Below are 45611 nucleotides of genomic sequence, written 5' to 3'. Positions count from 1 at the left end.
CTTAATTCATTAACGTAGTTCCAGACGAAATTAACATGCCTAGCCATGCTGTTAAGCAAAGCTTTATGTTTATCGCGTACTCGGACTTTTAATGTCTTGGTGTGTTTTATCATGCTGTATAAACTACCAGTGTTAATCTATGCTGCAAAGACTTTAGCTGCCATTTGTTCTGCTAAATGGGCAGCTAAAGTTTTTTTATGTTGGCTTCTATTTCAGGCTGGTTGGGCTTAGGCGCTTGGTTAGAAATTACCAATTGGGCGTTTTAATCCTTCTTTTTTTTTGAATTAAGGTTGGCGTAAGCTTTGCATTGCAAACTAGGCATTCAATCCTACCTATCATTAAAAGGTATCGGCCTATGCCTACTAAGCGCACCAACTTAAACCTAGCTTTACTGCTAATTATTCAACTTGTTTTTTGGCAAGTAGGAACAAGTTACGATCATTTTCTAACCCTAAGTGGCTACCTAGCCATAAATTTTATGTCGCTCACTTTGTTACTAGCTACTCGTCCAGCTTGGCTAGAAACACCTTTGGGTGGTTTAGATAGCATTTACCAGCTGCATAAATGGACTGGAATATTGGCGGTTTTTTTTGCCCTAAGTCATTGGTTGATAGAAATGTGGGATGATGGGCTGAAGGCTATCTTAGGCAGAGATCGCAGTCAAAGAAAAGGCCACTTTACTGGCTGGCTGGATACTTTTCAGGATACTGTTGAAGATTTAGGTGAACCTGTTCTGTATATTCTGGTGTTGCTGGTTATCGTTACACTAATTCGTTTAATCCCCTATTACTACTGGCGTTATCTGCATAAGGTAATGCCTTTAGTTTATCTGCTCCTTGCTGCTCATGCGCTTTTATTAACACCCCCTAGCTGGTGGCAACAATCAACTGGCTGGCTAATGGCTCTATTAATGCTGGGTGGCTTACTCGGATCTATCCAATCATTAATTGGTGGTATAGGTAAAAATCGTCGTTATCAAGGCGTAATAAAAAGCGTTGAATCACTTTCTAACCAAGTTACCCAAGTGGTGTGTGATCTTGGTAAACAGTGGCCGGGACATAAAGCTGGGCAATTTGCTCTGGTAACCTTTAATAAGCTTGAAGGCGCTCATCCTTTTACCCTATCCAGTGCTGATAAAACAAATGGTCAGCTTAGTTTTCAAATTAAAGCCTTAGGTGATTACACGCGCAAAATACCGCAGCACTTACATAGTGGTCAGCCAGTTTTAATTGAAGGGCCTTATGGTCGATTTAATCCTGCCAAGGGTAGAAAAAATGCTCAGCAAATTTGGATTGCCGGCGGTATAGGTGTTACACCTTTTTTAGCTGCATTAGAAAACCGTGCCAATTATCCTCAATTAAATAACACCTCAACTAGCCTGCATTATTGCACTTCAGCTGCTGCGACTGACCCTCTGGTTGCACGCTTAAAACAGCTGGTTGAAAGCACTCCAGACATTAGCTTGCATATTTATGATAGCCAACAAGGACAGCGTTTAACTGCTGACCAGCTAGCGATTACTTCTAAGCAAGTCGATATCTGGTTCTGTGGACCAAATGGCTTAGCTAAGGCTTTACTAAGTGGTTTAAAAAAGCAGCCAGTTTCCCTGCGCTTTCATCAAGAGCTATTTGAATTTAGATAAAGTGGAACGTTAAAAAATCAATCTAAAACCCAGTGTTTTAACCCCGTAGCCGTTAAAAAGCTACGGGCATTAGCAGCTTGCAGTAGGGCTAGACTAGCCACTAGCCCTGCTTGCACACAACTCGGTGCAGCAACACTAACGGATCTTAAAGCTTGTTCTACTGGCCAACCTGTTAAAGGGTTTAAAAGGTGACTGTAGCGTTTACCGTTTTTTAGTAAAAAACGACGGCTATCGCCAGAAGTAGCCAGCCCCCCACGCGAAACCTGTAATAATAAACTGGCAGTATTTTCTACCGCTAAAGACTCTACACCCACTCGCCAAGGTTTATCTTTTGTCAGCGGCCCACTACACGCTAAATCACCGCCTAAATTAACTAACAAGCCAGGCCATTTATTGCCTTCTGTAGCAAAGCTTTGTTTTACTTTTTCTAACAGATGTAAGCCCATACCTAGTGCCCGATCAGCAGCATATTCTTTTCCTATACCGCCAAAATCCAACTCCATTCCTTCGGGTAAAGTCAGCCAGCCACCTTTAATTTCTCCACGGGCATCGGGAGGAGCTGACTGCCAGCTAAGTTTTTGCCAACCAATAAAAGGCAAGAGTGCATCAATCGCTGATTGATCCGGCAACCGATCACTGCCATCAAAAACCCAAACTTTGCGTAACAGGCCGGAGGTTAAATCAAATAGGCCATCAGATAAATGCCAGGCTTGTTCAGCAAAATTGAGCAGCCGAGCGGTTTCAGCATTAACCTGCTGTTTTTTGCCAGAAGATGCATGAAGATCACTAAATAAATTATTGCCAGAATAACGACTGTAGGCATCTTCAATGCGCCAGACTTCAGCCGCCATTTGTTCTGCTAAATGGACAGCTAAAGTTTTTTGAGATTCAGGCAAGGCCAGCAAAATTTCACAGGGGCTTGACATGGCTTTAAAGCTCGTCACAAAAAAACTGCCCTGCCAGTTGCAGGTTACTTGCCTGATTGCTTGCATTAGAACTTATAGCCAAGAATCATCATCACTGCCGTAGTTTTAGGTAAATCACTGCCCGAAGCCGGTGTTACTGCTGAGCTAAAGTTGCTAGAGGTTTGTTGGTATAAAGACAAGCGCGTGTAAATTTCTTGTTTAGCCGTTAGTTGATAACCGTAACGCAGGCCCAAAGTCCAAGCATCAAAATTGCCCAAACGGTAATCAGCTGTTAGTTCTTTACTGCCTACACTTAGCTGTTGAGAGGTAGCATAGGGCTGATAAAAGTCCACTGCTGATTGAGTGTACCAACGCACCTGAGGTTCAAGGTAATGCTGTCCTAAACCCCAACGGTATTTCATTTCTAGGGTGTGGGAGTTCATGCCCCAATCATCAAACTGATAACGATAACTTAAATCAACTACATCACCGCCAGCCAGCTGATGGCGAGTCTGCCAAAAAAGCGCTTGTTTAGTACGGCTATCAGGTCGTGCTTCATAACGATAACCCTGTAAACCACCACCAGCCTGATCAAAAACACTCACTAGTTTGTAAGGGTCAGTCAGGTAACCATCACTTAAATTAAGGCTGTAGTTAAACTGCATAATGGTGCTGCGGTTAATAACCTTAGTTACACCCAAGAGCAAGTCAGTCACAGTTTTATCGTCATCGCCACCAACACGGCTAGCAGCAAAGTCATTATCAAAATTGCTGCTGCCCCACACAGCCATTGGACTTATACCAGCCGGAATACCACCTTCTGGGCTAATGGTATCTAAAGACAAACCACCCGCCAGCGTTAAAGTGGTGTTTTTTTGGTTAAGGTAACGCGACACGCTAGCATTACCACCCATAGAAAGGTAATCATGCTCGGTAGAAAAATGACCACCCACAGAATAAGCCCAATCACGACCTAGGGGTGCAGACCACTGGGCAGAGGTAGCAATACGGGTATCACGAAAACTATCATCCAGCGGCAATTCACCCGCAGCAGCACTGTACTGACCTTCACCGGAAGGGCGAGTAAAAGTTTGTGGTTGGTCGCTAGTAAAAGCACCATTGGGTGAAGCACCAGTGAGCGTGTCTAGCGCCAGCTTTAAATTAAGCTTTGTTTCGCTATCAAAGTTACGAGTTGCACTTATAACCGGCTCAACAGCTTGTACCCGACTGTCGCTTTCAGCATAAAGCAACACTGCCGCATCAAAATCCCATTTTTCCAGTTCCCCAGCCTGCACCTGATTTGGCATACCCTGAAGGAGTGCACAGCCTATTGCAGCCAGTGTTCCGCCCAACTTACCTGCGCTTAATGCTGAATCTTTTTTTCTTAATTCGCTCATGCTCTGCTCCTAGTTGCAACCACAACCGCCGCCGCCAAAACTACGACCACCACTGCTGCCTTCTTTACTGAAATAAATGTGATCATCTAATCCAGCTTCTACAGGTTCATTAATTAGTTGCATTTTTGGCTGGGCTAACAGGTCACGCTCCCAAGGCTTAACACCCCAGTTAGAGCAACCCGCTAAAAACAATAAAATAAGCAACCCTAAACTTACTTGTGCTAGCCTTTTTTTATTCATGGTGTGTCTCCTTATTCAGCCAGTAATTGTTGAATGCTAGCTTCGTATTCTTTTACTCTGCTGGCATGAAATCCGGTGTGGGTGGCGCGTAACCGCCCCTCACGGTCTAGTAAATAACTAGAGGGCATACCTATCAAGCCATAGGCTTCTGGCAAAAATGCTTTACTGTCTTGTAACAGTGTAAAATTTGCTGGCACCTGCTTAAGAAAGGTCTCTGCCTCTTTAGGCTGCTGATCTAAATTAATACCTACCACAACCAATCCTTGTGTCGCATATTTTTCTTGCACGCTATTCATCCAAGGAAAAGACTCACGGCAAGGCCCACACCAAGAAGCCCAGAAATCAACCAGCACCACCTTGCCTTTAAAATCAGCCAAAGCCATTTCACCACCTTTCATATCAGGCAGACGCTGATTGAGTAGCGGTGCTTTTTGTGACTGTGTAATGGGTACTAGTTCTGTTGCTTTAGCTGAAGGAATAAAACTCACAGCTGTTATTCCTAACATTAAAGCCGCTGCGGTAAACCAAGGTGTTAAACCTTTGGGTGTTATTAATGACTGTTCTTTTGTCATGCTCTTGGCTCCTGACTAGTTTTAGTCCTGTCATTCTTTCAGCCCTAACTTAAGATTTTCTTAAGTGCGCCTTAAGCTAGCCTTAATTTTTGTGCTTCAGGCTAGTGGTCTATTATTTAGTGATTAGGAATCAGAAAATGAAACGCTCTACTCTGCTGTTATTGCTAACCTCACTGCTTAGCAGTGGTTTTTTACAGGCTGCTGCAGATTTTTTGCCTGCTAACCAAGCTTTCAAGGCCAGTGTGGTGCTTGAAAACCAGCAGTTATTAGCTCATTGGGAAATTGCTGAAGGTTATTATTTGTATCAGTCTCGAATTAGCATTCAAGCTAATGAACAAGCTTTGCAGCCCAATTTTTTATCAAAAACAACAAAAAAAAATGATCCAAACTTTGGGCTAGTAGATGTTTTTTATAACACCTTAGAATTAACGGCTAGCCCCGATTTGCCAGCTGGCCTTCAAACAGTAGAACTAAGCTGGCAAGGCTGTGCAGAAGCTGGCTTGTGTTATCCACCTCGCACTGAAACCTTCCAACTGCAATGGCCTGGCAATACGGCTACTACCTTAGAGACTGAACAAATTATTAAGCCTAGCTCTTCACCTAAAGGCACAAACGAAGATGCCGGAGCTTTAGCGACCTTATTAGAATCTTCTGGACTGATGTGGATAATTGGTACTTTTTTTGTATTGGGGCTGGGGCTAACCTTTACCCCTTGTGTGCTGCCCATGTTGCCTATTTTGGCTGGGGCTATTGCTGGACAAGGGCAAAATATCAGTACCAGTAAGGGGTTAGGCTTGTCACTGGCGTATGTACTGGGTATGGCAACTACCTACACAGCAGCTGGAGTGCTGGTTGGTTATTTTGGTGCCAGCATGAACTTACAAACAGCCATGCAAAACCCGATTGCCCTTAGTGTATTTGCGCTTATTTTTGTATTGTTATCTTTGGCCATGTTTGGTTTTTATGAATTACAGCTACCTGCTTTTCTTAGCGATAAGCTTAATAATCTAGGTAATAAACCGAATTCAAAGGCATCTAGCTCTGGTTTTGGCCGTTATACAGGCTTAGCCTTGCTAGGTTTAATTTCAGCCTTGGTTGTTTCGCCCTGTGTATCTGCCCCTTTAGCGGGCGCATTAATTTATATCAGTACGACGGGGGATGCACTTTTAGGTGGGGCAGCATTATTTGCACTAAGTTTAGGTATGGGCGTGCCGCTGTTGCTAGTAGGTGCAGGCGGTGGAAAACTTCTGCCGCGTGCTGGGTTATGGATGGTTGCGGTTAAAAACTTTTTTGGCGTTATTCTGCTAGCGCTGGCGATTAGCTTACTAGCACGTTTTCTGCCCGCAAGTATTAGCTTAGCGTTATGGGGTTTATTAGCACTGGTGTACGCTGTTCATTTAGGCAGTGGTGAAATTAAAACGGATTGGCAAAAAACTCGCCGTGGCTTAGCCGCTGCTCTGGCACTTTATGCCGCAACCTTGTTAGTGAGTGCTTTGGCAGGGCAAGATGATCCTTTACAGCCCTTGGCCGGAATGCTTGGTAAGAATCAGAATACAGCCCTTCAAGAAGAGCCTTTGTTTACCCAGACTCGCAGCCTAGATAAGCTAAAGGAACAAATGCAGTTAGCTAAAGAACAATCCTTGCCTGTGGTGCTGGATTTTTACGCCGACTGGTGCGCCAGTTGTAAGCTAATGGAAAAACAAGTTTTTAGCAGAATTAATCTGCAAAATTACGCAGGAAGAGTAGTTTTTCTTCAACTGGATATGACTGAAAACACCACACAGCACTCTGCTTTACTAAAGCAATACCAGTTGTTTGGGCCACCAGCATTACTATATTTTGACCAAAATGGGACTGAGATTCCATCGCTACGCACACTGGGTGAAGTTGGCTTGAATACTTTTCAAAACCAACTAAAAAAGCTAGTAAATAGCCGTCCAAAAACCTTCTAACTAGGATTAAATTCATGCGGTTACTGCTGATTGAAGACGATACCTCACTAGCACAAGGTATTCGGACGGCGCTAAAACCTGAAGGCTATACCGTGGACTGGCTGGCTGATGGTCAGCAGGCATTTTACGGTATTAAAAATGAAGTATTTGATCTGCTATTATTGGATTTAGGGCTACCCGGATTAGATGGTTTGTCACTATTAAAAAAAATCCGTGATGAAGGTAAACAACTGCCTGTGTTAATTCTTACTGCACGCGATGCCGTTGCTGACCGTATTGCCGGATTAGATGCCGGCGCTGATGATTACTTAATTAAACCTTTTGATATCACCGAACTAAAAGCTAGGGTACGCGCCCTATTACGCCGCAGTGCCGGCCGTGCCCAAACAATTTTGCAACTGGGTGAGTTAGAACTTAACCCACAAAATCAACAAGTTATCTTTCAAAAACAGCCGGTTAACCTAACCCGCCGAGAGTTTGCCTTATTACACGAACTGCTTAACCAGCCCGGCCATGTCTTCACCCGTGACCACCTGCAACAGCTCCTTTATGGTTGGGAAGAGGATGTAGAAAGTAATGCTTTGGAAGTGCATATTCATCACCTAAGAAAAAAACTCTTTCCCAGCTTAATACGCACCCTAAGGGGCATAGGTTATGTATTAGACAAGGATGCTCAACCATGAAAAAAGGCGCATCCATACGCAAACAAACCCTTAAGTGGGCTTTACTACTTTTTATTTCTGTTAGTAGCCTTATTGCTTGGAGCAGCTTCCATGATGCTGCCCATGAGGTAGAAGAATTATACGATGCACACTTAGCACAACAAGCTCGGTTAATTAGCGGCCTGTTAACTGGGCTGGAAGCTGCACCCTTAAACCCAGTTGAAAAGTTACGTTTACTTAATTCAATGGAACAACCTTTTTTAAAAGCTAAAACACAAGAAGGCCACCGCTATGAGAGCAAGGTGGTTTTTCAAGTGTGGCAAGAAAATGAGCTGATTTTACGCTCTCGTAATGCGCCGGGCAGCCGATTAACACAACAAAAAACTGGCTATGCCTTAGAGCAGGTAGATGACCAAATTTGGCGAGTTTTTGTATTAAATCACCCTCAACAGCAACAAATTATTATGGCTGAAAGGGAAGATGTGCGTGGTGAGCTAGTTGATAAAATTGCCTTAAGAACATTACTGCCAGATTTATTAGGCGTGCCAGCTTTAGCATTACTTATCTGGCTAACTATTGGTAAGGGTTTAAAGCCTTTAGAACACTTAGCTGAAGTTTTAAGAAACCGTGACCCTCATTCACTACAAGCTTTACACCTTACTGACTTGCCACAAGAGCTAAAAACTATTCAAGAAGCTATTAATTTATTACTGCAACAGCTAAGAGCGCTAAGAGAACGTGAACAGCGTTTTATTGCCGATGCTGCTCATGAGCTACGTACTCCGTTAACCGTACTTAGCCTGCACAGCCAAAACGCCTTACAAGCAAAAGACCCACAAGATAGGAAGGAATCCTTAAAACAGTTGCAGCAAGGCATTCAACGCACCACTCGAATTGTTTCTCAGCTGCTAACCCTTGCACGCCTTGAACCTGAATCTAGCTTTCCTTTAGAAAAGATTAATCCTTTAAGAGTAAGCCGTCAGGTTTTAGCTGATCTAGCGCCTTTGGCAATGCAACAACAGATCGAACTGGAACTTTTTAACGAAGAACCTACTACCAACTGGTCTATATCAATGGAGCTAGGCAGTTTGGAAATTTTATTACAGAATTTAGTCACCAACGCCCTACGTCATTCAACTTCAGGTCAAAGTATTCAGGTTCGCTGGCAACGCTGGTTACAGGGACATCGGCTGGAAGTGATAGATCACGGCTGCGGGGTGTCGGATCAGCAAAAACCTCTGCTGGTGCAAAGGTTTTATCGCCAAGGTGATTTCTATGGTAGTGGACTAGGACTGGCGATTGTTGCACGAATAGTTGAACGCCATAAGGGTAGGCTGAAACTGCTAGACACACCTAAAGGCGGACTGACAGTCAGTATTAGTTTTGAAGATTAAATCGTGATTTTGAATCACCAAATGGAATTAAGCTAACTAACACAGGTCACACAATAGTTAATCACATTACCCAAAAGGAAACCTACCATGCCACAAGACACTACAGCGCTATTTCAGCCGATAAAACTGGGAAAACTAACACTCCCCAACCGTTTTATAATGGCACCACTAACCCGCGCTAGAGCAATAAATCACCTCCCTAATGATCTAATGGCCGAATACTACGCACAGCGTGCCAGCGCTGGTTTGATTATTACTGAATGTACAATGGTAACGCCGCAAACTTCATCTTTTGGTAATGATCCTGGTATTTACTCACCAGAACAAATTGAAGGCTGGAAAAAAACCACTCAAGCGGTACACCAAGCCGGCGGACAAATATTTTTACAAATCTGGCACGCTGGCCGCGCAGCACATCCGCTACTTAATAATGGCAAAGAAGCCATTGCACCCAGCGCCATTGCTATTGATGGCGAAACAACCACACCAGAAGGCAAAAAAGCTTATACCCTACCACACGCTGTAACCCAAGAAGCAATTTTGGCAATTATACAAGACTTTCGCCAAGCCGCTGCAAATGCTATTGAAGCAGGGTTTGATGGGGTCGAAGTTCACGGTGCAAATGGCTATTTAATTGATCAATTTTTGCGTGAAAGTGCTAATCAACGCGTTGATAATTACGGTGGTTCGCTGGAAAATCGTACGCGCTTTTTAACAGCAGTTCTTACAGCAGTAACAAATGAAATTGGTAGTGAACGGGTTGGTTTACGCTTATCGCCACTGAACAGTTTTAATAGCATGAAAGATAACGATCCAGAAGGTTGGGTAAGTTACCTTGCCAAGCAATTAAATACTTTTAATTTAGCTTACTTGCATTTAATGCGAGGTGACTTTTTTGGTATACAAAAAGCTGACGTTATTCCCATTGCTCGTGAGCATTATCAAGGTCATTTAATGGTTAATATGGGTTATGACGCAGCCGAAGCGGCTGAAATTTTGCGTAATAACGGAGCAGATTCTGTTGCTTTTGGTCAGGCATTTATTGCGAATCCAGACTTACCCGCCCGCATTCAAGCCGGTGCAGCACTCAATACACCCGACCAAAAAACCTTCTATACGCCAGGGTCTGAGGGTTATACCGATTATCCATTGATGAAAGCTTAGGTAACATTAAGGCTAGGCATTGAACGAAGTGGTGCAAAAATTTTAAGCACCACTATCATCAGCTGGTTATAGTGATTGGCTTTCTTAGCTTTTAGTTAGTTCGAGTGGCTAGGACCTTAATACCTAACGCTATCATTGCACCACCTAATACGCGGTCGATCCAGTGACCATATTTTTTAAATCTGCTATTGATAGCTGGACGCGATAAAAGCCCTACAACTGTAGAAAACCAAGCTAATTGAATTACCATCATCCATGCACCATAGATAACGATTTGATACAACGGCATATCTGGCGAAAGGATGACCGTAAACAGAGATACAAAATATATCGGTGCTTTCGGATTTAATGCATTACATAAAAAGCCAACGCCTATAATTTTGACTATTGAATATTTAACAACCGTTTCGTCTACAATTTTTTTGTTACTTGATGGCTTAGAACGCAACCCTTTAATACCAAGATAAAGCAAATAGCCGCCACCTAATATTTTTATCGCCCAAAGCATATTCGCTGAGTTTGCAATAACCGTAGCTAGCCCGAACGCAGAGTAAATAATGTGGATGGAAAGCCCTAAAGATATCCCTATACTGCACATTAACCCTGCTTTTTTCCCGTTTGATAATGTTTGTTGAGAAACCAAAATAAAATCAGGGCCAGGTGACGCCGCTGCCAAAAGATGAATAGATGTAATTATTAACAAACCTTGTAACAAGTCCATTTACAGCGCCTATTGTATAAGTAGCTTATTAAAAATAACTAGTTTTACTTAACTAACACTAGCTCCGGCTCTCTTTCTAGCTGCACATTAAAGCGTGTTTTTACTGCGGTGGTTATTTCTTCTGCTAGGGCTAATAGGTTTTCTGCTGTGCCGCCGCCGCTGTGTACTAATACCAAAGCTTGCTGGTCATGTACTCCCACGCTGCCACGCTTTGCTCCTTTAAAACCACACTGATCTATTAACCAAGCGGCGGCTAATTTGCAGCCATTAGTGGCAGGGTAATGCGGCATTTTCGGATAAAGCGTTAAGAGTTCTTCTGCTTGTTGCTGAGAAATCACGGGGTTTTTGAAGAAACTACCAGCGTTACCAAGTTTGGCTGGGTCGGGGAGTTTTGATCGACGCAACTCACTCACCACTTCGGCAATCAGGCGTGGCAAGGGTTGGTTTAAGGCTTCTGGTTGCTGTTTTTTTGTGGTCAAATCTAGTTTAATCGCTAAGCGTGCTTTTAAATCGGCATAGTTCAAACGGGGTTCAGCTTGTTTAGAAAGCTGTAACTGCAAAGCGGTAATAACAAAACGGCCTTTCCAGTCGTGTTTAAAGCGGCTGTCTCGGTAGCCTAAGGCGCAGTCTTTAGCAGCAATAATAGCGAACTTAGCTGGCTGGCCTTTTTTTGGTAACCAATAGCCTTCAACTGCCTGCAAACTATCGGCTAGTTCTACGCCATAAGCGCCAATATTTTGAATGGGTGCAGCGCCAGCTTGTCCAGGTATTAGGGCTAAGTTTTCTAACCCAAAATAGCCTTTATTGGTGGTATCTAAAACCAGCTGTTGCCAAGAATAACCGGCGGGTACGCTTAATATTAATTCATCTGGCTCAATTTCAGGCCAGTCTAAAACTTGGGCTTGTTGTTGCAGCACCACCGCCTTTAAATCGCCCTGAAAAATAACATTGCTGCCACCGCCCAAAGGAAAAACAGGCAGTTGTTGACTAAGTGCAAAGTCAAAAATTTCAGGAAGCTCGTTAGGTTGTTCAGCTTTAACTAACCAGCTAGCTTGGGCAGTAAAACCCAAGGTATTACGCTGGTTTAGCGGGGCGTTGGCTGTTTTGCGAAACATTTATTTTACAAACCGTGTGCTTTACGGATTTGAATAAGCAGTCGTTTACAGGCAGATTCCACCAAATCAACCACCTGATGAAAACCTGTTTCGCCACCGTAATAAGGGTCAGGCACTTCAACCAAAGCAGAAGGGTTATAACTAAGCAGCAAACGAATTTTATCCAACTGTTCTAATTCTGTTACAAAATCTTCAACATCGGCTTGGTTTTGTTTATCCATCACTAAAATGTAATCAAAGGTGTCTAAATCTTTTGCACCAAACTGGCGAGCGCGTAATGCTGATAAATCATAACCCCTATCTAAGCTAGTCTTTTGCATACGTTCATCGGGTGCTTTACCTAGGTGTGCGTTGCTAGTGCCAGCAGAATCTATCTGAATCTTATCTTGCAAATTAACCGTTTCAACGAGGTGACGAAAAACACCTTCAGCCGTTGGGGAGCGACAAATATTACCCAAACAAACAAACAAAACCTTAATCATTCTTTGAACTCAATACTTAAATAGATTTAGCCAGCAAAGCTTTTAAGCGCTGGTAATCTTCAGGCGTGTCAACACCTTGCGGATGCTGCTGACAAGCTTCAGCAACATGAATTTTGTGGCCATTCCAAAGTGCGCGTAATTGCTCTAGCTGCTCGGCTTGCTCTAAGGGCGCAGGCTGCCAAGTAACGTATTCATCTAAAAAGTCGACACGGTAGGCATAAATGCCGATATGCCGCTGAAAATTAATGCCCGCAGGTAAGGTTTGGGGTTTAAAATTACCGGCTTCATTGGCAAGAAAGTAATCTCTAACCCAAGGTTGTGGACTGCGACTAAAATAAAGCGCTAAGCCATTTCTATCAGTTACTACCTTGACATTGTTAGGATTAAACACCGCTTCAATACAAGTAATCGGCTCACTTAAAGTGGCAATACTGGCTTGGGCGTTGTTGGCTAAGTTAGCAGCGACTTGGTTAATTAATGCTGGAGGTATCATTGGCTCATCGCCCTGCACATTCACAATATGCGCCGTTTTTGCAAGGCCTAGCTTACTAGCCACTTCTTGCAAACGGTCGGTGCCGCTGGGGTGATCGGTCAAAGTCATACAAACCTCGGCACCAAAAGCACTGGCGACTTCAGCAATGCATTGGTCGTCAGTAGCAATAACAACGCGATCAGCAGCACTTAAACAAGCTTGCTCCCACACCCGCTGCAACATGGGTTTACCGGCCAAGTCTAATAAAGGCTTACCGGGCAGGCGTGATGAAGCAAAACGTGCGGGAATAATGGCAATAAAGCTCATTTCTTTTCTAGCTTCTCTTCAATCGTCAGTTGACGCGCTTCCGTTTCAAGCATAACCGGAAGGCCATCACGAATCGGGTAAGCCAAACCGCTGGCACGACAAACCAGCTCTTGCGTGTCTTTGTTATAGACCAGTGCTGCATGAGATACCGGACAAACGAGCAAAGACAAAAGTTGCTTATCCATAAAGTGCTCCAAAATTAGCTAAATGAAATGCGCTGAATTGTAACTGAAATACTAGAAAAATCAGAGTTTTTATTAAAATAAACACGTTAGCCAACAACCAACAACGACCAAAGTTGAAGCTTTCTTGTAATCAGCTAACTTAACTTTGTCGACACTTTAAACTACAATGCCAACGCCATTAAAAAGGTAGCGAACTTTTATTCGCCAACCTAATTAAAAAAGTTTTTTTGTAGTTGATCGAATCGCCAACAGATGAGGGTATACAATCGTGCTAGAAGCCTACCGCAAACATATCGAAGAACGCGCCAACGAAGGCGTACCACCGACACCCCTTAATGCAGACCAAACCGCTGCTTTAGTTGATTTACTAAAAAATCCACCCGCAGGCGAAGAAGCATTTCTAGTTGACCTAATCACTAACCGCATTCCACCCGGTGTTGATGAAGCGGCTTATGTTAAAGCAGGTTTTCTAGCAGCTATCGCTAAAGGCGAAAGTTCTTCACCACTAATTAGCGCTGAACTGGCTGTTGAACTGCTTGGCACCATGCAGGGCGGTTACAACATCGTTACGCTAGTTGATCTACTAGACAACGATGATCTAGCTAAGCTAGCTGCTACTCAGCTTAAATCCACCTTGCTTATGTTTGATGCTTTCCACGACGTAGCCGATAAAGCCAAAGAAGGCAATGCCAACGCTAAAGAAGTTATTCAATCTTGGGCTGATGCTGAATGGTTCACCAACAAGCCTGCACTGGCTGAAAAAATCACTTTAACCGTATTTAAAGTGCCTGGCGAAACCAACACCGATGACTTGTCTCCAGCGCCTGATGCTTGGTCACGTCCTGATATTCCAGTTCACGCTAATGCCATGCTTAAAATGGCGCGCGATGGTATCGAGCCAGTAGAACCAGGTGTTACTGGTCCACTTAAGCAAATTGAAGAAGTTAAAGCCAAAGGCTACCCAGTAGTTTACGTGGGTGATGTTGTTGGTACGGGCTCTTCACGTAAGTCCGCTACTAACTCTGTACTTTGGTTCTTCGGTGACGATATTCCTAACGTACCTAACAAGCGTGCGGGCGGTTTCTGCTTTGGTAACAACATTGCACCTATTTTCTACAACACCATGGAAGATGCCGGCGCTCTGCCCATCGAAATGAATGTAGAAAACCTAAATATGGGTGACGTAATTGACGTTTATCCTTATGAAGGCAAAGTTTGCAAGCAAGGTACTGATGAAGTTCTTTCTACTTTTGAACTAAAAACTCAAGTTCTTCTTGATGAAGTACGTGCTGGCGGCCGTATTCCTTTAATTATCGGTCGTGGCCTAACTGAAAAAGCCCGTGCAGAACTCGGTCTTGGTCCTTGCGATACCTTCAAAAAGCCTGATCAGCCCGAAGATACGGGTAAAGGTTACACCCTAGCGCAGAAGATGGTTGGTAAAGCTTGCGGTGTTGATGGTGTTCGTCCGGGTACTTACTGCGAACCTAAGATGACTACCGTAGGCTCTCAAGACACCACTGGTCCTATGACCCGTGATGAGCTAAAAGACTTAGCTTGCCTAGGTTTTTCTGCAGACTTAGTAATGCAGTCTTTCTGTCACACTGCGGCTTACCCTAAGCCAGTTGATGTAAACACTCACCACACACTACCTGACTTCATTATGAACCGTGGTGGTGTTTCTTTGCGTCCTGGTGACGGTATCATCCACTCTTGGTTGAACCGTATGCTATTGCCAGACACCGTAGGTACGGGTGGTGATTCACACACACGTTTCCCACTAGGTATTTCTTTCCCAGCGGGTTCGGGTCTCGTTGCTTTCGCAGCGGCTACCGGCGTTATGCCTTTGGATATGCCTGAATCCGTGCTAGTGCGCTTTAAAGGTGAAATGCAGCCAGGTATCACACTGCGTGACCTAGTTCATGCGATTCCTTACCAAGCCATTCAAGACGGTCTTTTGACTGTTGAGAAAAAAGGTAAGAAAAATGCTTTCTCTGGTCGTGTACTAGAAATTGAAGGCCTTGAGCACCTAACAGCTGAGCAAGCATTCGAGTTATCTGATGCTTCTGCTGAACGTTCTGCTGCGGGTTGTAGCATTACCTTGTCTGAAGAGTCGGTTGCTGAATACCTAAAATCTAACATCACCATGCTACGCTGGATGATTTCTAATGGTTACGGTGATGCACGTACTTTAGAGCGCCGTGCTAAAGCAATGGAAGATTGGCTAGCTAACCCACAGTTAATGCGTGCTGACAAAGATGCAGACTACGCCCACATCATCGAAATTGATCTAAACACTATCAAAGAACCTATTCTTTGTGCGCCTAACGATCCTGATGATGCACGTAAATTATCTGACGTTGCTGGTACCAAAATTGATGAAGTATTCATCGGTTCTTGTATGACTAACATTGGTCACTTCCGTGCCGCTGGTAAACTGCTAGAGCAGTTCAAAGGTTCGTTACCTACCCGTCTATGGTTAGCACCACCCACCAAGATGGATCAGCACCAGTTAACCGAAGAAGGTTACTACGGTATTTATGGCCGTGCCGGTGCGCGTATGGAAATGCCCGGTTGTTCTTTGTGCATGGGTAATCAAGCACGTATTGCTGCTAAATCAACAGCAGTGTCAACATCAACGCGTAACTTCCCTAACCGTTTAGGTGATGGTGCTGACGTATTCCTAGCTTCTGCAGAACTAGCATCGGTTGCCTCTATTTTAGGCAAACTGCCAACCACTGCGGAATACATGGTTTACGCTGAAAAGATCAACACTATGGCTAGCGATGTTTACCGCTACCTAAATTTTGATCAAATGGCTGAATACCAAAAAGCGGCTTCTTCAGTGATTCCTGTTGCACAAGAATCCTAAGCTGCCAAGAAAGCTTAACGCCTTAAACTGCTAAAGTTTTCCAAGCCCGCCCTGCTTAGCAGCGGCGGGTTTTTTATTGTTAAGCAACTGGGTTAACTTGCAATAATGATTTAGATCAATCACATTATTGCACTGCAATAAATTCAAGGTATCAACCCATGTCCAATATTTTTCTCGCTTCTTTAGATCATCTAGCTGTTTTAGAGTTACAAGGCGGCCAGCCAGACAAGCTTTTACAGGGTCAAATTACTGCCGACCTACGCCTTGTTAATACTGAACACGCGCTGCCAGGACTCTTGTGTAATTTAAAAGGCCGTGTGGTCAGCAGCTTTGAAGTCATTGCTTTTGCTAGCGATCATTTAGCACTTATTTTACCAGCCAATAATTTAGCAGCGGTGCAAACGCATTTAGCCAAATATCAGCCTTTCTTTAAAACCCAGCTTAAAGAAACAACCAATGATTATCAGTTATTAGGCTTATCAGGAAAAGAAACACCGGCTTTAATCAATAGCCTTATGGGCGCTTGGCCAGATAATGACTATCAGCAAGCACTTACTAAAAAAGGGCTCATTCTAAACTTACCAGGTCCACAACCAAGGGCTTTAGTTTTACTAAAACGTGACCATAAAAAATTCACCACCACATTAACCAAGTTACAAAGTTTAACCAATTTAGTCACGACGGATTGCTGGCAATTATTGGATATAAAAATGGGTCGCGCCCAAGTGGATGCAAACTTAACCGATCAATTTTTGCCACAAATGCTTAACTACCAAGCAACTGGCGCGGTTAGCTTTAAAAAAGGCTGTTATATCGGTCAAGAAATTGTGGCGCGTACCCAGTTTCGTGGCCAAGTAAAAAAACGCCTGCACCGTGCTCACCTTACCACTGGTGAACTCAGTCTACCCGCTGCGGTCTACGATGCTGAAGGTAAACAACAAGGTGAAATCATTAAAGTAGCTGCTGATCGAAATGGCGAACTTGAAGCGCTAGCAGTAATCAACCAAAAAGCATTAGAAACGGACAGTACTTGGTTTGTTAATCCTGATTTAACCATTAGAATGATTTTACACAAATTACCCTACGACCCGGACGCTAGAAAAGCCCTGCACGGTTCTGAAGCCTAACTAGCAACGATTAATTTATTGGAGAAAATAATGCCGACTATAGAACTTAAATTAATGGGATTAACCTGCAACGGCTGCGTTAACAAAGTTACCGAAGCATTAATGTTGAATGAAGCCGTTGAAAGTGTTGAAATCAGCCAAGCCACAGCCAGTATTACCGGAAAAATCAGCATCGACCAAGCCATCGAAATTATCGAAGGCTTAGGTTTTGAAGCTGAAGAATAACCATAAAAAAATAATTAGAATAAGTAGCTAGAACAATAGGAATTAATTTTTATGTCCAAACCCTTTCGCCTTGCTTTAAGAGGCATGACTTGTGGTGCGTGTGTTGCTAGTGTTGATAAAGCCTTAAATAGCGTAAATGGTGTTGAGCAAGTAAGTGTTAACCTGCCCGACCGCAGCGCTGAAATTACAGGTAGCGCCAGCCCAGAAGCTTTAATTAAAGCGGTACAAAGTGCAGGGTTTGGTGCAACGCTTTTGAATGCAGACTATGGCGAGAATGAACGTCAAGCTGAAGAGAGTGCAGCACTAAAACAAGTTTGGATAAAAACTTGGGTAGCGCTGGCAGTGGGTATCCCCCAAATGCTATTAATGCTTACTGGCTACTTACCCATGCCAGAAGAAGCACAAGTGTTGTGGGGATTCATTGGCCTAATTACACTAGCGACGATGATTTATTCCGGCGGTCATTTTTATCAAGGTGCTTGGATTTCACTTAAAAATCACCGTGCCAATATGGACAGTTTAATTACCTTAGGTACCGGAGCTGCTTGGTTATATTCTACACTGATAGTCCTTTGGCCAGAGCTTGTGCCACCTGAAGGCCGTCATGTTTATTATGAAGCCGCAGTATTTATTATTGGCTTGGTGAATTTAGGGCAAGCCTTAGAGACCCGTGCGCGTGGGCATGCTTCGCAAGCCATTCGCCAATTAATGAAACTACAACCAGACGTAGCGCTACTAATTACTCCTGATGGCGAAGAAAAAGAAATGCGCCTTGCCTCCCTTCAAGCCAGTGATTTGCTTAGAGTTAAACCGGGGGATCGTATTCCTGTCGATGGCATTGTTGCCGAAGGTGAAACGCTGATTGATGAATCAATGCTAACCGGCGAGCCGCTCCCAGTGTATAAACAGAAAAAAGACTGGCTATCGGCAGGAACAATCAACCAAGGCGGTAGCATTACTATGCGTGTGCGAAAAGTAGGTGATGACACTGCTTTGGCGCAAATTATCAATCAAGTACGCAAAGCACAAGGTTCTAAACCGGCGATAGGGCGTTTAGTCGACCAAATTAGCGCTGTGTTTGTACCTGTCGTTATTTTAGTTGCTATTTTTACTGCTTTTATCTGGTGGTTAATAGGCCCAGAACCTCAGTCGGCTTATATGTTGATTTCAACGATGGCCGTTTTAGTTATTGCTTGCCCTTGTGCATTAGGTTTAGCAACACCCATGTCGATTACAGTGGGTGTGGGGCGTGCCGCAGGGAAAGGCGTGCTGATTCGTAAAGGCGATGCACTGCAAGAAGCCTCTAAGCTGGACACCCTTGTGATGGATAAAACCGGCACGATTACCCAAGGTAAACCCAAGCTGATTACTTTTAATTTACAAGAAACCATTGGTATTTCTAAAAATGAATTGCTCGCCAACTTAGCTTCATTAGAACAAGCTTCTGAACACCCTTTAGGTGCTGCGATTGTTGCAGCCGCTAAAGCCGAAGGCTTAATACTACCCAAAACCGCCATGCCAGAAGTTATCAGCGGTAGCGGCTTAAAAGGCATCATTCAAGAATACGTTTGGCTGGCGGGTAATCGTGACTTATTAGAAAGCGAAGGCGTTGAACTTAACGAAGCCGCCATTCAACAAGCTGAAGCCATGTCTGACTTGGGTCAAACCTGCATTTACTTGGCTGTTGATGGCAAACTTGCCGCTTTAATTGGCGTGGCTGACACCATTAAAGAAGACTCTGCGGCTGCCATTCAACGCTTACAAAATGCCGGTATAAACGTGATTATGCTAACGGGTGATAGCCTAAAAACTGCACTTGCTGTTGCCCTACAAGTGGGCATTACTGAAATTTATGCCGATGTAAAACCTGACCAAAAAGCCGCTACAATAAAAGCATTGCAAGCCAAAGGCTTAAAAGTGGGTATGGTGGGCGATGGTATTAATGACGCACCCGCCTTGATGCAAGCCAATGTCGGCTTTGCCATAGGTACGGGTACTGATATTGCCATAGAAAGCGCTGACTTAACGCTGATGCGCGGATCATTGCACGGTGTGGCCGACGCAATGCTTATTTCACGCGCAACGGTACGCAATATTAAGCAAAACCTCTTTGGTGCGTTTATCTATAACTCCTTAGGTATTCCGCTGGCCGCTGGGGTGCTTTACCCTTTAACAGGCTGGTTATTAAGCCCTACCTATGCTGCAGCTGCTATGGCATTATCCTCTGTCACAGTGGTGACTAACGCTAATCGCCTGCGCTATGTAAAGCTTGATAAATAAGCATTAAGCAAAACAAAAAACCTAGCTTTGGCTAGGTTTTTTTCATTACGGTAAACGATTGAGTCCTGTTTCAGAACTGTTTCAGCCCTACTTTAACCCTGTTGGCTGCGTGCCCTTGCTTGGCTTGCCATCACTGCTCGCTGCATGTCTGACTGCAAACCAGACACATCTGCCTCTTCTTTCTCTAAGGCTTCCATTCCTTCAGCTAGCAAGTTAGGCGTGGCGGCTAGCTCTTGTTTGGCTTGAACTTTAAGCTGCTCCATCATGGCACGCACATCATTATAAACACGACTAAAGTGCTGCTGGTCGGTACCACGGTATTTTTTTAACTCAGTAATAATACTTTGGTAATTAACAAGTGCGGCACGGTATTTGTTTTCTTTTATCTTAACTTCTGCAATCGCCTTATTCATTTCAATAATAACCTGCGTTGCAGCGTAACGAATCACCTGTAAAAAATCTTTACCCTTTGCTTCAGCAATGCGCCCTTCTCGGAACTCTTTCATAATCAAAAACTGCACGTTTTTAAGCTGATTCATGGTTTCTTGGCCTTTTTGCCTGCTGTCAATAGGCTGAGGACTAGGATTTGGGTTAGCTTTCACCGCATTTACCGTTTGCTCAGCATTTTTTAGCAGGTATAAAAAATCATCACTTTTATCGCCTAAACCTTGCTGCATACGCAATAACAACAACCAACGCTCAGCTAAAGCAACGCGCAAATCATAAGCCAATAAATGTGCAGGAATATTAATCAACAAAGGTTCAATACGTTTGGCTTGGGTTCTAATGTCTTGAATTTTTCGTTCCGTTTGAATACGGTTTTCTTCCTTGATTTTACGGTGATGTACAAAAAAAATAGTTGTAAAAGCTAAAAAAACTACGACTCCAAGCAGTATAAGAGCAGCCATGTTAAGTCCATTAAGATTTAGTAATTGCTAATAGTCGCTGAAATATACTGTTTTTAGTCTTTTTTTTCCACCTTAACCTAAAGGAGTTTTTATACTTTAGTTTTTTGCTTATACATAAATGATCTTAATGAACCTCTTGTTATAACCTTTACCGAGGATTAATCTAATCGCAATGTTTAGAAAAACCCTTTGAGAGGAATAACAAATGTCTTTAAAATTCAAAAACCTAGGTAAAACACTAATTGCTAGTGGACTTGCTTTAGCCCTAACCAGCCCAGCTGTTTTAGCTGAACAGCCTAGCCTGCTCAATTCCTCTTACGATGTTGCTCGTGAATTATTTGCCAGCTACAACGAACACTTTAATGACCATTGGCAAGAAAAAACGGGGCAAAGAGTCGAAATTAAACAATCTCATGCGGGTTCTTCACGTCAAGCGCAAGCAATTATTCAGGGCTTACGTGCCGATGTGGTAACTTACAACCAAGTCACCGATGTGGATATTCTGCACGAAAGAGGCAAGCTATTACCTAAAGATTGGCGTCAAAAGCTACCTAATGCCAGCTCGCCTTATTATTCCACCATGGCGTTTTTAGTTCGCAAAGATAACCCCAAAAACATTCAAGACTGGGATGACCTAACCCGTGAAGATGTGGGCTTGGTACTACCCAATCCTAAAACTTCGGGTAATGGCCGTTACAGCTATTTAGCTGCCCTAGGTTTTGCTCAGTTAAAGTTTAATAAAGATGAAGCCAAGGTCGATGCCTTTTTACGCAAGTTTTTAGGCCAAGTGGCAGTATTTGATACCGGTGGCCGTGGTGCAACCAACACCTTTGTTGAACGGGGTATTGGCGATGCGCTGCTAACTTTTGAATCTGAAATTCAAGGCGTGATTAAAGCCTTCCCAGATCAAGAGTTTCAAATCATTGTGCCTTCTAGCAGTTTTTTAGCTGAGTTCCCCGTTGCAGTGGTCGAAAAACCGGCCAAGCGTAATGGTAACTTTGAGCTGGCGACGGCCTATTTAGAACACCTTTACAGTGAAGACAGCCAGCGCTTGTTAGCCAGTTTTAACTACCGAGTACACAACCCAGTGGTTAAAGCAGAAACGGCGGCTAACTTCCCTGATTTAAAGCTACTAACCATTGAAGAAATTGCGGGTGATTGGAAAAATGCCATGCAAGTTCACTTTGCTAGTGGCGGCAAACTAGACCAGTTGCAGCGCCGGTAAATAACCATGACACCTGCTAGCCTGCTTCCTAAAAATCTCATTAGCAAAAGCTTCAAAGTTACCGGCAGACAAGTGCTGCCGGGCTTTGCTTTAAGCCTTGGTATCTCGCTACTGTTTATTAGCTTGGTATTACTTTTACCTTTAAGCGGCCTGCTGGTACAAACTGCGGGTATGAGCTGGGCAGATTATTGGGCCGTGGTGACAGATTCAAGAGTCATGGCTTCTTACCAAGTCACTCTGCTCATGGCTTTGGGCGCTTCACTGCTCAATGGTCTGGTCGGTTTGTTGCTGGCTTGGGTTTTAGTGCGTTACACCTTTCCCGGTAAACGCCTAATAGATGCACTCGTTGATTTGCCCTTCGCCCTGCCCACCGCAGTAGCTGGTATTACCCTAGCTACCTTATTTTCTGCCCAAGGTTGGTACGGGCAAGGTTTGGCTAAGTTGGGTATTCAAGTGGCTTATACACCGCTGGGTATTTTAATTGCCATGTTATTCACCAGTCTGCCCTTTGTAGTGCGTAATGTTCAGCCAGTGATGGAAGACTTAAATTCAGGCGATGAAGAAGCCGCATTAAGTCTAGGTGCTAAGGATTGGACAGTGTTAAGACGGGTGATTTTTCCAGCCCTTTGGCCAGCTTTAGTAATGGGCGTGGTGCTGTCTTTTATTCGCAGCCTAGGTGAATTTGGTGCGGTTATTTTTATTGCTGGCAATATGCCCTATTTAAGTGAAGTGACCAGCTTGATGATTTTTGTTCGCTTACAAGAGTTTGATTATGCCGCTGCCAGTGCCATCGCTTCGGTTATTTTAATGGCTTCTTTAGTTTTGTTATTTGCAGTGAATATTTGGCAAACCCGTTACCTTAAACGGCTAAAAGGCAGTCAATAATGAGTAACCATAAAACTAGTCTTTCTAAAGTTAGCCATCAACAACGCATTGGCGACCAACCTTGGTTAAGGCGATTATTGATTGGCTTGGCTTTTTTGCTGGTGGGTAGTTTATTAGTTGTGCCTTTAATCGCAATTTTTGCTCAGGCTTTAAGTGCTGGATTAAATATTTTTTGGGTCAACCTTAGCGATAAATACACGCTCCATGCTATTGGCTTAACGCTTTTAGTAGCGGCTTTGACTGTGCCCTTAAACTTAGTGTTTGGGGTGTTTTTGGCTTGGCTAGTGACACGTTTTGAATTTCCCGGCCGCCGCATTTTAATGACCTTAATTGATATTCCTTTTGCTGTTTCGCCAGTTGTTGCTGGGCTTATGTACCTTTTGCTTTATGGCAGCAATGGCTGGGTAGGAAGCTGGTTAATGGATCACGACTTACAGCTAATGTTTGCTTGGCCTGGAATAGTGATGGTCACCGTATTTATTACCTGCCCTTTTGTAGCGCGTGAACTGATTCCTTTAATGCAGCAACAAGGCAGCTCTGAAGAAGAAGCGGCACTAAGTTTGGGTGCTAGCGGTTGGCAAATGTTTCGCCGTGTGACGCTTCCCAATATTAAATGGGCGCTTTTGTATGGCGTGGTTTTAACCAACGCCCGAGCGGTAGGTGAGTTTGGTGCGGTATCCGTAGTTTCAGGCAATATTCGTGGTGAAACCAACACCCTACCGCTGCATGTCGAGCTGCTGTATCAGGACTATAACTTAGTGGGTGCTTTTACTAGCGCCACTCTATTAGCAGCTTTGGCCTTATTAACTTTGGTTGTAAAAACTTTTTTAGAATGGCGGCAACAACAAAGCGCCAGCTAGTTTTAGGTGAAACTCTATGAGCATTCAGATTAAACAAATCAGTAAGCAGTTTGGTGATTTCCAAGCCCTTAAACCACTAAATTTAACCATTAACGAAGGTGAGCTAGTGGGCTTATTAGGGCCTTCGGGTTCTGGTAAAACTACCCTGCTGCGTATTATTGCCGGCTTAGAAACTGCCGACCAAGGGCAAATTTTATTTAGTGGCAAAGACGTAACCAACTTACACGTTAGAGATCGTAAGGTAGGCTTTGTATTTCAGCACTATGCTTTATTTCGCCACATGACAGTCGCTGAAAATATTGCTTTTGGCTTAGATGTTTTGCCTAAAAAACAGCGCCCAACTAAAACAACCATTAAACAGCAGGTCGCAGAACTGCTAGATAAAGTTCAGCTTAGCCATTTAGCCAGCCGCTACCCTGCCCAGCTTTCGGGTGGTCAAAAACAGCGCATTGCTTTAGCGCGTGCACTAGCCATGCAACCGCGTGTGCTATTGCTCGATGAGCCCTTTGGTGCGCTGGATGCCAAAGTACGCAAAGAGCTACGCCGTTGGCTGCGTAACCTGCATGATGAGTTAGGTTTTACCAGTGTGTTTGTTACCCATGACCAAGAAGAAGCTTTAGAAGTTTCAGATAGGGTCGTAGTTATGAGCCAAGGACAGATAGAACAAGAAGCCACGCCGCAAGCTTTATACCAGCAGCCCGCCAGTCGTTTTGTGTATGATTTTTTAGGCGGTGTGAATGTATTTGAAGGCCAAGCATCTTCTTTAGCAAACAACCGCCTAGAGCAAGGCAAGGCTTGGGTAGCTTTTCCTGACGGGCATAAAGCAGAAGCTGGGCAGCTTTACTTGCGTTCCCATGAACTCAGCCTAAGCAACCAACCTTCAGCAACCGCCCACCTGCCGCTAACCATTAAAGCAGTGAGTTTAATCGGTGCTGAAGTGCGCGTTGAATTAGAACCACTAGGCTGGCACACCCAAGATTTATGGGAAGTGGTGATTAGCCATTCTCACTACAACACTTGGCAACCGCAAAGAGGCGACACCTGCTATGCACACCCTCATGCTGGACAGTTATTTGCTAACGATGCCAAAAATAAACCCCAACCAATGCATTGGTTAGCTAGCTAATGCATTAATCGTAAGCTAACCTGTTAGTATCATTACTCTTTTTATTCATAGCACAAACTGGCATATTGTGACTCTGGTCTTATCAATTCCAATAACAAGAGTAGCCTGACCATGAATTCATATCGAAAAATAGAACAAGCTTTTTGGTTTACCCTCACCCGTAAAATTGTGGGTAACGTCACCGCACTACTACTGCCTCAAGCCATTTTAATCATTCCTGCAATCATGCTATTAAATACGTTAGAAAAAGAAATCGCCGCTGTAGGACAAGAAGCGGCGCTTTATCCTACACTAATGAATTTGTGGTGGTTGCTGGGTATTTGTAGCCTTGTTGTATTACTTATTGGTATTTTTACTGTTTATTTTATGCGAAAAATATTTGTAACACCGATACGTGATATCACCAAAGTGTTGCAAGCCATACGCGAAAAAAACGGTGATATCTCTGCGACTTTGCCTGATTATACGTTTGATGAAATTTCAGACATGGCGCGCAGCTACAATGCATTTTCTGGTCAGTTAAAAGCAATGATTAACGAAGCGCGTGACCATTCAGTGAATGTTGCGCTGAACGCTGCACGGGTACAAAAAAGAGTCAATCAAGCCAATGCTTCATCACTGGCTCAGGAAGAACAAACGCAACAAATATTTGAATCCAGCAGCCAATCTACTCAAGCCGTCGAAGAAATTGCCTCTAACACCTTAAACATCAGCGATCAAACTTATCGTAATCTAAAAGAAATCCAACATTCAAGTCACGAACTTAAAGGTGTTTCTAGAAAAATCCAAGGCGTTGCACAACTGGCTCAAAGCTTTCAAACAACCGTTGCAACGTTAAGTAAAAATTCTGAAAACATTATTGTTATTTTAAAGCTGGTGGAAGACTTTTCTGAACAAACCAATCTTCTAGCCTTAAATGCTTCCATTGAAGCAGCACGCGCGGGTGAAGCAGGCAGGGGTTTTGCAGTGGTTGCCGATGAAGTACGCAACTTGGCGCAAAAAGTTGGTAATGCAACGCAGCAAATTAATAGTAACATTACCGAAATGACCAGCTTGGTAAAACAAACTGAAGTGGGCGCTAGTGCGATCTTAGACGACATACAAGAAGCAGAAAGCTTTATGACGCGTACCAGCGATCAATTCATTGACATGGTTGCCGGTTTTGAACAAATGAGTCAGCAGCTCGCCACTATTTCAGCCGCCATAGAAGAGCTTTCTTATACCAACCGTACTACCCACGAAAACGTCAGCAGCATTGCCGACTTGTCGCATTCAGTAAAAGAAGACATGGTGCTTTCCAGAGAGAGCGCCTATGAATTAGAAACAGCGACTCAACGCACCCAAGAGCTGCTATCCAGTTTTATTATTGGTTATGGTGGCTTTGAACGAATAACCCAGCTGGGTTTAAGTTACGCTGAAAAAATAACCGAGAAACTAGAAGATTTAGCCAAACAAGGCGTTAATTTATTTGATAATAACTACCAAGCCATTAACCCAAACGATAAACACATTCATTATATGACCAGCTACATCAAGGCTTCAGAAGGTGTGTTACAGCCTTTGTATGACAACTTCTTAAAAGAACACCCTGAGTTTGCTTATGCCGTGGGCATTACTAGTGAAGGTTATGTACCAATTCACCACGCCAAAGTATCTAAACCTAGAACTGGTGATCCAGCGGTTGATAACCTACAATCTCGACAATTAAGAATTTACTTTGATACCCGTGCTGAAAAACGCCGTTGTACGCATGACAGTCCCTTTTTACTGCAAACCTTTATTCGTGATACCGGCGAAATACTCAACGATCTTTCAATTCCTTTGTTTATTTCAGGCAAGCGCTGGGGGTCTTTAATTATGGGTTTTGAAACCAAGCATTTATTAGAAGACTAGCTTAACCACTCAGCTTAAAAGCCCCAATAAATGGGGCAAGATCAAGGTTACTTTTTTAAAATTAAGCTGGCATACAGAACCGGCACAGCGATTAACGTTAACAGCGTTGCAAACAGCAATCCGCCCATAATCGTTACCGCCATGCTAGAAAAGAATGCATCGGTTAATAATGGCAGCATACCCAAAATGGTGGTGCCTGCTGCCAAAAAAACGGGGCGTAAACGGCTAACACTGGCAGTTTTTAATGCTGCCAGTGCAGCGTCTTTTTCAAGTGCAGCGTCTTTTTCAACACCCTGTTTTTCAGCAACCTGTAAGTCAATTTCATCCACTAGCACTATGGCATTTTTCATCAACATACCCGACAAACTTAACAAGCCTAACAAGGCAGTAAAACTAAAGGGTAAGCCAGTAACCAACAAACCAATAATAACGCCCGTTGCAGCCATAGGCACAACCAGCCAAATTACTAAAGGCTGCTTTAAGCGCCCAAACAATAAGACCGTAATCACCAGCATCACTACAAAACTGAGTGGTAATTGTGAAGCTAGGGACGCTTGCGCCTTACTAGAGCTTTCAAATTCACCACCCCAATTAAGGTGATAGCCTTCAGGTAAAGGCAAAGCTTCTATTTTGGCACGAACGGCTTGAAAGGCAGCTACTGCCGTTGTGTGGCTACTGGGTTCAGCCTCAACTGTTAACGTTCGCAAACGATTACGACGGTTGATATAGGCTTCTTCAGGCAATAATTCAAAACGCTCCACTACCTGTGCTAAGGGCACATAAGCGCTGTCGATGCCACTCCAAATAGAACGGTCTTGCAAACGCCCCACATCCAAGCGCTCCGCTTCAGGCAAACGCGCAATAATGGGTAATTGTTCAACACCTTCACGGTAAGTACCCGCTCGAATACCTTCGGTTGCAAACTTTAAGGTAGTGGCTAAGTCTTGACGGGTAATACCGGCATAACGGGCGCGTTCTTCGTTAAAAATTGGCACCAGCGTAATTTCTTGTTCACGCCAGTTTTGACGTATATCCGTTATTTTAGCTTCTTGTTCCATAATACTCAGTGCCTGCTGGCCTAAGTTTCTTAGCACCTGTGCATCTGCGCCTGAAAATCTAGCCTGTAATTTAGCCCCAGAGCCAGGACCAAACACCAAGCGTTCGGTATAAATTTCAGCGCTAGGAAAAGCTTGGGTTAATTCAGCACGCAGTTCATCGGCTAAAGCATCAATCACATCACGGTCGGTGACACGAATAATCAACTGACCATAAGCAGAATCTAACCGCTGCGGCTTATAAGTCAGCATAAAGCGGCTAGCGCCTTGCCCCACAAAGCTAGCAACACTAACCACCTGTGCTTTATCTAATACTTGCTGTTCTATGACTTCAATGTCTCTGGCTGTGGCGCGAATGTCCGTGCCTTGCGGCAGGTGATAATTCAAATAAAACATCGGATTATTCGCCGTTGGGAAGAATGCTTGCTGCACCCAACCAAAACCGGCATAACTGCCTAGGGTAATTGCCACTAAAAGGGTTAAGGTTGTACGCCGTGCCGCCAGCACTTTATCTAATAGCAAAAAATACAACCCATACACCTTGCCCGCATAAGGGTCAATCGTTTGTTCAGTCGACTGAATACGAAATAAGTAATAACCTAATAACGGTGTCACTGTTACGGCCAATAGCCAGCTTAAAAGCAGCGAAATGCCGATAACAGCAAACAAAGAAAACAAAAATTCGCCGGTAGCATCGGGTGATAAACCTATGCCTGCAAACGCCATGATACCAATAACGGTTGCGCCCAATAAAGGTATCTGGGTGCGCTTTACCGCATCACTGGCAGCCTCTATCGCTTGCATACGCCGCTGCATATTTATCAACATACCTTCGGCAACCACAATAGCGTTATCCACCAACATTCCCATCGCAATGATTAGCGCACCTAAAGACACTCGCTCCATTTCAATATGAAAGACCTTCATAAAAAAGGTGGTACCTAATACCGTCAACAGCAGCGTCATACCCACCACCACACCCACGCGCCAGCCCATAAAAATACATAGCACGCCAATAACAATGGCTACCGACATCAGCAAGTTCAGCATAAAACTGTCAATGGAGGCCTCAACCACCTTGTGCTGTTCATAAATCGGTTGTAATTCCACACCTAAAGGAATGCGGCTTTGCAAACTGGCTAAATGGGCATCAACCGCTTCACCCACCTTTACAATATTAGTATCTGCAACACCCGCAACCGCCAAAGTAAATGCTGCTTTACCATTAAAACGAATAATCTGACTGGGTTTTTCTGTGGTTGTGCGTTTAACATGAGCAACGTCTAACAGGCTAATTTGCTCGGTATAACCGGGGCGACCAATACGCAAAGCTTCTAAGCTCGCCAGCGTATCTAAACCCGGTCGAGTAACAAGGCGCAGCTGCTGATCCGCCACTCTGACTTTGCCCGAATCTTCGACTGAGTTTTCCGTTTGCAACGTATTTAAAACCAGCTCAACCGGCAAACCTAAGCGCACTAATTTTTCGTGAGAAACATCAATATAAATACTTTCTTTAGGTTCACCTTCAGTGCTGACTTTAGCAACGCCGGGTACTGTTAATAATTCACGGCGTAAAAATCGAGCCAAGTCTCTTATTTCGCCATCGCTAAAGCCTTCCGCTGTAACGGCATAAAAAATTCCAAACACATCACCAAAGTCATCAATAACTTTGGAAGGGTAAGCCGTTTGCGGCAAAGAAACTTGCGCGTCATTTACCTTACGGCGTAGCTCATCCCAAATTTGCGGCATTTCTGGTGTTTTATAGGAGTCTTTAATTTCAACAGTAATTTCAGAAATACCCGCCATCGAACGGGATTCAATAAAATCTAATTGAGGTAATTGCTGAATGGCTGATTCGATAACTTCGGTCACTGCTTCTTCTACTTCCAGCGCTGTCGCACCTGAATAAGCAGTGACAACGATGGCTTGTTTAATGGTAAAAGCAGGGTCTTCTAAACGCCCTAGCGTTATTAAGGCCCAAATACCGCCCAATAAACACAGTAAAATTAATAGCCAAGTATTAATGGGCCGTTGAATGGAAAGGCGTGCGATATCCATTTACCTTGCCTCCTAAAAATGGTTAAAAGGTTTAACCTTCATACCTTCACGTAAATGTGAACCGCCGGAAGTAATCACTTGCTCCCCAGCAATAGCCCCTGACAATAACGTAACGCGATCACCATTAATATTGCCTATTTTGGCTTTGCGCTTAGTCACTTGACCTAGCTCAGGATCAAAAACCCATAAATAATAACTGCCATCGTTCGCCGTATTTAAGGCTGATAAAGCCACATCCAATTGCTCGACTGGATGCAAGCGCGGATCAGCTGTGACAACAACTGTTACCGTCATACCTGGCAATAAATTCAATGCTTGCGGGCGCTCAAAGCCAAAAGTAACTTGATAAGTTTGTACCACTGGATCGGGTTCGGTGGCGTGCTCGCGGTACTCAAGCGCAATAAAAGTGCTTTCATTATTAGGCAATAACAATTTGGCTTGAATTAAATCGGGGTTATTCACTAGGCGTATCAGATCTTCTGGTACACCAATGTGGGCACGAAGCTCACTAACGTCTTGCACTCTAACCACCGGCGTACCAGCAGCCAAATTCACATAACGACTGGCTAAACGGCGTGTAATTAAAGCATCAAAAGGCACGTCTAAACGGGTATAAGAAAGATTACGCTGTGCCGCTTCAACAGCGATTTTTGCTAGGTGTAATTGATCTTCTGCCTCATCTACCACAGCACGCGGCACAGAATTACTTTTTAGCAATAAATGCTTGCGATCAACATCACGCTGCGCTTGTTTTAAACGCACTTTAGCCTGTTCTAAAGCCAACTTATAATCCGTAGAATCTAACTCGGCTAACAGACTGCCTTTAGGCAATAAACGCCCTTGCTGTATAGGTAAGTTAATTAAGTGACCCGCGACTTGAAAAGAAAGATTAACGTTACTAACCGCATCCACTCGCCCTACAAAACGGCGGCTAATGGCAGGTGCTAACTCACCCAGCGTTTCAATTTTTACGCTAGACAAAGCGTTAATTTCACTGGCATTCACTGGCAATGCACTAAAAAGCATAAATAACACTAAAACCTGCGCTTTTTTTATCACAATTTTTCCTTGGCTTTAGCTTCTAAATTTTTGAGTAAACGTGTTTTTTGTGCATTATTAAAAGGAAGAAGACCTAGCACATCTAATAACATTAAACCTTCCGCGGCTGCCCATAACAAAGTGGCCTCGTCTGCGGCTTGTTCATTATTGTCTAAAGTTGCTTCTTGGCGCACTTGGGTATAACGCAGCAATTTTTCTTCGCGTAAAGGCTTTAGAAGTTCAGCATTGTGAGCAGCAGTGGCAAGAATCGCCATAGGAATGTTAGCGTTCATGGCATCCAATTCACCGATAACATGAAAAACGGACTGTAAAGTTGGGTTGACTTGACCATTAAGCGTGGCGGAATGCTCGGTAATTCTAGGCGTATAAATGTTCATTAAGCGAGCTAACATACCGCTAATTAGCGCTTCTTTACTGGGAAAGTTATACAACACACCGCCTTTGGTTAAACCGGCTTCTTTAGCCACAGAATCTAAACTGACTTTACCTGCGCCCTTTTCAACCGCCACTTTTTGTGCAGCATCTAAAATGGCTTCACGTGAATTGTTGCTGCGTCTTACTTTTTCCATCCTCAATACCCCTCAAAATACCTAATGGTATAGCAAAGCAGAAGGGTATATTTAAGCAATAAATTAAGCAAGACCGCAGAGTCTAATAGGGGGGATTTAATTCACCAAAAACTGATAACGAGTTTTGTTAGCAATACGCACCAAAGCCAGCATCACCGGCACTTCCACCAAAACACCCACCACCGTGGCTAAAGCAGCACCGGATTGTAAACCAAACAGCGCAATAGCAACGGCGACCGCCAATTCAAAGAAATTACTAGAACCAATTAAACCGGCCGGTGCAGCAATGTTATGCGGTACTTTCCAAGCTTTCGCCCAACCGTAGGCAATAAAGAAAATAAAAAATGTTTGAATGGTTAGCGGAATGGCGATTAATAAAATATCTAGCGGATTAGCAACAATCACATCGCCCTGAAAAGAAAACAGCAAGACCAAGGTAATAATTAAACCCAGTTGTGGAATCGGTTCTAAATGCTTTAAAAAAACATTCGTTAACCAATCAATACCACGACGCTTTATAATGAATTGGCGTGTTATATAACCGGCACTTAACGGAATAACAATATAAAGCACTACCGATAATAAAACTGTATTCCAAGGCACTTGAATATTAGAAACACCCAATAACAAAATCACTAATGGCGCAAAAGCAAATAACATAATTAAATTATTGAGCGCCACCTGAACTAAAGTATAAGCAGCATCACCCCTAGTTAAATAGCTCCAAACAAAAACCATTGCCGTACAAGGCGCTGCGCCCAATAAAATGGCACCGGCTAGGTATTCACTAGCCCGTTCAGCAGGAATAAAAGATGCAAAAACAACCGTAAAAAAGAACCAAGCAATAGCAAACATCGTAAATGGCTTGATTAACCAATTGACGCTTGTGGTAATAATCAACCCTTTAGGCTGACGACGCACAGCTAAAACAGAAGTAAAATCAACCTGCACCATCATAGGGAAAATCATCGCCCAAATTAATATCGCAACGGGAATAGACACTTGGGCATATTCAAAACGCGCCAAAGTCTCGGGAACAGCGGGTATAAACTGCCCAATCAATATGCCACCCACAATGGCTAAAGCGACCCAAAGCGTAAGAAAACGTCCAAAAATGCCCATACCCTCAGCCGTGCTAGGCGCTGATAAATTGACCGATTCAGTCATCATAAACATCAACAATGCGGTTATAAAAAGCCGAGGGCTTCATACGGTCATTATCATCAAACTCCATAAAAGCCCTAGCCACCGATGACTGATTAGGCAGCGTTAACATACGCATCCAACGCCCTAAAATACGCAATTGATTCACGCTGTTAAACGACTGCGAGCCACCACACACCTGCATTAACGCCAGCGTTTTGCCTTGCGTAGGCCGCACCGCACCTTGCGTCAAAGGAATCCAATCAATTTGTAATTTCATAATGCTGGTCATAGCACCGTGGCGTTCTGGTGTACACCACACCATGCCTTCCGACCAAGCGGCAAGCTCTTGCAATTCAACAACTTTAGGGTGTGTTTCTTCTTCCGAATCTGGCAACGGCAAGCCCGTTGGATCAAAAGTACGAACATCACAACCCAAGTAACGCAACAACCTTCCCGCCTCTTCAGAAGCCAAACGCGAAAAAGAGCGCTGACGCAACGATCCGTAGAGTATTAAAATGCGTGGCGCGTGCAATGAAGCACCTTGGGCAACAAAATCTTTAAAATCTATCGGCTGAAGTTTTTCTGGGTCGATATTCGGAAGGTCATCTAACATTGCTTGCGGGTTCATTATGCATCTCCTTCACGGCGAACAACTTCACCATCTTCTTTTGTAAAGCTTTCAATCGGCTGCCCAAGTAGCGCTAAAACACTTTCAGATGGGCGGCATAAACTCGCTTTATCACCCACCACCACAATCGGGCGATTAATCAAAATGGGGTGCGCCATCATCGCATCAATAAGTTGCTCATCGTTTAACGCAGCATTATCAAGGTCTAATTCATCATAAGGCGTGCCTTTACGACGCAATAGCGCACGCGGTGTTATTTGCATCATCGCAAGCAATGCTTCTAGGCGTTCACGGCTAGGCGGCGTTACAAGGTATTCAATCACTTCAGGCGTTTTACCAGAGGCTTCTAGCATGGCTAAAGTATTGCGCGACGTGCCGCAGTTGGGGTTATGATAAATTTGTACTTTCATAAGTTTTCAGGCTTCTTTTGTTGGGGTTGGCAAAAATTCAAGGTCGATTCCAAAGGTGTGCAAGTCACTGAATCTGCAACACAACAGTCATTCACTAAAAATTGAATAACGGCTTGAATAGCATCAAGGTTTGCGCGGTAAATAATGGAACGGCTTTGGCGTTGCGAAAGCACCAATTCTGCACGGGCAAGCACCGACAAATGCGCAGACAAAGTGTTGTGTGGTACATCTAACAGCGTTGCTATTTCACCCGCTGGCAACCCTTCTGGCTCATGGCGAACCAACAACTTAAAAGCCGCTAAACGTGTTGGTTGCGACAGTGATGCAAAACTCGCCATCGCTTGTTCAGTTTTCATCTAACACTCCTTATATATCCTTATTTCCAAGAATATGGACATATTAAATAAGAGTCAAGGTTTTTGTTACAAGAGGCAGCGAGGGTGATTGCAAGCGCTGACGACTGTTGATTAGTATTTCTGTAAGAAAGACCTAGACGTTGATTTATAAGTTTTAGAGGATTTTAAATTAACCCCAGTAGAGGCTAGCTTCTACTGAGGTTTTTAGCGACTAAGGCTTTAATTAGCCAATAGTAATTTTAGGCAGGGTGGGTGCTTGCAATACGGCTTTCTCAGTCGGTGCAATTACGGTTGCGGTACCTAATACAACTTTTTCGTCTTTTTGGTTGGTGACTAGGCAATCAAGAATCACAATTTTTTTAGCATCTTGTTTTTCTTTTACGGTTAGCTTTACCGTTAGCGTATCACCTAATTTTACAGGGCGGCGAAAGCTTAGTTCTTGCCCCATATAAATAGTGCCAGGCCCTGGTAGCGTGGTTGCTAAAGCGGCCGAAATAAGTGAACCAGACCACATACCATGAGCAATTTGCTCACCAAACATAGTGGTTTTAGCAAATTCTGCGTCTAAATGTAGCGGGTTAACGTCACCCGATACCGCAGCAAAAAGCACCAACTCTTTTTCGGTCAGTGTTTTTTCAAACGTTGCTGAGTCACCAACACTTAAAGTGTCGTAGGGGCGGTTTTCTAAAGTACTCATGGATAATTCCTTGTGATTTATAAGCTAAAGTTGTTGGCATAATAGAGTAACTCTTGGCATCATTGAAATCTAGTCGAGCGTTTGCTAGGTTTGTTGCAATTCTACAAGAGTCGTATATTTTTACACGGCAAACTAAGGCTAAATAGAATAAACAGTGTAGTTTTTTTACAAAAGCATGATGTTTTACCCTGACAACTAATAATAGAGGCCACCACATGCAGCATACTAACATCTATAACATGGGGCTAAATCGCAATGCAGCAAACTTTGCTGCTTTAACGCCGATTTCTTTTTTACAGCGTTCAGCAAGCGTATTCCCTAATCATGTTGCACAAATCCACCATGATGTGAAAATTACTTGGGCGCAAACTTATACACGTTGTATAAAACTTGCTTCTGCTTTAAATAAAGCAGGCATAGCTGAAGGTGATACAGTTGCTTTTATTGCACCGAATATAGTGCCAGTTTTTGAAGCACACTTTGGTGTACCCATGTGCGGTGCGGTGCTTAACGCTATTAATACCCGTTTAGATGCTGAAGCCATTTCTTTTATTTTACAGCACGCTGAAGCTAAAATTATTTTTGTTGACCGTGAGTTTTCTGAAGTCGCTTCTCGTGCGATTAAAATGTTAGGTGCTAATCGTCCGCGCATTATTCACATTGACGATCCTTTTTATGAAGGTGGCAAGCTGATTGGTGAAATGGACTATGAAGCCTTTCTTGCTACCGGCGATGAAGATTTTGCCTATAAAACACCCAGTGATGAGTGGGATGCGATAACACTTAACTACACTTCGGGTACCACAGGTAATCCTAAGGGTGTGGTTTACCACCACCGTGGCGCTTACCTGAATGCGGTTTCTAATGCCGTTTCTTGGGATATGGGCGATCACCCTGTGTATTTGTGGACGCTACCCATGTTCCACTGTAACGGTTGGTGTTTCCCTTGGACGATTGCAGCTACAGCGGGTACGAGTGTTAGTTTGCGTCATGTACGTGCGGATGATATTTATAACTCGATTCGTGATAATGAAGTTGGCTACTTCTGTGGTGCGCCCATTGTTTTAAATATGTTGAACAATGCCGATGAAGCGCTTAAAGCAGGCATTAACCATGAAGTTAAAGTAATGACTGCTGGCGCACCACCACCTGCCTCTGTAATTGAAGGTATGGAGTCTATGGGCTTTGTGGTGACTCACGTTTATGGTTTAACGGAAACCTATGGCCCTTGTGTAGTGTGTGCATGGCACAGTGAGTGGGATGGTAAAACAGCAACCGAAAAAGCGCGTTTAAAATCGCGTCAAGGTGTTAAATCGCCCATGCAAGAAGACCTGATGATTGCTGATCCAGATACCATGATTCCAGTGCCAAAAGATGGTAAAACCATTGGCGAAATTTTTATGCGCGGTAACTTGGTAATGAAAGGTTACTTAAAGAATCCACGCGCTACAGAAGAGTCTTTTGTGGGTGGCTGGTTCCGTTCAGGTGATTTAGCAGTTTGGCATTCAGATACTTATGTAGAAATTAAAGACCGTTCTAAAGACATTATTATTTCGGGTGGTGAAAATATTTCTTCAGTAGAAGTTGAAGACGTGCTTTACCGTCATCCCGCAGTTTCTGAAGCAGCAGTGGTTGCGCGTCCTGATGAAAAATGGGGTGAAACGCCTTGCGCTTTTATTACTTTGAAAGCCGATGCTAAAGTAACAGAAAAAGAAATTATGGATTTCTGCCGCGAAAATATGGCAGGCTTTAAAACACCTAAAACGGTTGTTTTTTGTGAACTACCTAAAACTTCAACGGGTAAAATTCAGAAGTTTGTTTTAAGAGATCAAGTTAAAGAACTGTAATGTAAAGGTTTTTTAATTGTTAAGCCGTAGAGGCCAGCCTAAGGGCTGGCTTTTTTTTGCTTGCACAGGTTATAGTAAACGAACGTTTGAATACGGACACCCACTTGCTAACCAATAATAATAAGCTGGCGAGGTTTTAGTATGACAGAGATCGATATGAGTCGTTATGACTCGGTATTACAGGTGTTTGATGAGTCGTGTGCGCGTTTTGTAGACCGCCCTGCATTTACTTGCATGGGCAAAATGTTGACTTATGGTGAGTTAGAAGAAAAAAGCCGCTATTTTGCTGCTTATTTGCAAAATCACACGGATTTAAAAGAAGGCGACCGCATTGCGATTCAGTTACCCAATACATTGATGTTTCCTGTTGCTGTGTTTGGCGCGTTAAGAGCAGGCTTGATCGTTGTTAATACCAATCCGCTTTATTCTGAAAAGGAAATGGAACACCAATTTAACGATTCAGGTGCGCGTGCCATTGTTGTTCTGGCGAATATGGCGCGTAGCGTACAAAAAGTATTGCGCCTTACCTGCCTAAAACATGTGTTTATTACCGAATTGGGCGATATGCACCCCTTTATTAAGCGTCACGCCATTAATAAAGTGGTGAAGTACGTTAAAAAAATGGTGCCTGCTTATAATCTGCCACACGCCATTCCTTTTCGAAAAGCGCTAAGTATGGGGCGTAAAGGTCATTGGGTACCGACTAAGCAAACACTGGATGATGTTGCTATTTTGCAATATACAGGCGGCACAACAGGTGTTGCTAAAGGCGCAATGCTGACGCACCGTAATTTAGTGGCGAATATGCTACAAGCCAGAGCGGTTATCGACCAAGTGCTAAATGAAGGCGGTGAAACCGTTGTTGCTCCGCTTCCCATGTATCATATTTACACTTTTACTGTGAACTGCATGGTGATGATGGAGCAGGGTAATCACTCTTTGCTAATTACTAATCCACGTGATCTTCCAGCTTTTGTTAAAGAATTAAAAAATAATCACTTCACCGGCTTTGTTGGTTTAAATACCTTGTTTGTTGCCTTGTGCAACCGTGATGATTTTAAAGCGCTCGATTTTAGTCACTTAAAGCTGACAATTTCTGGTGGTATGGCGCTCACAAAAACGGCAGCAGAGCAATGGAAGGCGGTAACAGGTAGCGATATTGCGGAAGGTTATGGCTTAACTGAAACTTCGCCCGTGGCTACTTTTAATCCGCTTAGAGCCATTCAGCTAGGCAGTATCGGCAAAGCCGTGCCCAGTACAGAAATTAAAGTGATTGATGAAAATGGTAAAACACTAGCCATTGGTGAGTCGGGTGAGTTATGCATTCGTGGCCCACAAGTAATGAAAGGTTATTGGCAGCAACCGGCAGAAACTGCAAAAGTTTTAACGGCTGATGGCTGGTTTATGACCGGTGATATTGCGGTTATTCAAGACGATGGTTATGCCCGCATTGTTGACCGTAAAAAAGACATGATTAATATGTCGGGTTTTAATGTTTACCCCAATGAAGTGGAAGACGTGATTGCTTCCCACCCCGATGTTTTAGAAGTGGCTGCCGTGGGTGTGCCTGATGTTAAAAGCGGCGAAGCCGTCAAGGTGTTTATTGTTTCTCGTTCGGGCAAGTTAACGGTTAAAGAAGTGCGTGACTGGTGCAAGAAGCGCTTAACCGCTTATAAAGTGCCACGCCTTGTTGAATTTAGAGATGAATTACCCAAAACGAACGTGGGTAAAGTGTTGCGTAGGCAACTACGTGATGAAACTAACTAGTTTCAGTTATACTAGGCGGCTTTAAGTCACTCATTTTAAGTCACTTATCTTAAAGCAACTAAAGAGCCGCCATGCTTAAGTCGGAACAAGCGTTATTGCAGCAGTGCCTGCTAAAAGATGTGCATCAATTTAGTAGGCAGCTGCACAAGCTACGAAAGTTTATTCACCATTCAACAGATACCAGCCAGCAAGATCAGCTAAGGGCTAGATTAGAAGCCTCGGTTGCTAAGGTAGAAGCGCGCCGTGCAGTTTGGCCTAAGCTGAACTACCCAGACCTACCTGTTAGCGAACACCGTGAAAAAATTCTTACTGCGCTAAAAGAAAACCAAGTCTTAGTGATTGCCGGTGAAACGGGTTCAGGTAAAACCACCCAGTTACCTAAAATTTGCCTAGAACTTGGCTTAGGTGCGCGGGGTTTAATTGGTCATACCCAACCAAGACGTTTAGCCGCTCGCTCGGTTGCCCAGCGTTTAGCCGAAGAGCTAGCAGTGCCTTTGGGTGAGCAGGTGGGCTACCAAGTTCGTTTTCACGATCAGCAAAGCGATAACACGCTGATTAAGCTAATGACCGACGGTATTCTACTGGCAGAAACGCAAAAAGACCCTTTTCTAAACCGCTATGAAGTTATTATTATTGACGAAGCGCACGAGCGCAGCTTAAACATTGATTTTCTACTGGGTTATTTAAAGCGCATTTTGCCGCGTCGCCCTGATTTAAAAGTTATTATCACTTCTGCGACCATCGATCTAGAGCGTTTTTCTAAGCACTTTAATAACTGTCCGATTATTGAAGTCTCTGGTCGTACTTATCCGGTGCAGTTGCAATACCAGCCGCTGTTAACCGACGACCCAGACACCGCCGATTTAACCTTACAGCAGGGCGTTTTGCAGGCGTTAGAAAGCATTGAAAATGCCGAAGCCAGTAAAGGCTGGCTGCATGGCCCAAGGGATGTCTTGATTTTCTTGCCCGGTGAACGTGAAATTCGTGAAATGGCGCATGAAATTCGCAAAGCACAAAACTTTGGGCAGTTTCGTCATACCCAAGTGTTACCGCTTTATGCTCGTCTTCCCACCGGCGAGCAGCAAAAAATCTTCCAGCCGTCTAACCAGCGTAAGGTGGTTTTAGCCACTAACGTCGCTGAAACTTCGTTAACCGTGCCAGGGATTCGTTATGTAATTGACCCTGGCATTGCCAGAATTAGCCGTTATAGCGTGCGAGCCGGTGTGCAGCGCCTTCCCATTGAAGCAGTTTCCCAAGCCAGTGCTAACCAAAGGGCAGGGCGTTGTGGTCGTGTGGCAGAAGGTTTATGTATTCGCTTATACAGCGAAGATGATTTTAATGGCCGCCCTTCATTTACCGAACCCGAAATACGCCGCACCAACCTAGCTGCCGTTATTCTGCAAATGTTGTCTTTAAAGCTTGGCAACATTGAAGACTTTTCTTTTTTAGAGCCACCCGATAGCCGGACCATTAAAGACGGTTTTCGCTTGTTGTTTGAATTAGGCGCTGTCACAGCTAGAAACGATTTAACCCAGCTAGGGCGTAAGCTGGCGCGTTTGCCGGTTGATCCTCGCCTTGCACGTATGCTTTTGGAAGCTTCACAGCGTGGTAGCTTGCAAGAAGTGTTGATTATTACCTCGGCACTTACCCTGCAAGACCCCAGAGAACGCCCAGTTGAACACCAGCAAGCCGCAGACCAAGCCCATGCGCAATGGGTTGACCCTACTTCCGACTTTGCTGCCTTGGTTAATTTATGGCGTGCTTATGAAATCCAGCGCCAAGATTTAACCGCCAGTCAGTTGCGTAGTTATTGCAAAAAGAACTTTTTATCTTGGCTGCGAATGCGTGAATGGCGAGACACTCACCACCAGTTAAAATTATTATGCCGTGAAATTGGCTTAAAAGAAAATAGCCAACCCGCCGATGAAATTGCTCTGCACCAAGCGTTGCTAGCGGGTTTGCTTTCTAACTTGGGTATGCAGCAAGAAAATAAAGAGTTTTTAGGTGCACGTAACCGTAAGTTTTTTGTTCACCCAGGTTCTAAGTTAGCTAAAAAGCCGCCCAAGTGGATTATGGCCTCTGAACTGGTGGAAACCACCCGTTTATTTGCCCGTTTAGTGGCAAAAATAGAACCAGAATGGGCCGAGCCTTTAGCCGAGCATTTAATTAAGCGTGACTATTCATCACCGCATTGGGAAAAGCGTGCCGCAAGGGTCGCCGCTTATGAAAAGGTCACCTTGTTTGGTTTGCCCTTAGTGGCAGGCCGTAAAATTGACTACGCTAGCCATGACCCAGAACTTTGCCATGATATTTTTATTCGCTCAGGTTTGGTGGAAGGCAATTATGTTACTAAAGCACCCTTTATGGCGCATAACCAAGCTTTATTAGATGAAGTGCTGGTGCTGGAAGATAAAGCCCGTAAACGGGATATTCTGGTTGATGATGAAGTGCTTTATGACTTTTATGCCAGCCGCATTCCTGAAGAAATTTGCCGTGGGGCAAGCTTTGAAAGTTGGCGCAAAAAACAAGAAGCGGCTAATCCGCAATTATTACTGCTGACTAAAGAAGACTTGTTGGCACGTACTACCGATGAAATCACCGATGATCTTTTTCCAGATTTATTAACTTGGAAGGGCATTAGCTGGCAGCTTAAGTATAATTTTGCCCCCAGCGAAATTGATGATGGCGTGAGTATGCAAGTGCCCGTTGCCATGCTTAGTCAGCTGCCAGAAACTCGTTTAGAATGGCTAGTGCCTGGGTTATTGCGTGAAAAATGCTTGGCGATGATGCGTGGCTTGCCCAAACAGGTGCGTAAAAACTTTGTGCCCTTGCCTGATTATATTGATGCAGCTTTAGAGGCGTTAGTAGCCGATGATTTGCCTTTAGGTAAAGCACTGGGCTTCTTCTTTTATAAAACCACTGGCGTAAAAATTGATGAGAAACTTTGGGCAGACATAGCGCTACCCGATCACTTATTAATGAACTTTTGTGTTTTATCAGAAAAAGGTGAGCAGTTAGGTCAGGGTCGAGATTTAGCCAAGCTTCGTGAAAAATTCTCGGGGCAAATGCAAGCCGCTACCCAAGCGCTAGATTCAGGCCAGCTAAAAGTCAGTGGTGCAAAAGATTGGAACTTTGGTGAACTGCCGCAGCTGCTTGAACAACAACAAGCGGGCGTAAAAATCCAAGCCTTTCCAGCCTTAATTGATGAAGGCGAAAGTGTCGGCGTTACGCTGTTTGATAGCCCAGCAAAAGCGCGTTTTGCAACAGAAAAAGGCCTAGTACGCTTAATACGTTTAAGCTTGCCGCAAAAAGATAAATATTTGCAAACTCAACTACCCGGCTTAGAAAAACTGGCCTTAATGTTTACTAAAATAGGTACTCGCCAAGCCATACTGGATGATTTAATTAATACCTGTGTGCGAGAGGTGTTTTTAGCGGATAATGCCAAACTTTGGCCTAGAGATGAAGCCGCTTTTCAAGCATTATTAGAAAAACACCAAGCTGATTGGATTCCTGCGGCGACAGAAAAAGTAAAACTAGCCAAAGCTGCCCTTGAAGCGCAAGTGCCTTTGGCTGCGAAATTAAAAGGCAAGTTAGATCTAGCCACGGCTTTAACGTTTCAAGATGCACGTAAACAGCTGAACCGCTTGTTTTTTGTGGGGTTTATTTGGCAGTCGGGCGATTGGTTAGCCCATTACCCAAGGTACTTAAAAGCCTTAGAAGTTCGCCTAGAAAAAGCCAGCAGAGATAGAATAAGAGACCAGCGCATAGCAGAAGAACTAGAAATACTCTGGCAGCGTTGGGAAAGCCGTTATACTGCAATGCAGCAACAAGGTGCTGTTAGCCAAGAACTAGCGGATTACCGTTGGCTAATAGAAGAATACCGTGTTTCGCTGTATGCCCAGCAGTTAGGAACGCAGCAAGTAGTTTCTGCACGGCGGTTAACAGAAGCTTGGGATAAGCTGGTGGTTAATCAGTGAGCAAGCTAATGATGAATCGTGGTAAAAAGGTGAGGCAGTTAGAAGGTGTGATGAGAATGACTAATGAGTTATAACAACAGCTTATTTGTTGCAATTGCTGAAGAACGTTTGGAAATTTTAGTTGCTAATCAGCAAGTTGCACATTTAGTGCGCTTATGTCCTGAAATTTCTAATGGACAAGCGGTATTTATGTTGCATGGTTTAATGGACAATGCAAGTTGTTTTCATAATGCAGCAACTCAAACAGGATTGGGGTATGTGCTGGCGCGGCAAGGTTACGATGTTTATATGGCTGAGTTGCGGGGGCGTCATTTAGATAATAAAGCACTGAGTCGTTTGGAATTTGGTGTTGAGCAAGCAATTACTGAAGATTTACCTACGTTAATTGCTGCTATGAATAAAATTGCACCACCTGAAAAACAAGTTTGGATAGGGCAAGGTTTTGGTAGTTTGTTATTAGCCAGTTATTTAGCCCGCAACACTAACCATTTAAAGTCTATTTTAGGCTTGGTGCATTTTAGCCCTTTTCGTGAATCTCAACCGATTGGCGCATTTAAAAACTTTTGGGTAAATTGGCTGCATGGGCGCGGTGTGAATCTGTTGGCACAAAAGCTAGGTTATGTGCCTGCGGTAAAGCTAAAATTGGGCCGTTCTAATGAAAGTTTGGACTTTTATCAACAAGCGCTGGATTGGTTAAGCGCCCCTTGGCAGGGTAAAGATGGTTTTGATTATGCTGAAGCAGTAAAAATGCTTGAATGGCCGCCGAGCTTATACTTTGCCAGTTTGCACAATGCTTGGCGTGGTAGTGAGATGGATGCTCGTGCTTTTATGTTTGGTTTTGGTGACCACAATGCACGTTTAATTAAGTTGGGGCGTGGCGTTGGTAATCAAAAAAACTACAAGCGTTCGCAGTTATGTTTGCATCAAACTGCTGAGCAAGATTATTACCCGTTACTATTGGATTGGTTAAATGCGTTGAAGGTAGGTTGAAGTGATGCCATTACAAAAAATAGCAAATGGGCTAACGCTATTGTTTTTTTTATTTTTAATGGGTTGTTCAACCGTACCCAAAGTAAATTCTAGCGTCGAGCTTGTTAATCACCAAGACCCTTATGAAAACTGGAACCGTAAGGTATTCAGTTTTAACGAGGTGGTCGATGCTTTTGCACTCAAACCCATCGCTAAAAGCTACCGTTTTATTACCCCTAAATTTGTACGTCAAGGAGTGACTAATTTTTTTTCTAACCTAGGTGAGGTTTCTAACTTTGCTAATAATCTTTTGCAATTCAAGCCATTAGCCGCCGGTAAAGATTTAACGCGTTTTGCAGTTAACTCAACGCTTGGGGTTGTTGGTTTATTTGAAGTGTCAACACCTTGGTTTAATTTGCAACCTAGCCATGAAGATTTTGGACAAACACTGAATACTTGGGGATTACCTGAAGGTTCTTATGTCGTTGTACCTTTTTTAGGTGGCCAAACGTTAAGCCATAGTATTTCTTTGCCCATAGACTATTATTACCTTAATCCGGTGAGCTATTTGATTGAGCGTAAAGAAATTAGCTGGGGTTTAACGGGGTTGCAAGTAGTGCAATTGCGTGAAGGATTATTAGATGCTGAGCAATTGATTCAAGGGGATCGTTATTCTTTTATTCGTGATGCTTACTTGCAACACCGTACTTTTTTAGTGAATGATGGTCGTCTTGAGTCAGACCCCTTTTTAGAGGATGATGATTTTGAGTTTGATGAAGCTGATTTTGCTGATTAATGGGCCATTAGTTAAAGTATACAATGAGGTGTGCATTTGGATTACCAGCAGCTAGTTAAAGAAAATGCTGAATTAAAAGAAATCATTGCCTTGTTAGAGCAAGATCAGTTGATCGCTTACCAGGTACAACATGGTCTATTGCCAACTAACTTAGCTGAGTTTTCGGGTTTTAGACTTAATTATTTATTGCAACCTGCTCTACACCTTTCGGGTGATTTTTTAGATTTTTGGTCGCCTCAGCCTAACAAACTTTTTTTCTATATTGCTGATGTGGCTGGCAGTGGTTCAGCTTCTGCTTTAGTTACTATTTTGCTTAAATACCTGCTTAAAAAATACACCAGCCAAGGTGAGTTAAGCCCTGCGACCTTGTGCTCTAAAGTAAATGAAGATTTATTGGTAATGGGGCTAAAAAAACACTTAACATTGGTTTTAGGTTGTATAGATACGCCAACAAAACAACTTACTTATACGCTTGCTGCTCATTTACCCGTACCATTAATGGTGAATGATGGTGAGGCAAAACCTTTGGAAGGTGAAGGCTTACCGGTCGGACTCTTCCCAGGAGCAACTTACAAGGATTACACTTGCATTTTTCCTAAGCAAGGATGTTTATGTATGGCCAGTGACGGTGTGCTAGAAGTGTTGCTAGGTAAAGGTTTGCAGGCTAGACAAATTGAATGGCAACAATTGGTGGCCGCCACAGGCGGAGACATAAAAACCCTATTACAACGCTTGGCTAATTGCACTGTTGGCTGGCCAGACGATGTAACCTTGATGACTTTAAGCGGTTGTTAATATGCATACAGGTAAACTGCTGTCGGCTAAGTCACAGCAGACCTTTGTACTAAAACTTATTGGTGATGTGCGCCTAACACTTTGTTCTACTTTAGATACATTGTTAGAGCGTATTTTTGTCGATAAAGACATTAATAATTTTGTGATTGATTTGTCGAAAACTGAAAATTTAGACAGTACAACTTTGGGTTTATTAGCAAAAATCGCACTGCAAGCCTCTAATCATGGTCTAGCACAACCCAGCATTATTTCACCCAACGAAGATATAACGGTCTTGTTAGAATCAATGGGGTTTCGTCAGTATTTTATTTTGTTAAAGCATCCTTTAACTACCAGTCAAGAACTGCAAGAAGTACCTCAGTTAGCCGGTTCAGAAGAACACATTAAGGCGCAAATATTAGATGCACATTTAACGTTAATGTCGATGAACGAACAAAATAAAGAGGCATTTAAAAATGTTGTGCAAGTATTAGAGGAATGTTCAGATTTAGATTGCCAAAATACGGATTATCATTGACATCCTCCCCGACCTAAAGGACGGGAATTCCTACTGCTAGACGGCCATGCCCGACCGCAAGAATGTTTTGCGCCGCATTAACATCGCGGTCGTGGGCGACACCGCACCCACTGCACGTCCATTCTCTTATTCCAAGTCCTGCGATACCTCTCGGCCTCGATTCGGGCAAGTTGCCACAATTCGAACAGGTTTGGGTGGTGTATGCCTCGTTCACTTCCTTAAAAACAATGCCTGCGTGAGCGCATTTATAGTCCAACATTGTTTTTAATTGACCCCAGCCAGCGTCCAGCACTGACTTAGCCATTCTGGTTTTAACGAGTTTTAAGCTGCTGAC

39 protein-coding genes and 1 pseudogene are annotated in these 45611 nt (G+C 43.6%); 21 read left to right on the top strand and 19 right to left on the bottom strand.

Features of this window, described 5'->3' with window-relative positions:
* Window positions 1-355: 355 nt before the first annotated feature.
* Window positions 356-1642 carry a ferredoxin reductase family protein gene (locus tag VJY63_RS04605; protein ID WP_324048577.1) on the top strand — a complete coding sequence of 429 codons (1287 nt, stop codon included), beginning with the start codon at window positions 356-358 and terminating at the stop codon, window positions 1640-1642.
* A 17-nt stretch (window positions 1643-1659) separates the two neighbouring features.
* On the opposite strand, the gene VJY63_RS04600 is transcribed toward VJY63_RS04605, so the two are convergent.
* The 4 genes from VJY63_RS04600 to VJY63_RS04585 form a co-directional block, all read right to left on the bottom strand.
* Window positions 1660-2568 carry an FAD:protein FMN transferase gene (locus VJY63_RS04600; protein WP_324048576.1) on the bottom strand — a complete coding sequence of 303 codons (909 nt, stop codon included), beginning with the start codon at window positions 2566-2568 and terminating at the stop codon, window positions 1660-1662.
* A 65-nt stretch (window positions 2569-2633) separates the two neighbouring features.
* On the bottom strand, window positions 2634-3944 hold the full coding sequence (locus VJY63_RS04595) for a DUF3570 domain-containing protein (RefSeq protein ID WP_324048575.1): 1311 nt from the start codon (window positions 3942-3944) through the stop codon (window positions 2634-2636).
* A 9-nt stretch (window positions 3945-3953) separates the two neighbouring features.
* Complete coding sequence (locus VJY63_RS04590; RefSeq protein ID WP_027849533.1) at window positions 3954-4184, bottom strand: DUF4266 domain-containing protein; 231 nt, start codon at window positions 4182-4184, stop codon at window positions 3954-3956.
* An 11-nt stretch (window positions 4185-4195) separates the two neighbouring features.
* Entirely contained in the window at window positions 4196-4756 is a 561-nt protein-coding gene (locus VJY63_RS04585; RefSeq protein ID WP_324048574.1) for a TlpA disulfide reductase family protein, read from the bottom strand.
* A gap of 137 nt (window positions 4757-4893) precedes the next feature.
* On the opposite strand from VJY63_RS04585, the gene dsbD reads away from it, so the two are divergent.
* The 4 genes from dsbD (at window position 4894) to VJY63_RS04565 (ending at window position 9928) form a co-directional block, all read left to right on the top strand.
* On the top strand, window positions 4894-6708 hold the full coding sequence (dsbD, locus tag VJY63_RS04580) for a protein-disulfide reductase DsbD (RefSeq protein ID WP_324048573.1): 1815 nt from the start codon (window positions 4894-4896) through the stop codon (window positions 6706-6708).
* Window positions 6709-6722: 14 nt separating this feature from the next.
* Window positions 6723-7391 carry a response regulator gene (locus VJY63_RS04575; RefSeq protein WP_324048572.1) on the top strand — a complete coding sequence of 223 codons (669 nt, stop codon included), beginning with the start codon at window positions 6723-6725 and terminating at the stop codon, window positions 7389-7391.
* Window positions 7388-8764, top strand: coding sequence for an ATP-binding protein (locus VJY63_RS04570; RefSeq protein WP_324048571.1), 1377 nt, complete (start codon window positions 7388-7390; stop codon window positions 8762-8764). Before VJY63_RS04575 ends, VJY63_RS04570 begins: the two co-directional genes overlap by 4 nt.
* An 87-nt stretch (window positions 8765-8851) precedes the next feature.
* Entirely contained in the window at window positions 8852-9928 is a 1077-nt protein-coding gene (locus tag VJY63_RS04565) for an alkene reductase (protein ID WP_324048570.1), read from the top strand.
* Between the two features lie 91 nt (window positions 9929-10019).
* Here VJY63_RS04565 and VJY63_RS04560 read toward each other — a convergent pair whose 3' ends face one another.
* From VJY63_RS04560 to VJY63_RS04540, 5 genes are read right to left on the bottom strand one after another with little or no spacing between them, the layout of a single operon-like run.
* Window positions 10020-10649 (bottom strand): LysE family translocator, encoded by a 630-nt coding sequence (locus VJY63_RS04560; protein WP_324048569.1) that lies wholly within the window; start codon window positions 10647-10649, stop codon window positions 10020-10022.
* Between the two features lie 44 nt (window positions 10650-10693).
* Window positions 10694-11764 (bottom strand): UDP-N-acetylmuramate dehydrogenase, encoded by a 1071-nt coding sequence (murB, locus tag VJY63_RS04555; RefSeq protein WP_324048568.1) that lies wholly within the window; start codon window positions 11762-11764, stop codon window positions 10694-10696.
* Between the two features lie 5 nt (window positions 11765-11769).
* A complete protein-coding gene (locus VJY63_RS04550) occupies window positions 11770-12246 on the bottom strand; it encodes a low molecular weight protein-tyrosine-phosphatase (RefSeq protein WP_324048567.1) in 477 nt (158 codons plus the stop codon).
* A gap of 16 nt (window positions 12247-12262) precedes the next feature.
* Complete coding sequence (kdsB, locus tag VJY63_RS04545; RefSeq protein ID WP_324048566.1) at window positions 12263-13045, bottom strand: 3-deoxy-manno-octulosonate cytidylyltransferase; 783 nt, start codon at window positions 13043-13045, stop codon at window positions 12263-12265.
* Complete coding sequence (locus VJY63_RS04540; protein WP_324048565.1) at window positions 13042-13230, bottom strand: Trm112 family protein; 189 nt, start codon at window positions 13228-13230, stop codon at window positions 13042-13044. The genes kdsB and VJY63_RS04540 overlap by 4 nt, the downstream gene beginning before the upstream one ends.
* A 268-nt stretch (window positions 13231-13498) precedes the next feature.
* Here VJY63_RS04540 and acnB point away from each other — a divergent pair, with 268 nt between their 5' ends.
* The 4 genes from acnB to VJY63_RS04520 all read left to right on the top strand — a co-directional run bounded on the left by acnB (window position 13499) and on the right by VJY63_RS04520 (window position 19731).
* Window positions 13499-16099, top strand: a complete 2601-nt coding sequence (gene acnB / locus VJY63_RS04535; protein WP_324048564.1) for a bifunctional aconitate hydratase 2/2-methylisocitrate dehydratase — start codon at window positions 13499-13501, stop codon at window positions 16097-16099.
* Window positions 16100-16257: 158 nt separating this feature from the next.
* Complete coding sequence (locus VJY63_RS04530) at window positions 16258-17226, top strand: hypothetical protein (protein WP_324048563.1); 969 nt, start codon at window positions 16258-16260, stop codon at window positions 17224-17226.
* Between the two features lie 30 nt (window positions 17227-17256).
* Entirely contained in the window at window positions 17257-17451 is a 195-nt protein-coding gene (locus tag VJY63_RS04525; protein WP_324048562.1) for a heavy-metal-associated domain-containing protein, read from the top strand.
* A 51-nt stretch (window positions 17452-17502) separates the two neighbouring features.
* Complete coding sequence (locus VJY63_RS04520; protein ID WP_324048561.1) at window positions 17503-19731, top strand: heavy metal translocating P-type ATPase; 2229 nt, start codon at window positions 17503-17505, stop codon at window positions 19729-19731.
* A 92-nt stretch (window positions 19732-19823) separates the two neighbouring features.
* On the opposite strand, the gene VJY63_RS04515 is transcribed toward VJY63_RS04520, so the two are convergent.
* Window positions 19824-20639, bottom strand: a complete 816-nt coding sequence (locus tag VJY63_RS04515; protein WP_324048560.1) for a hypothetical protein — start codon at window positions 20637-20639, stop codon at window positions 19824-19826.
* Window positions 20640-20844: 205 nt separating this feature from the next.
* Here VJY63_RS04515 and cysP point away from each other — a divergent pair, with 205 nt between their 5' ends.
* The 5 genes from cysP (at window position 20845) to VJY63_RS04490 (ending at window position 26628) form a co-directional block, all read left to right on the top strand.
* The gene (gene cysP / locus VJY63_RS04510) at window positions 20845-21864 is read left to right on the top strand and encodes a thiosulfate ABC transporter substrate-binding protein CysP (protein WP_324048559.1); all 1020 of its coding nucleotides are present in this window, start codon (window positions 20845-20847) and stop codon (window positions 21862-21864) included.
* 6 nt (window positions 21865-21870) lie between these two features.
* Window positions 21871-22749: a sulfate ABC transporter permease subunit CysT gene (gene cysT / locus VJY63_RS04505; RefSeq protein ID WP_324048558.1), complete on the top strand. Its 879-nt coding sequence runs from the start codon at window positions 21871-21873 to the stop codon at window positions 22747-22749.
* Window positions 22749-23609: a sulfate ABC transporter permease subunit CysW gene (gene cysW, locus VJY63_RS04500; protein WP_324048557.1), complete on the top strand. Its 861-nt coding sequence runs from the start codon at window positions 22749-22751 to the stop codon at window positions 23607-23609. The genes cysT and cysW overlap by 1 nt, the downstream gene beginning before the upstream one ends.
* Window positions 23610-23625: 16 nt before the next feature.
* Window positions 23626-24735: a sulfate/molybdate ABC transporter ATP-binding protein gene (locus VJY63_RS04495; protein WP_324048556.1), complete on the top strand. Its 1110-nt coding sequence runs from the start codon at window positions 23626-23628 to the stop codon at window positions 24733-24735.
* Between the two features lie 111 nt (window positions 24736-24846).
* Window positions 24847-26628, top strand: a complete 1782-nt coding sequence (locus tag VJY63_RS04490; RefSeq protein WP_324048555.1) for a methyl-accepting chemotaxis protein — start codon at window positions 24847-24849, stop codon at window positions 26626-26628.
* Window positions 26629-26675: 47 nt separating this feature from the next.
* Here the strand turns inward: VJY63_RS04490 and VJY63_RS04485 are convergent, their stop codons facing one another.
* The 8 genes and pseudogenes from VJY63_RS04485 to VJY63_RS04450 form a co-directional block, all read right to left on the bottom strand.
* Window positions 26676-29741 carry an efflux RND transporter permease subunit gene (locus tag VJY63_RS04485; RefSeq protein ID WP_324048554.1) on the bottom strand — a complete coding sequence of 1022 codons (3066 nt, stop codon included), beginning with the start codon at window positions 29739-29741 and terminating at the stop codon, window positions 26676-26678.
* 12 nt (window positions 29742-29753) lie between these two features.
* A complete protein-coding gene (locus VJY63_RS04480; RefSeq protein ID WP_324048553.1) occupies window positions 29754-30800 on the bottom strand; it encodes an efflux RND transporter periplasmic adaptor subunit in 1047 nt (348 codons plus the stop codon).
* On the bottom strand, window positions 30797-31369 hold the full coding sequence (locus tag VJY63_RS04475; protein WP_324048552.1) for a TetR/AcrR family transcriptional regulator: 573 nt from the start codon (window positions 31367-31369) through the stop codon (window positions 30797-30799). Before VJY63_RS04475 ends, VJY63_RS04480 begins: the two co-directional genes overlap by 4 nt.
* 96 nt (window positions 31370-31465) lie before the next feature.
* Window positions 31466-32536, bottom strand: coding sequence for an ACR3 family arsenite efflux transporter (gene arsB, locus VJY63_RS04470; protein WP_324048579.1), 1071 nt, complete (start codon window positions 32534-32536; stop codon window positions 31466-31468).
* A pseudogene (gene arsH / locus VJY63_RS04465) lies at window positions 32532-33128 on the bottom strand (arsenical resistance protein ArsH); the annotation flags it as partial. The gene arsB and the pseudogene arsH, both read right to left, overlap by 5 nt.
* A 14-nt stretch (window positions 33129-33142) precedes the next feature.
* Complete coding sequence (gene arsC / locus VJY63_RS04460) at window positions 33143-33553, bottom strand: arsenate reductase (glutaredoxin) (RefSeq protein WP_324048551.1); 411 nt, start codon at window positions 33551-33553, stop codon at window positions 33143-33145.
* A complete protein-coding gene (locus tag VJY63_RS04455; RefSeq protein ID WP_324048550.1) occupies window positions 33550-33909 on the bottom strand; it encodes a helix-turn-helix transcriptional regulator in 360 nt (119 codons plus the stop codon). Before VJY63_RS04455 ends, arsC begins: the two co-directional genes overlap by 4 nt.
* Before the next feature lie 223 nt (window positions 33910-34132).
* Complete coding sequence (locus tag VJY63_RS04450) at window positions 34133-34606, bottom strand: MaoC/PaaZ C-terminal domain-containing protein (protein ID WP_324048549.1); 474 nt, start codon at window positions 34604-34606, stop codon at window positions 34133-34135.
* A 215-nt stretch (window positions 34607-34821) separates the two neighbouring features.
* On the opposite strand from VJY63_RS04450, the gene VJY63_RS04445 reads away from it, so the two are divergent.
* From VJY63_RS04445 to VJY63_RS04415, 7 genes are all read left to right on the top strand, one after another.
* On the top strand, window positions 34822-36453 hold the full coding sequence (locus tag VJY63_RS04445) for an acyl-CoA synthetase (protein ID WP_324048548.1): 1632 nt from the start codon (window positions 34822-34824) through the stop codon (window positions 36451-36453).
* 141 nt (window positions 36454-36594) lie between these two features.
* Window positions 36595-38220, top strand: a complete 1626-nt coding sequence (locus tag VJY63_RS04440; protein WP_324048547.1) for an AMP-binding protein — start codon at window positions 36595-36597, stop codon at window positions 38218-38220.
* A 71-nt stretch (window positions 38221-38291) separates the two neighbouring features.
* A complete protein-coding gene (gene hrpA, locus VJY63_RS04435; RefSeq protein ID WP_324048546.1) occupies window positions 38292-42200 on the top strand; it encodes an ATP-dependent RNA helicase HrpA in 3909 nt (1302 codons plus the stop codon).
* A gap of 63 nt (window positions 42201-42263) precedes the next feature.
* Window positions 42264-43190, top strand: a complete 927-nt coding sequence (locus VJY63_RS04430; RefSeq protein ID WP_324048545.1) for an alpha/beta fold hydrolase — start codon at window positions 42264-42266, stop codon at window positions 43188-43190.
* Window positions 43191-43194: 4 nt separating this feature from the next.
* On the top strand, window positions 43195-43965 hold the full coding sequence (locus VJY63_RS04425) for a VacJ family lipoprotein (RefSeq protein ID WP_324048578.1): 771 nt from the start codon (window positions 43195-43197) through the stop codon (window positions 43963-43965).
* A 30-nt stretch (window positions 43966-43995) separates the two neighbouring features.
* Window positions 43996-44760: a PP2C family protein-serine/threonine phosphatase gene (locus VJY63_RS04420; RefSeq protein ID WP_324048544.1), complete on the top strand. Its 765-nt coding sequence runs from the start codon at window positions 43996-43998 to the stop codon at window positions 44758-44760.
* A 1-nt stretch (window position 44761) separates the two neighbouring features.
* The gene (locus VJY63_RS04415; RefSeq protein WP_324048543.1) at window positions 44762-45277 is read left to right on the top strand and encodes an STAS domain-containing protein; all 516 of its coding nucleotides are present in this window, start codon (window positions 44762-44764) and stop codon (window positions 45275-45277) included.
* A 13-nt stretch (window positions 45278-45290) separates the two neighbouring features.
* Here the strand turns inward: VJY63_RS04415 and VJY63_RS04410 are convergent.
* A partial coding sequence (locus VJY63_RS04410) for a transposase (RefSeq protein WP_324048542.1) occupies window positions 45291-45611 on the bottom strand: 321 nt, incomplete at its 5' end.

Source organism: Marinospirillum sp., from assembly GCF_035271045.1.
In the GTDB taxonomy this organism is placed as follows: Bacteria; Pseudomonadota; Gammaproteobacteria; order Pseudomonadales; family Halomonadaceae; genus Marinospirillum.
The sequence above is the reverse complement of the archived record's forward strand: the minus strand, read 5'-3'. Positions and strand labels throughout refer to the sequence as shown.

Bases quoted from the DNA above. Each gene is read 5' to 3' on its own strand.
- VJY63_RS04605 (WP_324048577.1), top strand. From the start codon at position 356: ATGCCTACTAAGCGCACCAACTTAAACCTAGCTTTACTGCTAATTATT.
- VJY63_RS04600 (WP_324048576.1), bottom strand. From the start codon at position 2,568: ATGTCAAGCCCCTGTGAAATTTTGCTGGCCTTGCCTGAATCTCAAAAA.
- VJY63_RS04595 (WP_324048575.1), bottom strand. From the start codon at position 3,944: ATGAGCGAATTAAGAAAAAAAGATTCAGCATTAAGCGCAGGTAAGTTG.
- VJY63_RS04590 (WP_027849533.1), bottom strand. From the start codon at position 4,184: ATGAATAAAAAAAGGCTAGCACAAGTAAGTTTAGGGTTGCTTATTTTA.
- VJY63_RS04585 (WP_324048574.1), bottom strand. From the start codon at position 4,756: ATGACAAAAGAACAGTCATTAATAACACCCAAAGGTTTAACACCTTGG.
- dsbD (WP_324048573.1), top strand. From the start codon at position 4,894: ATGAAACGCTCTACTCTGCTGTTATTGCTAACCTCACTGCTTAGCAGT.
- VJY63_RS04575 (WP_324048572.1), top strand. From the start codon at position 6,723: ATGCGGTTACTGCTGATTGAAGACGATACCTCACTAGCACAAGGTATT.
- VJY63_RS04570 (WP_324048571.1), top strand. From the start codon at position 7,388: ATGAAAAAAGGCGCATCCATACGCAAACAAACCCTTAAGTGGGCTTTA.
- VJY63_RS04565 (WP_324048570.1), top strand. From the start codon at position 8,852: ATGCCACAAGACACTACAGCGCTATTTCAGCCGATAAAACTGGGAAAA.
- VJY63_RS04560 (WP_324048569.1), bottom strand. From the start codon at position 10,649: ATGGACTTGTTACAAGGTTTGTTAATAATTACATCTATTCATCTTTTG.
- murB (WP_324048568.1), bottom strand. From the start codon at position 11,764: ATGTTTCGCAAAACAGCCAACGCCCCGCTAAACCAGCGTAATACCTTG.
- VJY63_RS04550 (WP_324048567.1), bottom strand. From the start codon at position 12,246: ATGATTAAGGTTTTGTTTGTTTGTTTGGGTAATATTTGTCGCTCCCCA.
- kdsB (WP_324048566.1), bottom strand. From the start codon at position 13,045: ATGAGCTTTATTGCCATTATTCCCGCACGTTTTGCTTCATCACGCCTG.
- VJY63_RS04540 (WP_324048565.1), bottom strand. From the start codon at position 13,230: ATGGATAAGCAACTTTTGTCTTTGCTCGTTTGTCCGGTATCTCATGCA.
- VJY63_RS04530 (WP_324048563.1), top strand. From the start codon at position 16,258: ATGTCCAATATTTTTCTCGCTTCTTTAGATCATCTAGCTGTTTTAGAG.
- VJY63_RS04525 (WP_324048562.1), top strand. From the start codon at position 17,257: ATGCCGACTATAGAACTTAAATTAATGGGATTAACCTGCAACGGCTGC.
- VJY63_RS04520 (WP_324048561.1), top strand. From the start codon at position 17,503: ATGTCCAAACCCTTTCGCCTTGCTTTAAGAGGCATGACTTGTGGTGCG.
- VJY63_RS04515 (WP_324048560.1), bottom strand. From the start codon at position 20,639: ATGGCTGCTCTTATACTGCTTGGAGTCGTAGTTTTTTTAGCTTTTACA.
- cysP (WP_324048559.1), top strand. From the start codon at position 20,845: ATGTCTTTAAAATTCAAAAACCTAGGTAAAACACTAATTGCTAGTGGA.
- cysT (WP_324048558.1), top strand. From the start codon at position 21,871: ATGACACCTGCTAGCCTGCTTCCTAAAAATCTCATTAGCAAAAGCTTC.
- cysW (WP_324048557.1), top strand. From the start codon at position 22,749: ATGAGTAACCATAAAACTAGTCTTTCTAAAGTTAGCCATCAACAACGC.
- VJY63_RS04495 (WP_324048556.1), top strand. From the start codon at position 23,626: ATGAGCATTCAGATTAAACAAATCAGTAAGCAGTTTGGTGATTTCCAA.
- VJY63_RS04490 (WP_324048555.1), top strand. From the start codon at position 24,847: ATGAATTCATATCGAAAAATAGAACAAGCTTTTTGGTTTACCCTCACC.
- VJY63_RS04485 (WP_324048554.1), bottom strand. From the start codon at position 29,741: ATGGATATCGCACGCCTTTCCATTCAACGGCCCATTAATACTTGGCTA.
- VJY63_RS04475 (WP_324048552.1), bottom strand. From the start codon at position 31,369: ATGGAAAAAGTAAGACGCAGCAACAATTCACGTGAAGCCATTTTAGAT.
- arsB (WP_324048579.1), bottom strand. From the start codon at position 32,536: ATGACTGAATCGGTCAATTTATCAGCGCCTAGCACGGCTGAGGGTATG.
- arsC (WP_324048551.1), bottom strand. From the start codon at position 33,553: ATGAAAGTACAAATTTATCATAACCCCAACTGCGGCACGTCGCGCAAT.
- VJY63_RS04455 (WP_324048550.1), bottom strand. From the start codon at position 33,909: ATGAAAACTGAACAAGCGATGGCGAGTTTTGCATCACTGTCGCAACCA.
- VJY63_RS04450 (WP_324048549.1), bottom strand. From the start codon at position 34,606: ATGAGTACTTTAGAAAACCGCCCCTACGACACTTTAAGTGTTGGTGAC.
- VJY63_RS04445 (WP_324048548.1), top strand. From the start codon at position 34,822: ATGCAGCATACTAACATCTATAACATGGGGCTAAATCGCAATGCAGCA.
- VJY63_RS04440 (WP_324048547.1), top strand. From the start codon at position 36,595: ATGACAGAGATCGATATGAGTCGTTATGACTCGGTATTACAGGTGTTT.
- hrpA (WP_324048546.1), top strand. From the start codon at position 38,292: ATGCTTAAGTCGGAACAAGCGTTATTGCAGCAGTGCCTGCTAAAAGAT.
- VJY63_RS04430 (WP_324048545.1), top strand. From the start codon at position 42,264: ATGAGTTATAACAACAGCTTATTTGTTGCAATTGCTGAAGAACGTTTG.
- VJY63_RS04425 (WP_324048578.1), top strand. From the start codon at position 43,195: ATGCCATTACAAAAAATAGCAAATGGGCTAACGCTATTGTTTTTTTTA.
- VJY63_RS04415 (WP_324048543.1), top strand. From the start codon at position 44,762: ATGCATACAGGTAAACTGCTGTCGGCTAAGTCACAGCAGACCTTTGTA.